At 71.6% G+C, this 57,325-nt stretch carries 49 protein-coding genes and 2 tRNA genes (2 of these 51 cut by a window edge); 38 read left to right on the forward strand and 13 right to left on the reverse strand.

From position 1 onward, the window contains the following. Window positions 1–907: the 5' portion of a glycosyltransferase gene (locus ACFWRO_RS06350; protein ID WP_384505040.1), read on the reverse strand. 290 nt of this gene lie to the left of the window's left edge; the window shows 907 of its 1,197 coding nt (coding positions 1–907); it begins with the start codon at window positions 905–907; its stop codon lies beyond the left edge, outside the window. Further along, window positions 907–3,753, reverse strand: coding sequence for a CDP-glycerol glycerophosphotransferase family protein (locus ACFWRO_RS06355; protein WP_384505043.1), 2,847 nt, complete (start codon window positions 3,751–3,753; stop codon window positions 907–909). The genes ACFWRO_RS06350 and ACFWRO_RS06355 overlap by 1 nt, the downstream gene beginning before the upstream one ends. Before the next feature lie 382 nt (window positions 3,754–4,135). On the opposite strand from ACFWRO_RS06355, the gene ACFWRO_RS06360 reads away from it, so the two are divergent. From ACFWRO_RS06360 to ACFWRO_RS06395, 8 genes are all read left to right on the forward strand, one after another. After that, window positions 4,136–6,694 carry a YfhO family protein gene (locus tag ACFWRO_RS06360; RefSeq protein ID WP_384505046.1) on the forward strand — a complete coding sequence of 853 codons (2,559 nt, stop codon included), beginning with the start codon at window positions 4,136–4,138 and terminating at the stop codon, window positions 6,692–6,694. Continuing rightward, on the forward strand, window positions 6,691–7,704 hold the full coding sequence (locus ACFWRO_RS06365) for a glycosyltransferase family 2 protein (RefSeq protein ID WP_384505049.1): 1,014 nt from the start codon (window positions 6,691–6,693) through the stop codon (window positions 7,702–7,704). Before ACFWRO_RS06360 ends, ACFWRO_RS06365 begins: the two co-directional genes overlap by 4 nt. Further along, complete coding sequence (locus ACFWRO_RS06370) at window positions 7,705–8,163, forward strand: GtrA family protein (protein WP_384505052.1); 459 nt, start codon at window positions 7,705–7,707, stop codon at window positions 8,161–8,163. It begins immediately after the preceding gene. A gap of 152 nt (window positions 8,164–8,315) precedes the next feature. After that, window positions 8,316–9,443, forward strand: coding sequence for a glutamate 5-kinase (gene proB, locus ACFWRO_RS06375; protein WP_384505055.1), 1,128 nt, complete (start codon window positions 8,316–8,318; stop codon window positions 9,441–9,443). Between the two features lie 190 nt (window positions 9,444–9,633). After that, a complete protein-coding gene (locus ACFWRO_RS06380; protein ID WP_384505058.1) occupies window positions 9,634–10,128 on the forward strand; it encodes a hypothetical protein in 495 nt (164 codons plus the stop codon). Between the two features lie 126 nt (window positions 10,129–10,254). Further along, window positions 10,255–11,538 carry a glutamate-5-semialdehyde dehydrogenase gene (locus ACFWRO_RS06385; protein WP_384505061.1) on the forward strand — a complete coding sequence of 428 codons (1,284 nt, stop codon included), beginning with the start codon at window positions 10,255–10,257 and terminating at the stop codon, window positions 11,536–11,538. A gap of 115 nt (window positions 11,539–11,653) precedes the next feature. Further along, window positions 11,654–12,244 carry a hypothetical protein gene (locus ACFWRO_RS06390; RefSeq protein ID WP_384505064.1) on the forward strand — a complete coding sequence of 197 codons (591 nt, stop codon included), beginning with the start codon at window positions 11,654–11,656 and terminating at the stop codon, window positions 12,242–12,244. Window positions 12,245–12,364: 120 nt separating this feature from the next. Continuing rightward, complete coding sequence (locus ACFWRO_RS06395; RefSeq protein WP_384505067.1) at window positions 12,365–13,444, forward strand: hypothetical protein; 1,080 nt, start codon at window positions 12,365–12,367, stop codon at window positions 13,442–13,444. On the opposite strand, the gene ACFWRO_RS06400 is transcribed toward ACFWRO_RS06395, so the two are convergent. Continuing rightward, entirely contained in the window at window positions 13,429–14,586 is a 1,158-nt protein-coding gene (locus tag ACFWRO_RS06400; protein ID WP_384505070.1) for a M48 family metallopeptidase, read from the reverse strand. The genes ACFWRO_RS06395 and ACFWRO_RS06400 overlap by 16 nt on opposite strands. Window positions 14,587–14,811: 225 nt before the next feature. On the opposite strand from ACFWRO_RS06400, the gene ACFWRO_RS06405 reads away from it, so the two are divergent. The 6 genes from ACFWRO_RS06405 (at window position 14,812) to ACFWRO_RS06430 (ending at window position 18,725) form a co-directional block, all read left to right on the forward strand. Continuing rightward, window positions 14,812–14,973 carry a hypothetical protein gene (locus ACFWRO_RS06405; protein ID WP_384505073.1) on the forward strand — a complete coding sequence of 54 codons (162 nt, stop codon included), beginning with the start codon at window positions 14,812–14,814 and terminating at the stop codon, window positions 14,971–14,973. A gap of 52 nt (window positions 14,974–15,025) precedes the next feature. After that, window positions 15,026–15,646, forward strand: coding sequence for a nicotinate-nucleotide adenylyltransferase (nadD, locus tag ACFWRO_RS06410; RefSeq protein WP_384505076.1), 621 nt, complete (start codon window positions 15,026–15,028; stop codon window positions 15,644–15,646). Window positions 15,647–15,665: 19 nt separating this feature from the next. Then, entirely contained in the window at window positions 15,666–17,396 is a 1,731-nt protein-coding gene (locus tag ACFWRO_RS06415) for an LCP family protein (protein ID WP_384505078.1), read from the forward strand. 80 nt (window positions 17,397–17,476) lie between these two features. Beyond that, window positions 17,477–17,917 carry a ribosome silencing factor gene (gene rsfS, locus ACFWRO_RS06420; RefSeq protein ID WP_384505441.1) on the forward strand — a complete coding sequence of 147 codons (441 nt, stop codon included), beginning with the start codon at window positions 17,477–17,479 and terminating at the stop codon, window positions 17,915–17,917. Next, on the forward strand, window positions 17,914–18,567 hold the full coding sequence (locus ACFWRO_RS06425) for a histidine phosphatase family protein (protein ID WP_384505444.1): 654 nt from the start codon (window positions 17,914–17,916) through the stop codon (window positions 18,565–18,567). The genes rsfS and ACFWRO_RS06425 overlap by 4 nt, the downstream gene beginning before the upstream one ends. Window positions 18,568–18,652: 85 nt before the next feature. Then, window positions 18,653–18,725, forward strand: a tRNA-Ala gene (locus ACFWRO_RS06430). 82 nt (window positions 18,726–18,807) lie between these two features. Here the strand turns inward: ACFWRO_RS06430 and ACFWRO_RS06435 are convergent. Beyond that, window positions 18,808–19,674 carry a helix-turn-helix transcriptional regulator gene (locus ACFWRO_RS06435; RefSeq protein WP_384505081.1) on the reverse strand — a complete coding sequence of 289 codons (867 nt, stop codon included), beginning with the start codon at window positions 19,672–19,674 and terminating at the stop codon, window positions 18,808–18,810. 102 nt (window positions 19,675–19,776) lie between these two features. Between ACFWRO_RS06435 and ACFWRO_RS06440 the strand changes: the two genes are divergently transcribed. The 3 genes from ACFWRO_RS06440 to ACFWRO_RS06450 all read left to right on the forward strand — a co-directional run bounded on the left by ACFWRO_RS06440 (window position 19,777) and on the right by ACFWRO_RS06450 (window position 21,701). Continuing rightward, window positions 19,777–21,210, forward strand: a complete 1,434-nt coding sequence (locus ACFWRO_RS06440) for an MFS transporter (RefSeq protein WP_384505084.1) — start codon at window positions 19,777–19,779, stop codon at window positions 21,208–21,210. 71 nt (window positions 21,211–21,281) lie between these two features. Continuing rightward, complete coding sequence (locus ACFWRO_RS06445; RefSeq protein ID WP_384505087.1) at window positions 21,282–21,464, forward strand: hypothetical protein; 183 nt, start codon at window positions 21,282–21,284, stop codon at window positions 21,462–21,464. A gap of 3 nt (window positions 21,465–21,467) precedes the next feature. Beyond that, complete coding sequence (locus ACFWRO_RS06450; protein ID WP_362006510.1) at window positions 21,468–21,701, forward strand: hypothetical protein; 234 nt, start codon at window positions 21,468–21,470, stop codon at window positions 21,699–21,701. Here ACFWRO_RS06450 and ACFWRO_RS06455 read toward each other — a convergent pair. Then, window positions 21,680–22,906: a glycosyltransferase 87 family protein gene (locus ACFWRO_RS06455; protein ID WP_384505090.1), complete on the reverse strand. Its 1,227-nt coding sequence runs from the start codon at window positions 22,904–22,906 to the stop codon at window positions 21,680–21,682. The genes ACFWRO_RS06450 and ACFWRO_RS06455 overlap by 22 nt on opposite strands. A gap of 120 nt (window positions 22,907–23,026) precedes the next feature. Between ACFWRO_RS06455 and ACFWRO_RS06460 the strand changes: the two genes are divergently transcribed. Further along, window positions 23,027–23,099, forward strand: a tRNA-Ala gene (locus tag ACFWRO_RS06460). Window positions 23,100–23,184: 85 nt separating this feature from the next. Here ACFWRO_RS06460 and ACFWRO_RS06465 read toward each other — a convergent pair. Continuing rightward, entirely contained in the window at window positions 23,185–24,762 is a 1,578-nt protein-coding gene (locus ACFWRO_RS06465) for an NADH-ubiquinone oxidoreductase-F iron-sulfur binding region domain-containing protein (RefSeq protein ID WP_384505093.1), read from the reverse strand. After that, window positions 24,759–25,928, reverse strand: a complete 1,170-nt coding sequence (locus tag ACFWRO_RS06470) for a hypothetical protein (protein WP_384505097.1) — start codon at window positions 25,926–25,928, stop codon at window positions 24,759–24,761. Before ACFWRO_RS06470 ends, ACFWRO_RS06465 begins: the two co-directional genes overlap by 4 nt. Before the next feature lie 498 nt (window positions 25,929–26,426). On the opposite strand from ACFWRO_RS06470, the gene leuS reads away from it, so the two are divergent. From leuS to ACFWRO_RS06495, 5 genes are all read left to right on the forward strand, one after another. Continuing rightward, complete coding sequence (gene leuS / locus ACFWRO_RS06475) at window positions 26,427–29,297, forward strand: leucine--tRNA ligase (RefSeq protein ID WP_384505099.1); 2,871 nt, start codon at window positions 26,427–26,429, stop codon at window positions 29,295–29,297. A 200-nt stretch (window positions 29,298–29,497) separates the two neighbouring features. After that, window positions 29,498–30,301 (forward strand): hypothetical protein, encoded by an 804-nt coding sequence (locus tag ACFWRO_RS06480; RefSeq protein ID WP_384505102.1) that lies wholly within the window; start codon window positions 29,498–29,500, stop codon window positions 30,299–30,301. A gap of 59 nt (window positions 30,302–30,360) precedes the next feature. Next, on the forward strand, window positions 30,361–31,206 hold the full coding sequence (locus tag ACFWRO_RS06485; RefSeq protein ID WP_384505105.1) for a DegV family protein: 846 nt from the start codon (window positions 30,361–30,363) through the stop codon (window positions 31,204–31,206). A gap of 455 nt (window positions 31,207–31,661) precedes the next feature. Continuing rightward, entirely contained in the window at window positions 31,662–32,345 is a 684-nt protein-coding gene (locus tag ACFWRO_RS06490) for a helix-hairpin-helix domain-containing protein (RefSeq protein ID WP_384505107.1), read from the forward strand. Next, window positions 32,342–34,882, forward strand: a complete 2,541-nt coding sequence (locus ACFWRO_RS06495; RefSeq protein WP_384505110.1) for a ComEC/Rec2 family competence protein — start codon at window positions 32,342–32,344, stop codon at window positions 34,880–34,882. The genes ACFWRO_RS06490 and ACFWRO_RS06495 overlap by 4 nt, the downstream gene beginning before the upstream one ends. 64 nt (window positions 34,883–34,946) lie before the next feature. Here the strand turns inward: ACFWRO_RS06495 and ACFWRO_RS06500 are convergent, their stop codons facing one another. Further along, window positions 34,947–35,420: a pyridoxamine 5'-phosphate oxidase family protein gene (locus ACFWRO_RS06500; RefSeq protein ID WP_384505113.1), complete on the reverse strand. Its 474-nt coding sequence runs from the start codon at window positions 35,418–35,420 to the stop codon at window positions 34,947–34,949. Between the two features lie 116 nt (window positions 35,421–35,536). Between ACFWRO_RS06500 and ACFWRO_RS06505 the strand changes: the two genes are divergently transcribed. Next, window positions 35,537–36,337: an arylamine N-acetyltransferase gene (locus ACFWRO_RS06505; protein WP_384505116.1), complete on the forward strand. Its 801-nt coding sequence runs from the start codon at window positions 35,537–35,539 to the stop codon at window positions 36,335–36,337. Window positions 36,338–36,433: 96 nt separating this feature from the next. Here ACFWRO_RS06505 and ACFWRO_RS06510 read toward each other — a convergent pair whose 3' ends face one another. Continuing rightward, window positions 36,434–36,694 (reverse strand): hypothetical protein, encoded by a 261-nt coding sequence (locus tag ACFWRO_RS06510; RefSeq protein WP_384505119.1) that lies wholly within the window; start codon window positions 36,692–36,694, stop codon window positions 36,434–36,436. 52 nt (window positions 36,695–36,746) lie between these two features. Between ACFWRO_RS06510 and holA the strand changes: the two genes are divergently transcribed. After that, window positions 36,747–37,733 carry a DNA polymerase III subunit delta gene (gene holA / locus ACFWRO_RS06515; RefSeq protein ID WP_384505121.1) on the forward strand — a complete coding sequence of 329 codons (987 nt, stop codon included), beginning with the start codon at window positions 36,747–36,749 and terminating at the stop codon, window positions 37,731–37,733. Between the two features lie 562 nt (window positions 37,734–38,295). Here the strand turns inward: holA and rpsT are convergent. Next, window positions 38,296–38,562 carry a 30S ribosomal protein S20 gene (gene rpsT / locus ACFWRO_RS06520; protein ID WP_384505124.1) on the reverse strand — a complete coding sequence of 89 codons (267 nt, stop codon included), beginning with the start codon at window positions 38,560–38,562 and terminating at the stop codon, window positions 38,296–38,298. A gap of 185 nt (window positions 38,563–38,747) precedes the next feature. Between rpsT and lepA the strand changes: the two genes are divergently transcribed. From lepA to hemW, 3 genes are all read left to right on the forward strand, one after another. After that, window positions 38,748–40,616, forward strand: coding sequence for a translation elongation factor 4 (gene lepA / locus ACFWRO_RS06525; protein ID WP_384505127.1), 1,869 nt, complete (start codon window positions 38,748–38,750; stop codon window positions 40,614–40,616). 254 nt (window positions 40,617–40,870) lie between these two features. Continuing rightward, window positions 40,871–42,745 (forward strand): AMP-dependent synthetase/ligase, encoded by a 1,875-nt coding sequence (locus ACFWRO_RS06530; protein ID WP_384505130.1) that lies wholly within the window; start codon window positions 40,871–40,873, stop codon window positions 42,743–42,745. A 141-nt stretch (window positions 42,746–42,886) separates the two neighbouring features. Continuing rightward, the gene (gene hemW / locus ACFWRO_RS06535; protein WP_384505133.1) at window positions 42,887–44,119 is read left to right on the forward strand and encodes a radical SAM family heme chaperone HemW; all 1,233 of its coding nucleotides are present in this window, start codon (window positions 42,887–42,889) and stop codon (window positions 44,117–44,119) included. 199 nt (window positions 44,120–44,318) lie between these two features. Here hemW and ACFWRO_RS06540 read toward each other — a convergent pair whose 3' ends face one another. Continuing rightward, on the reverse strand, window positions 44,319–45,119 hold the full coding sequence (locus ACFWRO_RS06540; protein WP_384505136.1) for a DUF3097 domain-containing protein: 801 nt from the start codon (window positions 45,117–45,119) through the stop codon (window positions 44,319–44,321). Window positions 45,120–45,129: 10 nt separating this feature from the next. Further along, window positions 45,130–45,852 carry an MBL fold metallo-hydrolase gene (locus ACFWRO_RS06545; RefSeq protein WP_384505139.1) on the reverse strand — a complete coding sequence of 241 codons (723 nt, stop codon included), beginning with the start codon at window positions 45,850–45,852 and terminating at the stop codon, window positions 45,130–45,132. Between the two features lie 199 nt (window positions 45,853–46,051). Here ACFWRO_RS06545 and hrcA point away from each other — a divergent pair, with 199 nt between their 5' ends. The 10 genes from hrcA to ACFWRO_RS06595 all read left to right on the forward strand — a co-directional run bounded on the left by hrcA (window position 46,052) and on the right by ACFWRO_RS06595 (window position 55,997). After that, window positions 46,052–47,071 carry a heat-inducible transcriptional repressor HrcA gene (gene hrcA / locus ACFWRO_RS06550; RefSeq protein ID WP_362006465.1) on the forward strand — a complete coding sequence of 340 codons (1,020 nt, stop codon included), beginning with the start codon at window positions 46,052–46,054 and terminating at the stop codon, window positions 47,069–47,071. Next, window positions 47,072–48,211 (forward strand): molecular chaperone DnaJ, encoded by a 1,140-nt coding sequence (dnaJ, locus tag ACFWRO_RS06555; protein WP_384505142.1) that lies wholly within the window; start codon window positions 47,072–47,074, stop codon window positions 48,209–48,211. It begins immediately after the preceding gene. Window positions 48,212–48,320: 109 nt separating this feature from the next. Next, the gene (locus tag ACFWRO_RS06560; protein ID WP_384505145.1) at window positions 48,321–49,400 is read left to right on the forward strand and encodes a nitronate monooxygenase; all 1,080 of its coding nucleotides are present in this window, start codon (window positions 48,321–48,323) and stop codon (window positions 49,398–49,400) included. Beyond that, entirely contained in the window at window positions 49,397–50,140 is a 744-nt protein-coding gene (locus tag ACFWRO_RS06565; protein WP_384505147.1) for a 16S rRNA (uracil(1498)-N(3))-methyltransferase, read from the forward strand. The genes ACFWRO_RS06560 and ACFWRO_RS06565 overlap by 4 nt, the downstream gene beginning before the upstream one ends. Window positions 50,141–50,204: 64 nt before the next feature. Continuing rightward, on the forward strand, window positions 50,205–51,503 hold the full coding sequence (locus ACFWRO_RS06570; protein WP_384505150.1) for an AAA family ATPase: 1,299 nt from the start codon (window positions 50,205–50,207) through the stop codon (window positions 51,501–51,503). Next, a complete protein-coding gene (locus tag ACFWRO_RS06575; protein ID WP_384505153.1) occupies window positions 51,500–52,564 on the forward strand; it encodes a tetratricopeptide repeat protein in 1,065 nt (354 codons plus the stop codon). The genes ACFWRO_RS06570 and ACFWRO_RS06575 overlap by 4 nt, the downstream gene beginning before the upstream one ends. Next, window positions 52,564–53,646 (forward strand): tetratricopeptide repeat protein, encoded by a 1,083-nt coding sequence (locus tag ACFWRO_RS06580; protein WP_384505156.1) that lies wholly within the window; start codon window positions 52,564–52,566, stop codon window positions 53,644–53,646. Before ACFWRO_RS06575 ends, ACFWRO_RS06580 begins: the two co-directional genes overlap by 1 nt. A gap of 73 nt (window positions 53,647–53,719) precedes the next feature. Then, window positions 53,720–54,079 (forward strand): histidine triad nucleotide-binding protein, encoded by a 360-nt coding sequence (locus ACFWRO_RS06585; RefSeq protein ID WP_361969069.1) that lies wholly within the window; start codon window positions 53,720–53,722, stop codon window positions 54,077–54,079. A gap of 3 nt (window positions 54,080–54,082) precedes the next feature. After that, window positions 54,083–54,985 (forward strand): ribonuclease Z, encoded by a 903-nt coding sequence (locus ACFWRO_RS06590; protein WP_384505158.1) that lies wholly within the window; start codon window positions 54,083–54,085, stop codon window positions 54,983–54,985. Between the two features lie 10 nt (window positions 54,986–54,995). Further along, window positions 54,996–55,997 carry an adenosine deaminase gene (locus ACFWRO_RS06595; protein ID WP_384505161.1) on the forward strand — a complete coding sequence of 334 codons (1,002 nt, stop codon included), beginning with the start codon at window positions 54,996–54,998 and terminating at the stop codon, window positions 55,995–55,997. A gap of 160 nt (window positions 55,998–56,157) precedes the next feature. Here ACFWRO_RS06595 and ACFWRO_RS06600 read toward each other — a convergent pair whose 3' ends face one another. Continuing rightward, window positions 56,158–57,325: the 3' portion of an MFS transporter gene (locus ACFWRO_RS06600; protein WP_384505164.1), read on the reverse strand. The gene runs 167 nt beyond the window's last position; 1,168 of the gene's 1,335 nt are visible here — the last part of the coding sequence; the start codon falls outside the window, past its right edge; the stop codon is at window positions 56,158–56,160.

Genomic DNA, 57,325 nt, shown 5'->3' on the forward strand with positions numbered 1-57,325 from the left:
AGGACAGCGCGAACAGCGAACTGTCCTTCAGCGCGCCGGGGACGTCACTGGTCCGCCCCATCCACTCGACCTGCGAGGCGAGGCCGAGCCGCTCGCTCTGCGCCTTCAGCGCCGCCTCCTCCTCACCGGAGCCGTAGAGGCGCAGGATCCATTCGGGGTGCTTGGGCGCCACCTCGGACCAGGCGTCGAGGAGCAGGTCGACACCCTTCTCCTCGTGCAGCCGGCCGATGGAGACGACGACCTTGGCCGTCCGCGGCGAGGGCTCCTCGGGGAAGAACGGCAGCGGGTTCGGCATGGACCCGACGTGGTCGAAGCGCTGCCGGATCCACAGGTCGGCGTCCTCCCGCGTCAGCGCGAGCATCCGGTCGACGTCCGCGTAGAACTTCTTGACCCGCTGGAAGCGGGAGGAGTTCTTGCAGGTGAGGAAGGACTCGTGGCTCATGCCCACCACGCGGTGCCCCGCCGTGTCCGCGAGGGCGACCCACTCCATGGCCCAGACCTGCGTCACGATGACGACGGCACCCGGGCGCGCGGCGCGGAAGATCGCGGTGAGCTTGGCGGCCTCGCGGCGCATGCCCGACTCGCGCGCGGCCCTGCGCCGGCGCTCGACGAGGTCGAGCTTGCCCTTGATGCCCCGGATCGACTTGAGCGCCGGCGGGTGGGCGTCGTACAGCGTCGTCGTCCGGTACGGCAGGTCGTCGCCGAGGTCGGCGCGCCGGCCCTCGGGGGCGGGGACGACGCCGACGACGTGGACGGTGTGGCCGCGCCCGCTGAAGAGCCGTGCCATCTGGTGAGTCCAGCTGGTGATGCCGCCGAGCTCGTCGACGCTGTTGGAGACCAGGATGATGTCCCGGGTCTTCGTGTCGTCCTTCGGGGCGGTCATGGTCGTACTCATCATCTCGGTCATCAACGGCTCCACCCGGAGAAGAACTTCTCGACGATCGACCGCGCGGCGTTGCCCTGGTCGAACTCGCCGAACTCGGCCACGAAGCGCTTGCGGGCGTCGCAGAACTCCCGGCCCTGGGCGTCGAGTTCGCGCACGGCGGCGTGCAGCTCGTCCTCCGTGCGGAAGACCGGTCCGGGCGCGTGCTCGAGCAGGTCGAAGTACGTTCCCCGGTCCTCGTGGACGTAGGCCTCGTAGTCGTACGTGAAGAACAGCATCGGCCGGTCGAGCAGCGCGTAGTCGAACATCACGGAGGAGTAGTCCGTGATCAGCGCGTCGGCGAGTTCCATCAGCGGCATCACGTCGTGCTCGTGCGAGACGTCGATGATCTTGCCCTCGACGTTCGGCGGCAGCACCACGTGGTTGAAGTAGTGCGCGCGCACCAGCAGGACGTAACGGTCGCCGAACTCCTCGGCGAAGCGGTCCACGTCGAACGGGAGCTGGAACAGGCTGGCCTTGCCCGAGGTGCGGAAGGTCGGCGCGTACAGCAGCACCTTCTTGTCCGCCGGGATGCCGAGCTTCTCGGCGAGCGGCCCGCGCTCGCGCCGGCCGGCCTCCTCCTCGCGCTGCCGAGCCTGCACCAGCACGTCGTTGCGCGGGTAGCCGGCGCGCATCAGCGTGCGGTCCTGCAGCCGGAACGCCTTGGCCAGCGTCCGCACGTCGTGCTCCGAACGCACCAGGAAGTGGTCGAAGCGGTCGAGGTGCTTCTGCTGTGTCTCCTGCTGCTGCCGGGTCTGCGCCTTGAGCTTGGGCTGGTCGAAGCCCATCTTCTTCAGCGCGGAGCCGTGCCAGGTCTGGATGTACGTCGTCTCGGGACGCTTGGCGAGGCGCAGCGGGTAGCTCTGGTTGTCCACCCAGAACTCGGCCCGGGCCAGGGCCTTGAGGTACGGCAGCGACCAGCGGCGCACCAGCTGGACGCCCTTGGGGAAGTCCTTCGGGCTGCCGGTGTACGACCAGACCGCCTCGAAGTCCAGGCCCTGGCGGACCATCTCCTCGTAGATCGCGCGCGGGCTGTCGCTGTACTGCTTGCCCAGCTGGCTCTCGAAGACGACGGTGCGCTTCTTCACGGGCAGCCGGCTGTAGACCTCGTGGTACAGCCGCAGCTTGGTCTCACCGGAGGTGAGGGTGGAGCGCAGCGCCTTGGCGCGCCGCAGGCCGGACTTGGCGATCTGGCCGGGCCTGCCGTGCAGACCGCGCTGGACGAGCTCCTCGATCCGGTCGCTGTCGCCCTTGGAGGAGACGAGACGGAAGGCGAGGTGGCCCTTGGCGGTGGGGTGGGGCTCTATGCGGTCGCCCACCAGCCGGGTCAGCCTCGGCTTGACGGGGAGCGCCCCGCCGCCCAGGTCGCTCTGCTCGACGGTGAGACGGGTCTGGGTGCGGACGCCGTTCACATGGAGGACGACGCGGACGTCCCAGACCGAGTCGATGATGCCGAGGGGACGCAGCTTGGAGCTGATGTCGGCCTCGGTCTCCCACTGGATCGTCTCGCCGTCGTGGCGGAGCGTGGTGACGGGGAAGAGGAAGGTCTGCAGGCTGCGCCGGCGGGCCCGGAACTCCACCTCGGCCTTGAGGGTGTCCTCAGGCTTGACGATCCCCAGCGGGTTGGTGATCCGGCCGCCGAGCTTCGCGGTGCCCGCCGACTCCTCGTACGTGGTGAGTTCGTTGCGCAGGAAGAGCTTGTTGATCGGCTTCTGGTGGTAGCCGAGGTCGGTGACGTCGAGGACCTCGCGGCCGAACTCGTCGTCGAGGTGCTCGGCGCACCAGTAGACGCGGCCGTCGCGCTCGGCGAGCGGGGCGGAGAGCTTGTCGCGGTGGATCAGGGTGTCCACGGCGGGCAGCAGGTTGTCCCAGTCGCCCTTCTCCAGAAGGTACGCGCAGATCGCCTGGATCTTGGCGCACTTGCCGTACGCCTCACGGTTCAGGCCCTGGAGGTACGGACGGGAGAGCTCTTCGAACTCGCGGCGGTAGGCCTCGTCGCGGAACGGAAGATCACGCAGATGGAGGACGAGGTCGTGCTTGAGGAACTTGACGTCCTTCGCGGCCCGCATCTCGTCCTGGCCGTGGCGGTCGAGCAGCGCGTCGATGCGACGGTGGATCTCCAGCCGGTGCTGGTAGTTCACCATCTCGTGCCGGCTGTTGGTGACCGACTTGACGGCGGCCTTCTCGTAGACGTGCCAGAAGTAGACCTGGTTGGGGATGAGGGTGATCTTCTTCGCCGCCATGTAGGCGTCGGCGATGAACATCAGGTCCTCGTAGAACATCCCCTTGGGGAAGCGGAGCTCGTTGTCGACGAGGAAGTCGCGGCGGTAGCACTTGTTCGTGGACAGGGTGTCCCAGACGAACAGGTCGGGTAGCTCGGTGACCGAGTCCAGGGTGCGGGTCGTCGAGTAGAGCCAGGGGTACCACTCGTTGCGCTTCTCCTGGACGGTGTCCTTGGTGAGCCGGACGCACAGGCCGGAGACCATGTCGGCGCCGGTCTCCTCGGCGGCCGACACCATGTTCCGGCAGGCGTTGACCTCGAGGACGTCGTCGCTGTCGAGGAACATCACGTAGCGGCCACGCGCGTGGCCGATGCCGACGTTGCGGGGCTCGCCGCCCGCGCCGCTGTTCTCGGGCAGCTGGTAGGCCCGGACCTGGCCGGGGTGTGCGGCTGCCAGTTCCTGGGCGACCTCGAAGGTGCGGTCCTTGCTGCAGTCGTCGACGATCACGACTTCGACGCTCTGCAATGTCTGGTCCAACACCGATCGCACGGCCGTCGGGAGACGCTCTGCGTCGTTGTAGGCGATGACGATCACGGAGACGTCAGGCACTGGCACCTCGATCCACTTGTCTTGCGCAGGCTGCCTCAACGGTACCTCGCGTTCACTTTCCGGCTCTCCGACGGTTCAGGAGGCTTCCGAGCCCTGGGGGCCCCGCCCGGGTGACTGGGGCACCCCTCGATCGGATTCGTCGATTTTAGAGGGCAACCCTTTCGGCCCCGTACCTGTCTAGAAGGTGTCCGCACATAGGAGCCGTAGCCTCTTTGTGCGCAAATAGACCAAGGAAAGTGACGGGGACGTACGAATGCTGCTCAACTTGGATATCCAGGGCAATCGGGGGCGCCCAGGTACTCGAAACCAAGGGCAGGCCGCCGTGCTGGACCCCTCAGCAGAGACAGATGCTCACCAGGGGGTGGACGGTTCCACCCCAGACGTGCCGAAAGTCGCACTCGAACCGCGCGGGCGCCGAAGAGCGAGGCTGATCGCCCCCTGGTTCGCCGCCTTCATGTCCATGACCGCGTACTGCGTGGCCATGGCCGTCCAGGGCACCTATCCCTTCGGGGGCCGCTCGCGCGCGGTCAACGACCTCGGCAACCAGTTCGTGCCGTTCCACGCCCAGCTGCGGGACCTGATGCACGGCGAGACCACCGGTGACCTGCTGTTCAACTGGTCGAGCGGCTACGGCGTCCCGTTCCTCGCCGACTTCTTCACGTACCTCATGAACCCGTTCTCGTGGCTGGTCGGGGTCTTCCCCCGGGACGCCGTCGAGTTCCCTGTGTTCCTGGTCACCCTTCTCAGCGCGGGGCTCGCGGCGGGCCTCATGACCGTCTTCCTCGGCCGGCTCCACGACGGGAGCCCCTGGCTCCGCGCCCTGCTCTCCGTCGGCTTCGCCCTCAGCGCCTGGATGGTCTCGGACGGCTTCTCCGACCCGATGTGGATGTGGGGCCTGGTCGCCCTCCCGCTCCTGGGAATCGCCTACGACTGGTGCCTGCACCGTCGCCGCTGGGTCCTCGGCACCCTCTTCGTCACCGTCTGCTGGGCGGGCAACTTCTACACCGCCGCCATGGCCACCATCGGCATGGGCCTCGTGCTGCTCGTCCGGGTGCTCCTCGACGAGCGGCCCGCCGGCGAGCGCCTGCGGGTCCTCGCGCGCGTCTGCTCCATGACCGTCACCGGATTGCTGCTCGCCGCCCCCGTCCTCACCGTCGGCCTCAAGGCGAGCAAGCTGTCCCAGCCCGCTCCCGAGGCCGTCTACCGCGGAGGGCCTGAGCTCGCCGACTACCTGGCGCACCTGATCCCCGGCGGGCTCGTCGGCCGCGTGCCGCACATCTCCGTCGGGATGCTCAGCCTGCTCCTGATCGCCACGTACCCGTTCATCCGGCGCGTGCCGCTCAAGGAGCGGGCCGCCTGGCTCGGCCTGATCGTGCTGATGGCCGCCTCCCTGGTCTGGGAGCCCACGATCCTGCTCTGGCACGGCTTCGCCCTGCCCAACGGCAGTCCGTACCGCGCCTCGATCGCCCTCACGGCCGTCCTCGTCTGCGTCGCCTGGCTGGCGCTCGCCCGCCGGCCCCGCCCCGCCGAGCTGCTCGGCGGCGGCGCCCTGGTCGTCGCCCTGGTCGCGGCCGTGAGCACCACCGCGTACATGACGCGAGGACCCTGGATCCTCGCCGCCGGCGGACTGGTCTTCCTCGCCCTGCTGCTCGCGCTGCACCGCTACCGGGAGGACCGCCGGGTCCGTCGGGGGCTCACGGTGGGCCTGGCCGGCGCCGTCCTGCTCTCCGCCTCCTACACGGTCCTGTCCACCACCCAGATCCGTGACGCGATGGACTGGTGGGCGCCCAAGCGCACCTACGACGACCAGTCGCGCGCCGCGTACGACCAGCTGAAGGCGGCGGACGCCTGGCCCGCGAGCCGTACCGACCCGGGCCCGCACTCCTTCGCGGCCAACGACCCGATGCTCCTCGCCGGGCAGGGCGGCCGCTACTACAGCAGCTACCTGCCGGCCGCCACCGCCGCGTCCCTCCACGGGCTCGGGGGCGGCTGGTTCATGCAGGGGCGCGGCACGGTCAGCTTCAACGACCCGGTCAGCCGCGCGATCATGGGCGTCAGCAGCTACCTCGAGGACGACGTCAACCCCGACGGATTCGTCCAGCGCCCCGCCTCCGCCCCGCCCGTCGTCACCCTGCGCCCCGCCGGCACGCGCCTCGACGGGACCGTGGGGCGCGACGCCACGGTCTTCGCCCGCCAGGAGCGGGTCCTCGGCGCCCGGCTGTACGAGGTGCCGAAGCTCGTCCGGACCGAGCCCGCACCGCCCGGCTCGGGCAAGCCGCTCCGTGGATGGGGCGTGCCGTCCATGAAGCGCGGCGGCCCCACGACGTTCACCGCCATGTGCACCCCGGGCACCGAGGCCTTCTGGAACGCGCCCTGGCTGTCCGGTCAGGTCACCGCTCTCGGCCAGACCGTCGAGGCCGCGGGCAAGTACCCGATGACCGCCAATTCGCTGGCCTCCCTCGGGACCGTCCCCGCCGGCGGCCGGATCTCCGTGACCGTCAGCCCGGCCAAGGGAACGATTCTCCCGGAGACCCCCGTCGGCTGCCTCGACCGGGCTGCGCTCGACCGGACCGTACGGCAGCTCCGCGCCACCGGCCCCGACCGCGTCGAGGCCTCCGGCCACGGCATCCGCGCCACCTTCGCGCCTGCCACCGAGGAGGGCATCGCGGTCCTCGCCGTGCCCGCCGCCCCCGGCTGGCGTTGTTCGGTCGACGGCGCACCGGAGCGTGCCCCGCGCACGCTCGGCGGCCTGATGGCCGTGCCCCTGAAGGAAGGCGCCTCACAGGTGTCCTGCTCGTACCACACCCCCGGGCTGAAGCTCGGCCTGGCGGCGAGCGGCGCGGCCGCCGCACTGCTGCTCGCGGTCGCCGCCCTCCCGCTGTTCCGCACCCGCATCCGTACGCGTCTCGTTCGCTCTTCGTCCAGGAGTCACCGCTCATGATCAAGTTGTCCGTCGTTGTGCCCTGCTACAACGAGGAAGCGGTCATCGACCGGTTCGACGCCCGCATCCGTGAGGTGCTCGGCGCCCTGCCCATCGAGTACGAGATCTGCTACGTCGACGACGGCAGCAGGGACGGAACCTTCCTGCGGCTGCGCGCCATCGCCGACGAGTTCGAGAAGGAGACCCGTTACGTCTCCTTCAGCCGGAACTTCGGCAAGGAGGCCGCCATGCTCGCCGGGCTCCGCGAGGCCACCGGCGACGCCGTCGTGATCATGGACGCCGACCTCCAGCACCCGCCGGAGCTCATCCAGCGGATGCTCGAACTGTTCGAGCTGGGGCACGGGCAGGTCATCGCCCGGCGCACCCGCGAGGGCGACAAGAAGCTCCGCAGCGCGCTGAGCCGGCTGTACTACCGCGGCGTGAACAAGTGGGTCGACGTCGAGCTGACCGACGGCGTCGGCGACTTCCGGCTGCTCTCCCGCGCCGCCGTCGACGCGCTGATCTCGCTGCCCGAGTACAACCGCTTCTCCAAGGGGCTCTTCTCCTGGATCGGCTTCGACACCGTCACGTTCGACTACCAGAACGCCGCGCGGGAGGCCGGCGAGACGAAGTGGAAGTTCAGCTCGCTGCTCAACTACGGCATGGACGGGCTGATCTCCTTCAACAACCGGCCGCTGCGCCTCGCGATCTGGCTCGGGCTCACGCTCAGCGGCCTGGCCGCGGTGTACGCGATCTGGATCGCGGTCGCCGCCCTCACACAGGGCGTCAGCGCCCCCGGATACGTCACCCTCGTCGCGATCATCGTGGGCCTCGGCGGTGTCCAGATGATGATGCTGGGTCTGATCGGCGAGTACATCGGCCGCATCTACTATGAGACCAAGCGCCGGCCGCACTTCCTCGTCAAGGAGACGGACCGCTCCAGGGCGCGCCGCCCGTTCGCGGGTGGCGACCACGCCGCCGGTGGCATGGACGGCCGCACACGCGTCGCCGCCGCCGATCGGGAGATGTGAATGCGCGGTCAGCTGGGCCAGATCGTCCGCTTCGGCCTTGTCGGCGGGATCAACACGGGCACGTTCTACGGGTGCTATCTGCTGCTGCACCCGTGGATGCCGTACTTCGCCGCGTACTCCATCGCGTTCGTGCTCAGCATGATCGGCTCGTTCTTCCTCAACACGTACTTCACCTACCGGACCAGGCCCACCTGGAAGAAGTTCGCGCTCTTCCCGCTCACCAACGTCACCAACTACCTGGTGCAGAGCGTCGGCCTGTACGCGCTGGTGACCTGGGCCGGGATGGACGACCGGATCGCGCCACTGGTCGCGGCCGTCGTGGCCATTCCGTTCACCTATCTGCTGTCGAGGAAGATCCTCGTGCAGGGCGGCAAGCAGCCGGGCCCGGCGGGAGCTGCCGGGCCGACCGGGCCGACCGGCGGATCCGACGTGGAGTCGGATCCGGTCGCCAGCCGCTGACGGGTTTCTTGGTGGGAGGGCGCGTGGCCGGGCGCGCGGGTGGTCCAGCGGGCGAAACGGGCGGGCGCAGCTCGTGCCCGCTCGCGTAGATTGCGGCCTGACATCCGAGTGGGACGACGCCGGTGACGGCGGTACAGGTGGCGGCGGTTCAGGTGACAGTGGCAAGGCAGTTCGTGACGGAAGCCCGCAGGATCGTCGTCAAGGTCGGCTCGTCCTCCCTCACCACCGCCTCCGGCGGGCTCGACGCCGACCGGGTCGACGCCCTCGTCGACGTCCTCGCCAAGTTCCGCAGCGGCGGCGAGAAGGAGATCGTGCTGGTCTCCTCCGGCGCCATCGCCGCCGGACTCGCCCCCCTCGGCCTCACCCGCCGCCCCAAGGACCTCGCCCGGCAACAGGCCGCCGCCAGCGTCGGCCAGGGCCTCCTCGTCGCCCGCTACACCGCCTCCCTCGCGCGCTACGGCGTCCGCGTCGGACAGGTCCTGCTCACCACCGACGACACCAGCCGCCGCGCCCACTACCGCAACGCGTACCGGACCCTCGACCAGCTGCTCGCCATGGGCGCCCTGCCGGTCGTCAACGAGAACGACACCGTCGCCACGGACGAGATCCGCTTCGGCGACAACGACCGGCTCGCCGCCCTCGTCGCCCATCTGGTCCGCGCCGACCTGCTCGTGCTGCTCTCCGACGTCGACGGGCTCTACGACGGCGACCCCGCGAAGCCGGGCACCTCGCGGATCGCCGAGGTGGCGGGCCCCGAGGACATCGCCCACGTCGAGATCGGCTCCGCCGGCAAGGCCGGGGTCGGCACCGGCGGCATGGTCACCAAGATCGAGGCGGCCCGGATCGCCGCGGCCGCCGGCATCCCCGTGGTCCTCACCTCCGCCGTCCGCGCGGCCGACGCCCTCGCGGGCCGCGACACCGGTACGTACTTCCACCGCACCGGCCGCCGCTCCGCCGACCGGCTCCTCTGGCTCGCCCACGCCTCCACCCCGCAGGGCAGCCTCACCCTGGACGAGGGCGCGGTACGGGCCGTGGTCGAGGGCAAGAAGTCGCTGCTCGCCGCCGGAATCGCCGCCGTGGAAGGGGAGTTCGTGGCGGGCGACCCGGTCGAACTGCGCGACACCGACGGCCTGGCCGTCGCCCGCGGGCTCGTCAACTTCGACGCCAAGGAGATCCCCCGCATGCTCGGCCGCTCCACGCCCGAACTCGCCCGCGAGCTCGGCCCGGAGTACGAGCGGGAGGTCGTCCACCGCGACGATCTGGTGGTCGTCCGCGCCTGATCCGTCCCCTTGTGCGGGGCGTGTGAGGGCGTGTGTGGGCGCGTGTGGAGAAAACGGCTGAAAGACCGGCCATCCGGTAGGGACCTTTACCAAAACCGCCCCACGTGGAGCCTCGGACTGGTCAACTTTGTCTCGGGGACAAAGACAAGGGCGGGGTACAGCACCACACGCATCAAACAGGAGGCCGCCGGTGAGACGAGCGCGCCCAGGGGCACCGCCCCGCGGGACAGCCGAACGCGCCCTGACCAGTGTCGAGGCCGGAGCCGACTTCGACGAGGGACAGGGCGGCGGGGGACAGAGCACCCAGACCGCCGAGGTACGCGGTGAGGAGCGGCCCGTGGTCGCCTCGAAGCTCTGGCACATCACCCTCAGCGTCTCGGGCGCCGAGGCCCCGCTGAAGGAGGTCAGGCGCGGCCTCGAGCAGCTGGCCCACGACCATCCCTTCCTGCTGACCAGTCGCTACGCCAATGATCACGCGGAGATCCGCTACTGGGAAGAGGCCCGTGACCTGCACGATGCCGCGGCGGTCGCGCTCCGGCTGTGGGGCGAGCACCGGCAGAGCGCCAAGCTGCCGCCGTGGGAGATCGTCGGCCTCGAGGTCATCGACCGCGAGACCTACCACCTGCGCATCGCCGAGGGCTACGGCCCACCTCCGGCCGCCCCGGTGGGGGTCCACCCGTACTGACGGGGCGGGGGCTGGGGGCCTGGGGCTCGAGGAGTCTCGGGGTGCGGGTGCTTCGGGCGTCTCGGAGTGCGGGATACGGACGGCATTCGTGAGGGATGTCCGCAGAGGTGCCAGTACCCTGCGGGCATGACCTCGCTCACGCCCCTCGACAACCTGTCCCCGGTCGCCCGGGCCGCCTACCGCGCCCGCGCCGCCGCCGCCGAAATCGCGCCACTTCCGCGCGCGGCCAAGGACGACGCCCTGCTGGCGGTCGCGGACGCCCTCGAGGTCCGTACCGCCGAGATCGTCGAGGCCAACGCCGAGGACATCGCCCGCGCCCGCGAGGCCGGCACCAGCGAGACCGTCATCGACCGGCTCACCCTCACCCCCGAGAGGGTCCGCGCCATCGCCGCCGACGTCCGCGACGTGGCCGCCCTGCCGGACCCCGTGGGCGAGGTCGTGCGCGGCTCGACCCTCCCCAACGGCATCGACCTCCGCCAGGTCCGCGTCCCCCTCGGCGTCGTCGGCATCATCTACGAGGCCCGGCCCAACGTGACCGTCGACGCGGCCGCCCTCTGCCTCAAGTCCGGCAACGCCGTCCTGCTGCGCGGCTCGTCCTCCGCGTACTCCTCCAACACCGCCCTGGTGAAGGTCCTGCGCGACGCCGTCGGAGGCGCCGGTCTGCCCGCCGACGCCGTCCAGCTCGTCCCCGGCGAGTCCCGCGACTCGGTACGGGAACTGATGCGCGCCCGCGGCCTGGTCGACGTCCTGATCCCGCGCGGCGGCGCCTCCCTGATCCGTACGGTCGTCGAGGAGTCCACCGTCCCCGTCATCGAGACCGGCACCGGGAACTGCCACGTCTACGTGGACGCCCAGACCGACCTCGACATGGCCGTCGACATCCTGATCAACTCCAAGGCCCAGCGGCCCAGCGTCTGCAACTCCGCCGAGACGCTCCTGGTCCACCAGGACATCGCGGAGGCCTTCCTGCCGCGCGCCCTGGACGCCCTGGCCGACGCCGGCGTCACCGTCCACGCCGACGAGCGGGTCCTCGCCCACGCCGAGGGCTCCACGGCCACCGTCGTCCCGGCGACCCCCGAGGACTGGGAGACCGAGTACCTCTCCTACGACATCGCCGCCGCCGTCGTCGACTCCCTCGACAAGGCCGTCGAGCACATCCGGCTCTGGTCCTCCGGCCACACCGAGGCGATCGTCACCACCTCGCAGGCCGCCGCCCGCCGCTTCACCCAGCTGGTCGACTCCACGACGGTCGCCGTCAACGCGTCCACCCGTTTCACCGACGGAGGCCAGTTCGGCTTCGGCGCCGAGATCGGCATCTCGACCCAGAAACTCCACGCCCGCGGGCCCATGGGCCTGCCCGAGCTGACCTCGACGAAGTACATCGTCACGGGCGACGGCCACACCCGCTGACCCGCAGGTTTCCCCCGTTCGGCCCCGCTCCCGCGGGGCCGCGGGGGACCGGACGGTCAGGGATGTTCCGCACTCTCCCTGCCCAAAACCACCTCCCAGGTCTACTCTGAAAAACGTGCCGGACGACGTGGGGGGCAGGCCGTTCCAGGACGGCAGGGACCCTGAGAACTCGGACGACCGCGGGGGCGCGAAGGACGACTTCGCCAACGTGGTGTTCGACGAGGACTTCGTACGGGCCGCCGAGGTCCACGAGCCGACCGCCGTGGAACGCCTCCTCGCGGCCGCGCAGGCGCGCGCCGAGGCCGAGGCCGCCCGCGCCAGAGCCGGCGTGCGACCCGGCGACGACGGCTACGACCCCTCGGACCCCTTCGGCGGCCTCCACGGCGACGCCTACGACCCGGACGACCCCGACGGCGACTGCGGCCCCTACGGCCCGCACGGCGGCGCCCTGCGCCCCTACCGGGGCAGCGCCCGCTGGCACCGGCCCGTCGCCTGGGTGCTCGCCCTGGTGATGGGCGTCGGCATGGTCGCCCTCGCCTTCACCGCGGTCTACCGGGGCGCCTCCGCCAACCGCCAGGACCAGGTCCCGGCCCCCGCCACCACCGGCATCGACAAGCCCCGCGAGAACCCTCCGGCGGTCACCGCGCCCTCGGCCTCCGCCGAGTACTCCGCGCCCCCCGTCCCCGCCGTTCCGCGCACTCCCTGAACACACACGGACACCGGCCCGGACGCATGGCCGGGCCATTCGCGCCACACGTCCGAATTCTTCGGAACTTGTCGTGTACCTGGGCGTTTACCGGAGCCGCGTCCGACCTACTCTGAAGGTATGGCAGGGCGTGGCGACCCGCCTGAGGGGCCGGTTCCCGACCCCGGCGGTGGTGAGGACGAGTACCGATCCGTCGTCTTCGACGAGTCGTTCGTCAATGCTGCCCGGCTCCAGGAGTTCTCGGCCGAGGAGCGGATGGGCGAGCACTCCCAGGCCGTCCGCTCCCGCCCCGCCTGGGAGCCCAGAAGCGGCTCCCGCCAGGCGGTCCTGCTGGTGCTGCTGATCCTCCTCGCCTTCGGTACGGCCATCTATCTCGGCGTCCGCAACCCCTACCAGCCGCCCGTCGACCAGCGGGCCGAACCGCTGCGGATCACCGTGGTCCCGCTCGCCCCGCAGGGCCCGGTCCCGGGTGGCCAACCCACCCAGCTCTTCGACCACAGCCCCGCCGCCGAGTACCGCACGGGCGCCGCCGGCATCAACCTCCCGGTCGCCGGCCGGACCACCCACTTCTCGGAGAGCCAGGTGGTGACGGCCCTGTCCATCGCCAAGGACTACCTCGTCGCCTCCTCCCTGGAGCCCGACGTGCTGGCGGGGGTGACGGTCCGCCCCGCCCGCCTGCTGCTCGACCCCGACCAGCTCGCGCAGTTCGACCAGAGCGTCGAGTCCTCGCTCGACGACGGCCGCCACGCGGAGGCCGGCTGGCTGGTTCGCTTCGACCCGGCCGAGGTCGCCCTCGCCGATCCGGGCGTCCGCGTCCAGGGCACCCTCCGCTTCGCGGAGACGGCCGCCGACATGCTGGAGGTCACCGCGGACCACACCTTCACCTACGCGCTGCGTCCGGCGGCCGCCGGCGCCGGGCCCGTGGCCGACGCGTCCCTCTTCACCGTCCACCGCGCGGTCCACTTCCGCTTCGACCGCGAGGACCTGCGGATGCACCGCGCCGAGCTGCTGGCCAGCACCGTCCAGGCCGGTCCGCAGGCCTGCGGACCCGATGCCGGCGGAGCCCTCCACCCGCTGCTCGCGGGCGAACGGACCCCCGACCCGGGCCGGCCGGCCGTCACCGACCCGTACGCCACGGGCCGGCCCTCCGTCTCCGCGCTCTGCGGGACCCTCGCCCCGAGCGCTCAGCCCTCGCTCTGAGCGCCGTCGCCTCTTCCGCTCCCGCCGCCGGCGTCGCCCGCGTCGCCCTTCGCACCACCGGCCTGCTCACCGCCGGCCGTTCCGCCGTCGCCGCGCGGGGCCCCGCCGCCGAACCGGCCGCGCAGCTTCCCGCCCAGGTCGCCCGCAAGGTCGCCCGCGCCACCGGCGATGTCGCCGACCAGCTTCATCAGCGGGTCCTTGCTGGTGCGCACCGACTCGGCGTAGTGCCCGGCGGACTCCCGGAAGGAGTCGGTCACCGAGGTGTCCTTGTCCTCCGTGCGCCGGGGGTAGTGACCGTCCATGATCCGCTGGTAGTCCCGGGTCTCGGACCACTTCTTCAGCTCCGCCGCCCGGACGGTGGTGAAGGGGTGCGTGCGCGGGAGCACGTTGAGGATCTTCAGGACGGAGTCGCGCAGATCGCCGCCCTTCTCGTACTCGTCGGCCTGGGCGAGGAACGCGTCCACGTTCATCTCGTGCAGATGGTTGCCACCGGCGATCTTCATCAGACCGCGCATCGACGCCTGCAGGTCCTGGCCGACAAGCAGCCCCGCCCGGTCCGCCGAAAGCTCGGACTTGCGGAACCACTCCCGCAGGGCCGTCACGATCGCCATGATCGCCACGTTCCCGAGCGGGATCCAGGCGATCTTGACCGCCAGGCTGGTGAGGAACAGCAGGATCGTGCGGTACACGGAGTGACCGGAGAGGGCGTGGCCCACCTCGTGGCCGACGACCGCGCGCATCTCCTCCTCGTCGAGCAGCTCCACGAGGCCGGTGGTGACCACGATGATCGGCTCGTCCAGGCCGATGCACATCGCGTTCGGCTTCGGGTCCTGCGTGACGTACATCGGCGGGACCTTCTCCAGGTCCAGGATGTAACACGCGTCCCTCAGCATGTCGTTGAGGTGGGAGAACTGTGCGTCGCTCACCCGCACGGAGTCGGAGAGGAAGAGCAGTCGCAGGCTGCGCTCGGGCAGCAGACCGCTGAGCGCCTTGAAGACCGTGTCGAAGCCGGTGAGCTTGCGCAGGGCCACGAGCGCCGAACGGTCCGCCGGGTGCTCGTAGGCGCGTGAGGAGATGTCCGGGAAGCGCTTGCGCTGCCTGCTCGGCACGTTCCCCTGGCCGTTGTCGGTCTTCTCAGTCATGGATGCCCCCTGTTCGTACGAGACCTTGCTCGTCCCCCTGACGCGTCCCAGCCTAGGTGCTGGGGTCCCGGAGCGCCCGAGCCTGTGGATAACTCCGGCGCGGGTGCAACGGCGGGGTACGACAGCCCGGTCAACGACTGAGTCGGCGTGAGCGTGCCCGGACGGCCCGCATACGATGTGCGCGAAGTCTCCGCTCCCATCCCCGATCGATAGGTCCTGCCGAAGATGAGCCTCCACAGCACCGCCACGAACCTGGTCATGCTCGCCGAGGGCGCCGAGCACGGCGGCAACCACGACAGTCTCAACCCCTACCTCACCGGTTTCGGCGCGCTCGGCGCGCTGCTCCTGCTGCTGTGGATCACCACCCGCTTCAACCGCGACCGCTGAGCCGGAGACCGGACCGAAGGCGCCCGCTGCCGTGCCAGTAGGCTCTGCACGCATGGGAGAGCAGGAAGTGCCTACTGGCGGCCGCGGCAAGCGCCGACTCGGCGTGATGGGCGGAACGTTCGACCCGATCCACCACGGACACCTGGTGGCCGCCAGCGAGGTGGCCGCCCTGTTCCACCTCGACGAGGTGGTGTTCGTGCCGACCGGGCAGCCGTGGCAGAAGAGCGACAAGACGGTGTCGCCGGCCGAGGACCGCTATCTGATGACGGTCATCGCCACGGCGTCCAACCCGCAGTTCTCGGTCAGCCGTATCGAGATCGACCGGGGCGGGCCCACGTACACCATCGACACCCTGCGTGACCTGCGCTCCCTCAACAGCGACTCGGACCTCTTCTTCATCACGGGTGCCGACGCGCTGTCGCAGATCCTCACGTGGCGCGACGCGGAGGAACTCTTCTCGCTCGCCCACTTCATCGGCGTCACCCGGCCGGGCCACGACCTCACGGACGACGGCCTGCCCAAGGGGGGCGTCTCGCTCGTCGAGGTTCCCGCACTCGCCATCTCCTCCACCGACTGCCGGGCGAGGGTCGCCAAGGGCGATCCGGTCTGGTATTTGGTGCCGGACGGTGTGGTTCGCTACATCGACAAGCGCCAGTTGTACCGCGGCGAGTGAGCCTCGGAGAGGGGCACCGGTGAACGACCAGAACCCGTACGACCCGTACTACCCGCAGCCGCAGATCATCGGCTACGACGAGTACGGGCAACCGGTGTACCAGCAGGTCCCAGCACAGGCGCAGCAGCCGTACGACCCGTACGCCCAGCAGCAGCATGTCCAGCACCAAGGACAGCAGCAGGGGCAGAACCAGGGACAACAGCAGGGGTACGGCTACGACGCCTACGGGCAGCCGCTCCAGCCCCAGCAGCCCCAGGCGGCCCCCCAGCAGCAGCCGCAGTACGACCCGTACGGGCAGCCGCAGGCGCAGCAGCAGCATCCGCAGCAGGGCTACGGCTACTCCTCGTACGACACCGGCCAGCAGTGGGCGGTCCAGGGCGACACGGCCCCGGCCGCCGCGCCCAGGCCCGCTCCCGCGCCCGCCCCGGTGGCCGCGCCGCCCGGTGTGCCGGGCCAGCGCCCCGCGCCCGAGGGCGGCGGTGACCGCGACTACCGCACCGAGCAGTTCTCGTTCATCGAGGAGCCCGACGAGGACTCCGAAGACGTCATCGACTGGCTGAAGTTCACCGAGAGCCGCTCCGAGCGGCGCGAGGAGGCCAGGAGGCGCGGCCGCAACCGGGTCGTCGCCCTCATCGTGGTCCTGGCCCTCGCCGCCGTCGGCGGGGTCGGCTACCTCTGGTCCGCGGGCAAGCTCCCCGGCCTGTCCGGCGAGGAGCAGAAGCAGAACACCGCGACCGGCCCGCAGAAGCGCGACACGATCGTCGTGCACCTCCACGACATCAAGAGCGGCAACACCTCCACCGCGCTCCTCGTCGACAACACCACGACCGGACAGGGCACCACCGTCCTGCTCCCCAACAGCCTCTCCGTGTCCAATTCGGAGGGCTCGGCGACCACTCTCGCCAAGTCCGTCGAGGACGACGGCTCCAGCGGCACGCGCGAGGCGGTCGGCAACCTCCTGGGCACGAAGATCACCGGCACCTGGCGCCTGGACAGCCCGTTCCTGGAGAACCTGGTCGAGACGGTCAGCAGCATCGACCTCACCACCGACGTCACCGTGCCCAGTGACAAGAAGGGCGAGGACCCGCTCGTCACCAAGGGCGAGAACCAGACCCTGAACGGACGCGCCGCCGTCGCCTACGCCACCTACCGCGCGCCCGGCGAGGCCGAGGCCAAGCAGCTCCAGCGCTTCGGCCAGGTCCTCTACAGCGTGCTGCGGAAGATGTCCGACGACCCCAAGGCCAACGCGGACACCATCGCGACGCTGGTCATGATCCTGGACCCGTCGCTGCCGGAGAAGGACCTCGGCGCCTCGCTCGCCGGTCTCGCCAAGCATGCCAAGGGCGGCGACTACAAGACGGCCGTACTCCCGGTGGAGCAGGACGGCTCGCTCAGCGAGGCCGCGGCCGACAGCGTGGTCAAGGACATCCTCGGCGGCAAGGTCAGCGCCCCCGAGCAGGGCGCGGCGGTCCGTGTCTCGGTCAAGGACGCCACCGGCAAGAACGCCACCGAGGCCGCCAGGGTCGTCCTGGTCAACGGAGGCTTCGCCTTCGTGGGCGGTGCGAAGGCGGACACCGAGGAGACGTCCCAGGTCCTGTACGGCGACGACGCCCAGAAGGCGACCGCCGCCGAGGTCGCCAAGACCCTCGGGCTCCCGGACGGCGCGGCAAAGAAGGGCAAGCCCGCCGGAAACGCCGATGTCACGGTGGTTCTGGGCCAGGACTACAAGATCCCCGGGACCAAGAAGTGACCCGTTCGTAATCGTTTGCGGGGCGGTCGGCGGTACGTGAGACCCTTGATGTGTCTCTGACCGCCGACGAAAGCCTGCTTGTGACCGCCACGGATCGTTCCATCGAGCTCGTCAACGCCGCCGCCCAGGCGGCGGCCGACCGGCTCGCGCACGACATCATCGCGTACGACGTCAGCGATGTGCTGTCGATCACCGACGCCTTCCTGCTCGCCTCCGCGCCCAACGACCGCCAGGTCAAGTCGATCGTCGACGAGATCGAGGAGCGGCTCAACAAGGAGCTCGGCGCCAAGCCGGTCCGCCGCGAGGGCGACCGCGACGCCCGCTGGATCCTGCTCGACTACGTCGACATCGTCGTCCACGTCCAGCACAGCGAGGAGCGGGTCTTCTACGCCCTGGAGCGGCTGTGGAAGGACTGCCCCGAGCTGCCCCTCCCCGACGACGCCCTGAAGACCCGCGGCAAGGCCGCCGAGCATGCCGCGCTCACCGGCGTCGGCGAGGAGACGGACGGTGAGCTGAGCTGAGCACCACCAAGGGCGGCAGCGGCCGCCGCATCGTCCTGTGGCGGCACGGCCAGACCTCATGGAACCTGGAGCGCCGCTTCCAGGGCTCCACGGACATCGAGCTGACCGAGACCGGCGTCGCCCAGGCGCGCCGGGCCGCCCGGCTGCTCGCCTCGCTCAAGCCGGACGCGATCATCGCCTCCGACCTGAAGCGGGCGGCGGCCACGGCCGCCGAGCTGTCCGCGATCACCGGCCACGTCATCACGCACGACTCCGCCCTGCGCGAGACGTACGCGGGGGAGTGGCAGGGGCTGACCCACGAGGAGATCGTGGGGCGCTTCGGCGAGCAGTACGCCGCCTGGAAGCGCGGCGAACCCGTGCGCCGGGGCGGCGGCGAGCTGGAGACCGAGGTCGCCGACCGGGCCGCCCCGCTCGTCCTGGAGTACGCCGACAAGCTGCCGGAGGACGGCACCCTCGTCGTCGTGAGCCACGGCGGCACCATCCGCACCACCATCGGCCGGCTCCTCGGCCTGGAGGCGCATCACTGGGAGAGCCTCGGTGGGCTCTCCAACTGCTGCTGGTCGGTCCTCGGCGAGGGCGCCCGAGGCTGGCGGCTCATGGAGCACAACGCCGGCACGCTGCCCGAACCGGTACTCGGCGACGACGACTGAGCGCACCTCCGACCCGGATTTCACTTTCCGGCAGGTCACAGGCTAAAGTTCTTCTTGTTCGCAGCGCTGAGCGCGAAGAACACGAGGGGCTATAGCTCAGTTGGTAGAGCGCCTGCATGGCATGCAGGAGGTCAGGAGTTCAATTCTCCTTAGCTCCACAGTCACCGAATCCCGTCCCCATCAGGGGGCGGGATTCGTCGTTTCCCCCTGTCCGTTCCCCTCCCACCTCCTCCGGTGCCGTCACGTCCAGGTGTCCACCCCCTCGGCGCGGAGCGTCTCGATCGCCCGTCCGCTCTCCTCGTCGTTGGGGGTGTAGGCGACGATCCGGCACTCCGGCATCCCGTTGATGGAGAGGGACACAGAGGTCATCCGGAGCTCTCCCACGGCGTCGTGACGGAAGGTCTTGACGTGGCTGCCGGGCGGGACCACGTCGCCGCTCCGCCACAGCCGCGCGAACTCCGGGCTCGCCGCCGCGAGCCCGCGGACGAACGACTCCCAGGCGGGCTCGCCCACGTGCCGGCCGTAGGCGCCGCGCATCTGGGCCACCATCAGCGGAAGCTCGCGCCCCTTGTCGACGAGCGGACAGCTGTGGTCCTCCATCGTGAAGAGCGTCCACAGGACATTGCGGGTATCGGCCGGTGTGGTGTCCGGAGCGGGGAAGAGCAGCCGGTACGTCGAGTTGGTCGCGAGCACGTCGTACCGGCTGTTGTAGACCACCGCCGGATGAGGGACCAGGGCGTCCAGGATGCCCTGGATCTCCGGGCTGACCACGTCCACGTCCTCGGCGGCGTGGTCCGGCGCCAACGGCACCTCCGCGAGGTGGTACAGATGCTCGCGCTCGGGCCGGTCGAGCCGGAGGACACGGGCCACCGCGTCGAGCACCTGGGCGGAGGCGTTGATCGGACGGCCCTGTTCCAGCCAGGTGTACCAGGTGACGCCGACGCCGGAGAGCTGGGCGACCTCCTCGCGGCGCAGCCCCGGTGTGCGGCGGCGGAAGCCGGGTGGCATCCCCACGTCCTCCGGAGTCACCCGGGCCCGGCGGCCGCGCAGGAACGCGGCCAGTTCGTGTCTGCGGCGCGGCTGTGCCGGTGCTGCCAAGATCGTCACACCCCCATGGTCGAGTCCCCGTACCGCCGTTGCCAGGTGGTGTCAGTACCAGCATCAGCGGGCTCTCGTTACCCGTATCGGACCCCCGTCAGGCTGGCTGCCATGACGACGACCACAACACGTCCCGTACTCAGTAAAGACGGTGGCACCGACAACCGCCCCGGGCTGCTGCTCGCCGTGGTGCTCGCCGCGCAGTTCATGGCGCTGCTCGACGTCTTCATCGTCAATGTCGCCGCCCCCACTATCCGTACCGAACTGGGGGCCTCGGGAGCGGGACTTCAGCTCGTCGTCGCCGGATACACCATCGCCTACGCGGTCCTGCTGATCACCGGCGCGCGTCTCGGTGACCGCCTCGGCCACCGAAGGATGTACCTCGGCGGACTCGCCGTCTTCACCGCCGCCTCGCTCGCCTGCGGACTGGCCGCCGACACGGGCCAGTTGATCGCCTTCCGGCTCGTCCAGGGGGCCGGGGCGGCCCTGATGATCCCGCAGGTGCTCAGCCTCATCCAGCGCACCTTCACCGGCGAGGGCCGCGTCCGGGCCCTCGGGGCGTACTCCGCCGTGCTCGCCACCGGCGCCGCCGCGGGACAGGTCGTCGGCGGAGTCCTCGTCAGCGCCGATCTCCTCGGCAGCGGATGGCGGCCGGTCTTCCTCGTCAACGTGCCCATCGGACTGGCCCTGCTGGCGCTCGGCGCACGCGTCCTGCCGCGCGACGCGCGCACCGAACCCGAACGCTCCCGCCCCCTCGACCTGCCCGGCCTGGTCCTGCTCGCGGCCGCCGTCTCACTGCTGACCGTCCCGCTGGTCCTCGGGCAGGAGGAGGACTGGCCGCTGTGGTCCTGGATCTCGCTCGCGGTCTCCGCGGTCATGTTCGTGGCCTTCGGCGCGTACGAGTCGGGGCTCGCCCGCCGGGGCGGCGCCCCGCTCATCGCCCCGCGCGTCCTGCGGATCCCCGGCATAGGGAAGGCCGCGTTCCGGATCGGCGTGGCGATGGCCGTCAATGCCGGTTTCCTGTTCACCCTCACCCTGCACCTGCAGGGAGGGCTCGGTTTCAGCGCGCTGCGCGCGGGGCTGACCTTCGCACCGGCCGCCGTCGTCTTCGGCGTGATCGGCCTCACCTGGCGGCGCTGGCCCGCCCGCGCGCAGCGCGTGCTGGTCCCGGCCGGCTTCCTCGCCGCCGCGGCCGCCGCTCTGGCCATGGGCGCGCTCCTCCAGGGCGGCGGCACGGGCGGCTGGGCCCTCTACCCGGCGCTCGCCGCCATGGGCGGAGGGCTCGCGCTCGCCTTCAGCCCCGCCCTGACCCGCGCTCTGGCCGCCGTCAGGCCCGAGGACGCCGCCGACGCCAGCGGACTGCTCGCCACCGTCACCCAGCTGGGGCAGCTGATCGGCGTGGCGGCCTTCGGTGCGCTCTTCCTGGGGCGGCTGCACGCGCCAGGGGCGTATGACTCCGGCGAGGCGCTGTGGGCGTGCGCCCTCGCGCTGGCCGCCGCTTCGATCTTGGGCGCGTCGACCGCCCTGGTACGCCGAGCTCGCTGACCCCCTTGCGGGGCCATGGCAGAATCGGACGGCCGGAGGGGAACGAGGGTCCGGGCGGGAGGGAGTGCGCGTTGGCCGTGAGCGGTGCCGAGGATGCCGAGGCCCATGCCGTCACCGATCCCGTCGAGTCCGCGGAACCTTTTGAGGTTCTGTCCGACTGCCCCTCGTGCGGTTCCGCCCAGGTGGCCCAAATGCTCGGTGACAACGGCGGAGTGTCCTATGTGTGCACGTCCTGCGGCCACAGCTGGAGCTGAGTGATGGGTGCGCACAGGCGGAAATGCGACTGGTGCGGCAGTGGTACGCCCATCGTCCGTGACATGGACCCGGTCAACGTCGACTACCAGTACTGGTGCGAGGAGTGCGCGCGGGCGCTGATCATAAAAGGCGACCCCATCGAGACCTACCGCGAGCTCGAAGGGGAGCCGATCTACGGCCGGCTCCTCGACGAACACTGCACCCTCAAGCGGTTCTACTCCTTCGCCACGGCCTGAGGCCGGCGCGTGAGCGCGTACCCCACGAACAGCGCCGTCACGGTCAGCGGATAGATCGCCGAGAGCAGCATCTGGCCGGCGTTCTGGTCGAGTTCGGGGCGGCCCGGGTCGTGCGGCACCCACCAGAGCGCGAACGAGGCGAAGACCAGCGGCACCGCCCAGACCGTCCAGGCCGGCCGTATCCGCTCACGGCGGTCCACCAGCAGCACCAGCAGCGGCACGCACCACACCCAGTGGTGGGACCACGAGATCGGGCTGATCATCAGCGCGGTCACCGCGCAGACGATCACGGCCAGCGCCTTGTCCCCGCGCAGCGCGGCCCGGACCGCGAGCGCCATCGCGGCGCCTCCGAGCGCGGCCGCGACGACCGCCCACAGCAGACCGGGGTCGTCGGTGTGCAGCAGCCGGGCCAGCACCCCGCGCAGCGACTGGTTCGCGGTCTCCTCGGCGAAGCCGACCCGGCCCGTCTCGAAGAGCGTGTGGGTCCAGAAGCGCTTGGAGTCGTACGGCAGGGCCAGCGCGCTGGCCAGGGTCGTCCCGAGGAACACCGCCGTCGCCGTGGCGGCCATCCGCAGCCACGCGTTCCAGCGCCGCTCGCGACGCCACTGGAGCAGCCCGGCCGCCAGCAGGAGGACGACGAAGAGCCCCGGTGTGAGCTTCACCGCAGTCGCGAGACCGATGCCCACGCCCGCCCAGCGGCTGCCCTCGCGGCGTGTGAAGTCCCACAGCACGGCCACCGCGATGAGCAGGTTGATCTGCCCGTACCGCAGCGTCGTCCACACCGGCTCGCACCAGACGACGACCGCCGCCACCAAGAGCGTGGCGCGCCACAGCCGCTCGGCGGAGAGGGATGGCCGGACCAGGCGCAGCGAGAGCTGGACCAGCGCGACCACGAGAAGCAGGTTTCCGGCCGTGGCCAGCGTCCGCATCAGCGGGACGTCGACGAACGTCAGCGGGACGAACATCAGCCCCGCGAAGGGCGGGTAGGTCATGGCGAGGTTCGCCGAGGTGGCGCGCATCGCGTAGAGATCGCCGCCGGCCCGGACCGTCTCCCCCTCGGCCCGATAGACCATCACGTCGAGCATGTTCACGTGGGCGAGCCGCTGCGCCACCCAGAAAGCGACGAACGACAGGAGACAAACCGCCACGGCGGTGGCGAGGGGCCACTGGCGGGCGCGGGTGCGGGCGATCACGGACACGGTCACAGAGGGGGACCCTACCCGCCGCGTTCGAACGCCCAGGGAAACGATTTGGTGATCCCCCGGACGGCCGGTTAATGTTCTGTCTGTCGCCGCGGGGGAAACCCGGAACAGGGCGGACAGCACGGGGCTATAGCTCAGTTGGTAGAGCGCCTGCATGGCATGCAGGAGGTCAGGAGTTCAATTCTCCTTAGCTCCACAAGAGAACGAAGAAGCGGACCATCCGGATCGGATGGTCCGCTTCTTCGTGTGCGGCCGTCTGTGACTGTCGACGGCTCCTGGGGTCAACCCCTGCCGCTGCCCAGCGCCTTGCGGCCGCCGCCGGGCGGAAGCGCCGGACGCTCCTGGGCCGTCTGCTCGACCCGGAGCGCCAGCGCGGGACAACGGCGTACGGCCCGCTGCGCCCGGCCCCGCAGATGCGTCGGCACGGAGGCGTCGGCGAGCGCCGGATAGCCGTCGGGGCCCAGCCGGATCAGCTCCGGCACGATGTCCGCGCACAGCCCGTGCCCCTGGCAGAGCGTCCAGTCCACGGCCAGCTTCTCGCCGCTCGGAATCGACTCCTCCGCGTCCTGCTGGCCAGGCCCGGGCAGCGGCAGCACGCCGAGGGTCGGGCGGCCGCAGCCGCCGCCGAGGACATGGGCTGCCAGGTCGTCCGTGAACGACGAGAGCGTCGAGGCGAGGAAGCGGGCCGAACCGTCCGGGTGCTTGCACGCGCCCCGGCCCTTGACCGCCTGGGTGACCGCCCGCAGCGCCTCCAGCGCGGCCGGGCCGCCCCCGTTCAGTACGTCGGAGAGACCGCCGGCGGCTGCGGGGAGCCCGAGCCGGCACGGCCCGCACTGACCGGCGGTCTCCGCCGCCAGCCAGTTCGCGACCCGCAGCGACTCCCCGAGCGGGCAGGTCTCCGGTCCGATCGGCAGGATCGCCCCGGCCCCGAGCGCCCCGCCGACGGCCGCGAGGGACGCCCGCGAGACGACCGCGTCGTCGACCGCGACCGAGTCGATCCAGCTCCCGTGGTAGCCGCCCGTGAGGACGCCCTGGGGCAGCGCAGGGGCCCCCGCCAGCTGGAGCACGTACCGCAGCGGGACGCCCGTGGGCACCTCGACGACCATCGGGCGCGCGACCGAGCCGGACAGCGTCAGCAGGACCGTGCCGGGCTCCGCGTCCAGGCCGGTGTGGCGGTAGCGGCGCGGACCGATCCGGGCCGCCACGGCCAGCTGGGCGAAGGTCTCGGCGTTGGACAGCAGCGTCGGCGCGCCGCCCACCCCCGACTCGGCCGCGCGCTCCCGGCGGCCGGGCGGCAGGGCGGGGCCGCCGCCCGCCGCGCGGATCACAGCGGAGGCCTCCCCGGAGACCATCCGCTCGGGAGTACGGACGACACGCGCGCGTAGACCCTGTCCGCGCCGGTCGGACAGGCCGCGCTCGGCGAGTGCGGCCCGGATGGATATCTCCGTGGAGTTACGGGTGACGGCCACGATCAGCGTCCGGGCACCGAGGGCCTCCGCCGCCAGCAGCGCGCCGTCCAGGATCAGGTGCGGGGCGCGGTTGAGCAGCACGGTGTCCTTGCGGCAGGCGGGTTCGCCTTCGCTGCCGTTGATCACGACCACCGGGCGCACCCCACGGCGGATCGCCGCCTCGCCGACCGCCCTGAGCTTGCGGCCGAAGGGAAAACCGGCGCCACCGCGCCCGTGGAGGGACATCTCGTCCGCGAGTCTGGCCAGGTACTCGCCGCTCATGGGGTCGAGCGGCCCGTGCACCTTCAGGTGCATGTCGAGCCCGAGCCGCTCGACCAGGTCGAAACCCTGGGTGAGCTGGGGCAGGCCGACCACCCGTACCTCGGGGACGTCGGGGAGCGGTGCGTTCACGGGCGTTCTCCAGAGGGCGCGGTCCAGGGCTCACCCGCGGGCGGCGGGCTGGCGTACGTCGGCGCCGGGGGAGGCGCCCCGTACGTCGGCGTCGGGGCCGGGGCCGCGTAGGTCGGCATCGGGGGCGAGGGGGCGGGCCAGAAGCCGGGGCGGCGGGGCGGTTCGGGGACGACGGGTATCTCCTCGGTCAGGGGAACGCGCTCGGCGAGCGGGGCGGGTCCGACGGGATCGGCCGCGGCTGCGTACGGAGTGGGCTCGGGCTGGTACGGGGTGGGATCGGGCTGGTACGGGGTCGGCTCCGAGGCGTACGGCACGCTCTCCGTGTCGTACGGGGCCTGCTCGGGCCGGGGCTCGCCGATGGAGCGGGAGACCGCGCGGTAGGCGGCCGAGAAGCCGGCGGGGACGCCGGGGGCAGGGCGGTCGAGCCACTCGGCGGACACGGTGGCGGGCTCGTCGGGGACGGGCCCGGCGGACGGGCCCGCCGGGCTCTCGGCGCCGGCTGGGCCTTCGGGCCTCTCGACCGTCCTGTCCGGCTCCGGGGGCCGGGAGCGACCCTCCAGGGACGCCAGGAGGCCGGCGAGCCGGTCCACGAGCGCCCGCTGCGCGGGGGCGGGCAGCAACCGGAGCGAGACGGCCGCCGCGACCGCGGTCAGCGCCAGGCAGTACATGACGAGGACCCAGGTGGCGGCCGGGCGTCCCGCGTACAGACCGTGGACCAGGGCGAAGCACCAGGCCGGGTACGCCAGCATGTGCAGCGGGCGCCAGCGGGCGGCGAAACGGCTCCGGCCCGCCAAGGTGCTGCGCAGCGCGCCGGTGGCGGCCGTGACGACCATGAGGAGCCCGGCGAGCGAGCCGAAGCCGATGAGCGCCGAGCTTCCGGAGACGCCGAGGCCGAAGGGGAGCAGCGCGCCGACCGGCTCGACCCGGCCGAGGGCGACCTTCACGGTGCCGTGCAGCAGCAGGAAGCCGAGCGCGGCGACCGCGGTGCCGCGGTGGATCCCCTGGGCGAGCAGCCGGTGCCGGGTGGAGAGCAGCAGCCGGTCGGTCGCGATCAGACCCCACGCGACGGACGCGGTGAGGGACACCAGCGACAGCACGCCGCTGGTGAAGTCGAGGGCGGCCCGGAATCCTTCACTGCCGCCGAGGACGAGCAGGGGAATGACCACCAGCCCCGCGATGGAAATCCCGCGCTGAACCGGCCGACTCACACCGGTTCGCGGAACGGGGGAAGAGCGGATCTTGCGATGAGGGTTCATGGGTGCGACTCCGAATGGTGCGGATAAGCGGTCCCGTTGCGGCATGCTAAGTCGCTCCATACCGAGCGGTAGGTGGTTTGCTCGTTTACGCGGTACGCGACCGAGAACTGACTCTGGGGTTGCCCCGGATAGGGGCGATACGCGGAGTAACCCGGGCGCCCCGGGCCCCGTCGGCCATCGGGTGACCGGCGGGCGGAACGTCGGTGCGGCCCCTGTGGGCCCTGCGGTACCCTGACGCCATGCGTGCCGTACGCCTCCTGCTTAGCGAGCCGCGCTGATCAGTCCCGACGGATGAAAGATCCGGTCGGAATCGGCGCGGCGTCCCCTCCTGTGCGAGGGGATTTTTCATTTCGTGGCAGTGCAGTTCGCGGGCAGTGGGCAGAGACGATCGATGGAGCTTCAAGGATCATGAGCGAGATGAATTCGGCTGCCGAGACGGCGGCCCCGCATCGTTATACGGCGGTCATGGCCGCCGACATCGAGGCACGCTGGCAGGACTTCTGGGACGCCGAGGGAACCTACGAGGCCCCGAACCCGACAGGTGACCTGGCGGGCGACGCGGCCGTCGCGGCCCGCCCCAAGAAGTTCATCATGGACATGTTCCCGTACCCCTCGGGTGCGGGCCTGCACGTCGGCCACCCGCTGGGCTACATCGCCACCGACGTCTTCGCCCGCCACCAGCGCATGACCGGCCACAACGTGCTGCACACCCTGGGCTTCGACGCCTTCGGCCTGCCGGCCGAGCAGTACGCCGTGCAGACGGGCACGCACCCGCGCGTGTCCACCGAGGCCAACATGGAGAACATGAAGGTCCAGCTGCGCCGGCTGGGCCTGGGCCACGACAAGCGCCGGTCGTTCGCGACGATCGACCCGGAGTACTACAAGTGGACCCAGTGGATCTTCCTGCAGATCTTCAACTCCTGGTACGACGACGAGGCCGAGAAGGCCCGCCCGATCGCCGAGCTGGTCGAGCAGTTCGAGAACGGCACGCGTGACGTCCCGGGCACCACGCGCGCGTGGAGCGAGCTGAACGCTTCCGAGCGCTCCGACGTCCTGGGCGAGTACCGGCTGGCCTACGCCTCCGACGCGCCGGTCAACTGGTGCCCCGGCCTGGGCACCGTCCTGGCCAACGAGGAGGTCACCGCCGACGGCCGTTCCGAGCGCGGCAACTTCCCCGTCTTCAAGGCCAAGCTGCGCCAGTGGAACATGCGCATCACCGCCTACGCGGACCGGCTGCTGGACGACCTGGACGCGCTGGACTGGCCCGAGGCCATCAAGCTGCAGCAGCGCAACTGGATCGGCCGCTCCGAGGGCGCCCGCGTCGACTTCCAGGTCGGCGACGCCGGTGCGATCACCGTCTTCACCACCCGCCAGGACACCCTGTTCGGCGCCACCTACATGGTCCTGGCCCCCGAGCACGACCTGGTCGAGAAGATCGTCCCGGACGCGTGGCCGGCCGGCACGCACGACGTGTGGACGGGCGGGCACGCCACCCCGGCCGACGCCGTCGCCGCCTACCGCAAGCAGGCCGCCTCCAAGTCCGACGTCGAGCGGCAGGCCGAGGCCAAGGACAAGACCGGTGTCTTCACCGGCGCGTACGCGACCAACCCGGTCAGCGGCCAGCAGGTCCCGGTCTTCATCGCCGACTACGTCCTGATGGGCTACGGCACCGGCGCGATCATGGCCGTCCCCGCCCACGACACCCGCGACTTCGCGTTCGCCCGCGCCTTCGAACTGCCCATGCGCTGCGTCGTCGAGCCGAGCGACGACCGCGGCACCGACCCGGCCGACTGGGACGACGCCTTCGCCTCGTACGAGGCGAAGCTGGTCAACTCCGCGAACGACGAGATCTCCCTGGACGGCCTGGGCGTCGTCGAGGCCAAGGCGAAGATCACCGCCTGGCTGGCCGACCGCGGCATCGGCGAGGGCACCGTCAACTTCCGCCTGCGCGACTGGCTGTTCAGCCGCCAGCGCTACTGGGGCGAGCCCTTCCCGATCGTCTACGACGAGGACGGCATCGCGCACTCGCTGCCCGAGTCGATGCTGCCGCTGGAGCTGCCCGAGGTCGAGGACTACTCGCCGCGCACCTTCGACCCGGACGACGCCGACACCCAGCCCGAGACGCCGCTGTCCCGCAACGAGGACTGGGTCAACGTCACCCTGGACCTGGGCGACGGGCCGAAGAAGTACCGCCGCGAGACCAACACCATGCCCAACTGGGCCGGTTCCTGCTGGTACGAGCTGCGCTACCTGGACCCGAACAACTCCGAGAAGCTGGTCGACCCGGCGATCGAGCAGTACTGGATGGGCCCCCGCGAGGGCATGCCCACCGGTGGCGTCGACCTGTACGTCGGCGGCGCCGAGCACGCCGTACTGCACCTGCTGTACGCGCGGTTCTGGTCCAAGGTGCTGTTCGACCTGGGCCACGTCTCCTCCGCAGAGCCGTTCCACAAGCTGTACAACCAGGGCATGATCCAGGCCTTCGTCTACCGGGACGCGCGCGGCATCGCCGTGCCGGCGGCCGAGGTCGAGGAGCGCGACGGCGGCTACTGGTACCAGGGCGAGAAGGTCAGCCGCGTCCTGGGCAAGATGGGCAAGTCCCTGAAGAACGCCGTCACGCCGGACGAGATCTGCGCCGAGTTCGGCGCCGACACCCTGCGCCTGTACGAGATGGCGATGGGCCCGCTGGACGTCTCCCGCCCGTGGGACACGCGCGCGGTGGTCGGCCAGTACCGGCTGCTGCAGCGACTGTGGCGCAACATCGTCGACGAGGCGACCGGTGAGGCGACCGTCGTCGACACCGAGCCGGACGAGGACGCGCTTCGCGCCCTGCACAAGGCGATCGACGGTGTCTCGCAGGACATGGCGGCCATGCGCTTCAACACCGCCATCGCCAAGGTCACCGAGCTGAACAACCACCTGACCAAGGTGGGCGGCCCGGTCTCCCGCTCGGTCGCCGAGCGGCTGGTGCTGCTGGTCGCCCCGCTGGCCCCGCACATCGCCGAGGAGCTGTGGCGCAAGCTGGGCCACACCGCCTCCGTCGTCCACCAGGACTTCCCGGTCGCCGACCCGGCGTACGTCGTCGACGAGACCGTGACCTGCGTGGTGCAGATCAAGGGCAAGGTCAAGGCCCGCCTGGAGGTCTCCCCGGCGATCACGGACGCGGAGCTGGAGGCGCTGGCCCTGGGTGACGCGAACGTGGTCGCGGCGCTGGGTGGCGCGCAGATCCGCAAGGTCATCGTGCGGGCGCCGAAGCTGGTCAACATCGTCGCCGGATAGCTTCGGCGGTTTCGGCCGTATCGGCTGCTTTGGCCGCTTCTGCCACATCGGCCGCTTCGGCGGCTGATGCCGGCTGCGAGGCATGAGGGGTTTCCCCTACGGGCAGGTTGGGGGTTCCAATGGAACCTCTGGCCTGCCCGTTCCGTTTACCGTGGAAGAACGACAGCCGAGGGATTTCGACCCACGCCGGAGGGGCGGACATGGAAGCCGCGATTGTGATCATGGCGCTGCTCTTCTTCGCCTTCGTGGCGCTGGGGGTCTACGCGACCGTGAAGGCGGTCAAGGCCGCCAAGCGCGGTGTCGACCGCACGATCCACCAGGCCCGGCGCACCGTCGAGGACACCACGCTGCGCGCCAAGAGCTTCGGACAGGTCGGGGTCGGCGGTGAGCTGGCCCAGCTGCGGCTCTCCCTGCGGACCTCGATGCGTGCGACGCAGGACGCCCTGCAGGCGGGCGTGGCCGAGGACGCCTCGCTGCGGGAGTCCCTCGACCTCTTCGGGCGGCTGAGCGCCCACGGCCGCGAGCTGGACGAGGACCTCAAGCGGCTGGAGCGCGAGCCGGACAAGGCGCGCGTGGCCGGACAGCTCAAGGACCTGCGGGAGCGCACCGAGCGGATCACGGACTCGGCCGACTCGCTGCGCTGGGCCGCCAGGGACCGGGCGCGGAAGTTCGCGGAGGACGACCTGGGCTCGCTGAGCGCCCAGATCGACTTGGAGGCGGGCGCGCTGCGCCACTGGTCGGGGGCGACCGCCCAGGACCCCACGGCGGACGACTTCTCCTGGCCCGACGCCGGCGCTCCGGCGCCGGACGCCGAGCGGGGGCAGACCTGGCCCGCGGAGGCGGACGCGCCGGCCGACGGAGGCCGAGGCCGTGACGCGGAGGCCGGGCCCCGCCCGGACGGGGAGACCCCGGACCGGCAGGCGCCGCAGGCGATCACGGCGCGCGACCCGCGCGCGACCACCTACCCGTGGGAGAAGTCCGCCCGGCCCGAGACCACGACCTGACGTCGTGGAACGCGGGGCCGGGCTGCCGCGGAGCGGCCCCGGCGGGTAACCTCCCGCTCATGTCCCGGCATGTCGCTATCGTCACCGATTCCACGGCCTACCTGCCACCCCAGACGATGGAGCGGCACGGCATCACCGCTGTCCCGCTCACCGTCGTCATCGGCGACAGAGCGCTCGAAGAGGGCACCGAGATCTCGGCCCGCTCACTGGCCCAGGCGCTCCAGAAGCGCCGTCCCGTGACCACCTCGCGGCCCGGGCCCGAGGTCTTCGCGGCGACCTACCGCGCGGCGGCCGAGGCCGGTGCGACGGGCATCGTCTCGCTGCACCTCTCCGGCGAGTTCTCCGGCACGTACGACGCCGCCGTCGTGGCGGCCAAGGACGCCCCCGTACCGGTCAAGGTGATCGACACCCGCATGGTCGGGATGGCGCTCGGCTTCTGCGCGCTCGCGGCGGCCGAGGTCGTGGACGCCGGCGGCTCGATGGACGAGGCCGTCGCCGCCGCCGAGAAGCGGGCCGCCGGGACCTCCGCCTTCTTCTACGTCGACACGCTGGACTACCTCCGCAGGGGCGGGCGGATCGGCGCCGCGCAGGCACTGCTCGGTTCGGCGCTCGCCGTCAAACCGCTGCTCCAGCTCGACGGAGGCCGGATCGAGCTGCGCGAGAAGGTACGGACGGCGTCGAAGGCGATCGCCCGCCTGGAGGAGATCGCGGTGGAACGGGCGGGCGCGGGACCGGTCGACGTCGCCGTGCACCATCTCTCCGCGCCCGAGCGGGCCGCCGTGCTCGCCGACCGGCTGCGTGAACGGGTGCCGGGACTGGAGGAGTTGCAGGTCAGCGAGGTGGGCGCGGTGATCGGGGCGCACACCGGACCCGGTCTGCTCGCCGTCGTCGTGTCACCGCGCTGACGGGTTCTTCCCTCGTGTGAGTGACGCGTTTTTCCACAACTGGGCGTCTGTCCACGGAAATCGATGGGTCTCAGCGGATTCGGACGGATGTGCCTACCGTCCTGTCCATGGCTCTTCGCACACATCTCGCAAACCGTCCGTCTGTAGTCAACTCCACCCGTTCCTCGGCTCGTCGCACGACGGGGCGCGCGTCCAGCGGTCCGGGGCGTGCTCCCGGATCGGACGGGCGCTTGCGCGTCCGGGGGCGCGGTTCGCCTCCCGCGCGGGCACGGGGAAGGCGCGCGGTCGCGGCGCACGGCGCGGCCGTACGGCGCCGGGGCGAGGCGCTCTTCCCCGCCACCACCCGGCCTGTCGCGCCGGTTCGACGCCCGGCGGAATGGGGAGCGTCGGAGGTGGTCGAGCCACCCGGACCCCAGGAGGAAAGGGCGACTCCCGCACGGTGGGAGCGACTGCGGTTGGGGCTGAGTGAGCGGTTGCCGGTGTGGGTGCAGACCCGGTGCGGCCTCGAACCGCGGACCCTGGCCGCGCTGGCCGTGGTCCTCGTCGTGGCCGCCGCATTCGCCGGGCGGTACTTCTGGACCGGCAGGCCGGAGGCGGTCAAGGCGCCGGAGATCGTGCACGCGGCGCCGCCGCCGGAGGCCGGGGTGACTGCGGGCGCCTCGGCGGCGCCGACCCCGGGGGCATCGCCGTCGGGTGTGGTCGTCGACGTGAGCGGCAAGGTGCGACGGCCCGGGGTGCTGACCCTGCCGGCCGGGTCGCGGGTCGCGGACGCGTTGCGGGCGGCCGGAGGGGCCAGGCCGGGGACGGACCTAACCGGCCTCAATCGGGCCCGGGTCCTGCTGGACGGCGAACAGGTCGCGGTCGGGGTGACGCCGCCGGTGGTCGTGGGCGGCGCTTCGGGAGTGGGCGGGGGAGTAGGAGCGGGAGCCGCGGCCGGTACGCGGGCGGCACCGTTGAGCCTGAACGCGGCGACGGTGGAGCAGCTCGACACCCTGCCCGGGGTGGGGCCGGTGCTGGCCCAGCACATCGTCGACCATCGTGCGGAGCACGGTGGATTCCGGTCGGTGGCCGAGCTGCGCGAGGTCAATGGCATCGGGGAACGCCGGTTCGCGGACCTCGCGCCGCTGGTCCGGCCATGAACGCGCGTGAGGTGACGGAGGAGTCCGTCCCGTCGTGGCGCGGCCGGCTGCTTGAGGAGGGGCCCACCGATCTCCGCCTCGTTCCGCCCGCGTTGGCGGCCTGGGGAGCGGCCGGACTCGCAGTGGGTGTGGCCGGGTGGTGGGTGTGCGTGGGGGTGCTCGTCTGCCTGGCGGGGGCGGGGGTCTTGATGGTGGCGGTTCGCGTGCGGTCCTCCGGTCGGGAGCGGGAGCGGGAGGGGGTGGGTCGGGCAGGGGCTGGTCTGGAGGGCGCTGGGTGGTGGCTTCGGGGTACTGCGGGGGTGGCCGTGCTGCTTTGCGCGGCCGCCGGTGGCGCCGCGGGCGGGCTGCATGCCGCGGACCTGAGGCGGGGGCCCGTGCCCGGGCTCGCGGAGGAGTACGCCCGGGTGGGAGCGGAGGTCACGGTCACCTCCGATCCCCGGCTCACCCGGCCCCGGATCCGGGGCGACAGGACGGCCCCGGTCTCCGTCGTCCTCAATGGCGAGGCGACCCTCGTCGAGGCGGCCCGCGGAGCCGCGCACCGGACCAGGACACCGGTCCTGGTGATCGTTCCGGCCGGGCAGGCCCAGCGGGAGTGGCTGCGGCTGCTGCCGTCGACCCGGCTGCGACTCGCCGCACGGCTGGCACCCCCGATGCGCCCGGGGGACAGGTTCGCGGCGGTGCTGCGGGTCGAGGGAGCCGGGCCACCCCGGATCACCGGGCCGCCGAGCGGCGCGCAGCGCAGGGCCGGGGAGCTGCGGGCGGGGCTGCGCCGTGCGACCGATGACCTCGACGGTGACGCGCGGGCGTTGCTGCCGGGGCTTGTCGTCGGCGACACCTCGCGGATCGATCCGGAACTCAGCGATGCCTTCGAGGCCACGGACCTCACTCACTTGCTTGCCGTCTCCGGGTCCAACCTCACGGTCGTCCTGCTCCTGCTGATCGGGCCGCCGGGAGCGGCGATGCGGGTGGAGCGGGGTGGGCTCGCGCCCCGGATCGGGCTTTCGCTGCGGGCCACCGCGGTGATCGGGGGAGGCCTGACGCTCCTCTTCGTGGTCGTGTGCCGCCCGGATCCGAGTGTGCTGCGGGCGGCGGCCTGCGGCTCGGTCGCGCTGCTCGCCATCGGCACGGGGCGGCGCAGGTCGCTGATTCCCGCGCTGGCCGGCGCCGTGCTGTTGCTGGTGCTCTACGACCCGTGGCTGGCGCGGAGTTACGGATTCCTGCTCTCGGTCCTGGCCACCGGGGCGCTGCTCACGATCGCGCCGCGCTGGAGTGACGCGCTGCGGCGGCGCGGGGTGCCGGGCAGGCTCGCCGAGGCACTTGCGGCGGCCCTGGCGGCCCAGGCCGTGTGCGCGCCCGTGGTGGCGGTGTTCGCCGCGCGGGTGAGCCTGGTCGCGATTCCCAGCAACCTGCTCGCCGAGGTGGCCGTGGCCCCGGCCACGGTGCTCGGCTTCGCCGCGCTCGCGCTGGCCCCGGTCTCGCTCTGGGCGGCGGAGCTGGTGGCGGAGGTAGCGGCCTGGCCCGCCGGGTGGATCGCGGGTGTGGCCCGGGCGGGTGCCGCGCTGCCCGGCGCGGAGGCCGGCTGGCCCGGCGGCTGGTGGGGCGGGCTGCTCCTCGCAGGGCTCTTCGGCCTTGTGGTGCTCGGGGCGTGGAGGCTGCCGTACCGGCGGAGGGTGGCGGTCGGCTGTGTCGTCCTGCTGTTCCTCGCGGTGGTGCGACCGCCGCCGTTGACCCGGCTGGTCAGCGGCTGGCCGCCACCGGGCTGGACGTTCGCGATGTGTCAGGTAGGTCAGGGTGACGCGACCGTGCTCGCGGCCGGTGGGGACACGGCCGTCGTCGTGGACGCGGGGCCCGACCCGGCCCTCGTGGACCGCTGCCTGCACGATCTCGGTGTCCGGCGGATCCCGCTGCTCGTCCTGACCCACTTCCACGCGGACCACGTCGCCGGCCTGCCGGGGGTCCTGCGGGGCCGGTCGGTCGGGGCGATCCAGACGACGGCGCTCGAAGAGCCCCGGGCACAGGTGGCGGCCGTACGGCGCGTGGCCCAGGCGGCGGGGGTGCCCGTCATCCGTGCGTCGCCGGGGGAGCGGAGACGGCTGGGTCCGCTGGAGTGGCAGGTGCTGTGGCCGGCGGGGACACCCGGGATACCCGGGGTGGCGGGCCCGGAGGAGTCCGGGCCGAACGACGCCAGCGTCACCTTGCTCGTCCGAACACGGGAGGGGCTGAGGCTGCTGCTCCTGGGAGACCTCGAACCACCCGCCCAGCAGGGCCTGTTGCGGGCCCACCCCGCACTCGGCCCGGTGGACGTGCTCAAGGTCGCCCACCATGGTTCCGCCTACCAGGATCCCGGGCTGATACGGGCGGTCCGGCCACGGCTCGCGCTGGTGTCGGCCGGGCGGGACAACCCGTACGGCCATCCCGCTCCGGCGACGGTCCAGGCGCTGCGGGCCGGGGGAGCGGAGGTGCTTCGGACGGACCGGGACGGTGCGATCGCGGTCATGGGGGTGGGGCCGGGGCTTGCGGCCGTACCGAGTCTGTGAGGGGTGGCGAGCAGCCTCGCGGCATCAGCCTCATGAGCCCCGGGGCCCCCGGGCCGTCCGGCTCTCAGGCCAGCCATGCGCCGTCTCGCATCAGCACGCGGCCCTTGAGTTCGTGCTCCTCGTGCCAGGCTCGTACCGTCCTGGGGGTGACTCGGAGGTAGACCCAGCCGGTCTCGCCGCGTGGATCCCAGGAGAACTTGGCCGCGAAGGCGTCCGCCGAGGCCGTCGGCAGGTCGGTGCCCTCCACCTTCTCGGCCGTGCCGTCGATCAGTACGACGTCACGGGTGTGGCCGAGGCTGAGCCGGACCTCGCCCGTGGGCGTGAGGTTGCGGGCCGTGGGGTTGTTCCGCTTCGTGCAGAAGAGGAGCGTCCCGGCATCCGCGTCCCAGAGGAACCACAGGGGCACCAGGCACGGTTCGCCGTCGGCGGAGGCGGTCGCGACCCAGATGTCCTCCTCCGTCGCGAGCCGGTCGAGGACGTCCTGCTTGCGCTGGGCGCGAGGGCGAGGGCTGGGGCGGGGCGGTTCATGATCGGCCATGGCTCGCACGGTAGTCGGGGCGGTACGGGTGCCGCCTCGGCCGACGGACCTCGGGCAACAGGCCTAGGTCCAGGGACTCATGGGCGGACGGAGGGACGGAGCGGCAGACTCGGTTCATGACTACTCACACCCAGCAGACTCCGGACGTCCCGGTCGAGGCGTACCTGCGGCGTATCGGAGCGGAGCGACCGGACCGCGCCGACGCGGCCGCCCTGCGCGACCTGCATCTGCGGCACCTTAAGACGGTCCCGTTCGAGAACCTGTCGATCCACCTCGGCGAGAACATCGTCCTGGACGAGAAGGCACTGCTCGACAAGGTCGTCGGGGCGAGGAGGGGAGGGTTCTGCTACGAGATCAACGGCACGTTCGCCGCTCTCCTGCGGGCACTCGGCTTCGGCGTCACGCTCCTGCAGGCGCGGGTGTTCGGTGAGGGCGGCCGGTTGGGCATTCCGTACGACCACATGGCGGTGCTGGTGGAGACGGAGACGGAAGGGCGGTGGCTCGCGGATGTCGGGTTCGGTGAGCACAGCCACTTTCCGCTGGCGCTGGACGAGCGGGGCGACCAGGCCGACCCCGCCGGCACGTTCCGTGTCGTGGAGACCGAGGACGGCGACCTGGACCTGTTGCGGAACGGCAAGCCGCAGTACCGGCTGGAGACGCGGCCGCGCGTGCTCGCCGACTTCACAGCGGGCGCTTGGTACCACCGCACCTCCCCGGACTCGCACTTCCCCCGCTCCCTGGTCTGCACCCGGCTCACCGACGCGGGCCGGGTCACCCTCAGCGGCCACAAGCTCGTCACGCACGTGGACGGCGAGCGAAGCGAGCGGATGCTCGAAGGGGACGAGGAGGTGAGGGTGGCGTACCGGGACCTGTTCGGCATCGAGCTCGCGGAGCTGCCGACCGTTCGGCACACGTAATTCGGACCTCCCGAGGCGCTTGCGCACGTGGGCCTCGGCGATGCACTGATCGTTCCGGTCGTTCCGGTGGGGAGCTGAGCGTTGTGCTGGGTCCCTCTAAGGGGCTTCCAGCCAGCCCTCGTACTCCGCCGCCAGCTCGTCCAGCGCCGACGAGTCGAGGCGGCCCTCCGGGTCCTCCACGACGACCAGCCACTGCGCGTCCTCGGCGTCGTCCTCGCCGGCCAGCGCGTTCCGTACGAGCTGGGGCTCCTCGGCGACGCCGAAGCGCGCGGGGAGTTCCTCGGCCACCTCTTCGGCGGCGTCGCGGTCGGGCAGTACCAGTACGTGTCGTTCACTCACCCCGTCATTCTCGGGCATGGGGATCGGTGCCGGGGGTCGGTGTCAGTGGGGCGTGGGATGCTGGTTCGCGATGGCCACCAGGAAGAATTCGAACGACGATCTCCTCGCCCCCGTCACGCTCGCCGTGGGCCAGGAGGACCTGCTCCTCGACCGCGTGGTCCAGGAGGTGGTGGCGGCTGCCCGGGCCGCCGACGCCGACACGGACGTACGGGACCTCAACTCCGAGCAGCTCCAGCCCGGGACGCTCGCGGAGCTGACGAGCCCGTCGCTCTTCGCAGAGCGCAAGGTGCTGGTCGTGCGGAACGCGCAGGACCTGTCCGCGGACACGATCAAGGACATCAAGGCGTACCTCGACGCGCCCGTCGAGGACATCGCCCTTGTGCTGCTGCACGCGGGCGGCGCCAAGGGGAAGGGCCTCCTGGACGCGGCGCGGAAGGCGGGCGCGCGGGAGGTGGCCTGTCCGAAGACGACGAAGCCGGCGGAGCGGCTGACGTTCGTACGGCAGGAGTTCCGGGCGCTGGGGCGGTCGGCCACGCCGGAGGCGTGCCAGGCGCTGGTGGACTCGATCGGCAGCGATCTGCGGGAGCTGGCGGCGGCGGTGTCGCAGCTGACGGCGGACGTGGAGGGGACGATCGATGAGACGGTCGTCGGGCGGTACTACACGGGGCGGGCGGAGGCGTCGTCGTTCAACGTGGCCGACCGTGCGGTGGAGGGGCGGGCGGCGGAGGCGCTGGAGGCGCTGCGCTGGTCGCTCTCGACCGGCGTCCCGCCGGTCCTGATCACCAGCGCGCTGGCGCAGGGCGTCCGGGCGATCGGCAAGCTGTCGTCGGCGCGGGGCGGGCGGCCGGCGGATCTGGCGCGGGAGCTGGGGATGCCGCCGTGGAAGATCGACCGCGTGCGGCAGCAGATGCGGGGCTGGACGCCGGACGGGGTGTCGCTGGCGCTGCGCGCGGTGGCGGAGGCGGACGCGGGTGTGAAGGGCGGGGGGGACGACCCGGAGTACGCGCTGGAGAAGGCGGTGGTGGCGGTGGCTCGGGCGGCGAGGTTGAGGCGGTAGGGGTGGCCCCGGGTTCGGTGCGGGCCCGGGCCTGTTCCGGGGGCCGGGGGCCGGGGGTGCGCGGGTGCCGGTGCGTTGCGCCCGGGGCGGTTGAATCCCCCACCCCGCCCCTTCCCGAAACCCTGCCGGGGGCTGGTGGGGGTTGAGGTTCACCCGGGGCTTCGCCCCGGCCCCCGGCGGGTTGCGGCAGCTTCGCGCCGCGGAGGGTAGCGGCCCGGGTGGTGAGGTGCGGGGAGCTGAGTCCCGGCCCCCAGCGTGAGGCGGCGGCTTCGCGCCGCTGTCTGGGGCTGCGCCCCGGCCTCAGGAGGGTGGCGGCAGCTTCGGGCCGCGAGGTGGTGCGGGTCCGGGTTGGAGGCGGCAGCTTCGTGCCACGAGGTGGGACCTGGGCCCCGGGTACGGCGAAGGCCCCGGTGTTCCTGGGGAAGGAAGTGGCGGGGCCTTCGGCGTATGACTTTGGGCTCGTGCACGCGTGGCGAACGCGTGTCGCGCGCGAGTCCGGGGTGCCGGGTGGGAGCGGGAGAGAGGGCCCGCTGGGTCCCGTCCGGCGTTACATCAGAGGGGCTCAGCCCTGCAGGGTGGCAGCCTTGGTGGCCAGCGCCGACTTCTTGTTGGCGGCGGCGTTCTTGTGGATGACACCCTTCGAGACAGCCTTGTCGAGCGCGCGGGAGGCGGCGCGAGTAGCCACGACGGCCTTCTCGACGTCACCCGCAGCGACGGCCTCGCGGGCCTTGCGGATCGCGGTCTTGAGCGAGGACTTGACGGCCTTGTTGCGCAGGCGCGCCTTCTCGTTCGTCTTGTTCCGCTTGATCTGGGACTTGATGTTCGCCACGAAAAGAGCCTTTTCAGGTTCGGTGTTGTTTCTGAGGAGTGCCCCATCGCTGAGAGGGCGTACGAGACACAGCTGTCCACGTTATCAGGGCATAGAAGCTCTGCCCAAACCGAGCGGTGGCTCCCACTCGTGGGACGATGGAGCCTACGTATCCAACCGACCATCGCCCCGAGACGAGACCTTGCGTGCCCGCGACTCCTACCCACGTGCCTGAGCCGAGCCGTACCGACCCGGCGTTGATCCGCAATTTCTGCATCATCGCGCACATCGACCACGGCAAGTCCACACTCGCCGACCGGATGCTTCAGCTGACCGGTGTGGTCGACCAGCGGCAGATGCGCGCCCAGTACCTCGACCGGATGGACATCGAGCGCGAACGCGGGATCACGATCAAGTCCCAGGCGGTGCGTCTTCCCTGGGCGCCCACCGAGGGCGAGGGCCAGGGGAAGACCCACATCCTCAACATGATCGACACCCCCGGGCACGTCGACTTCACCTATGAGGTCTCGCGGTCCCTGGCGGCCTGCGAGGGTACGGTCCTGCTCGTCGACGCGGCCCAGGGCATCGAGGCGCAGACGCTCGCGAACCTGTACCTGGCGATGGAGAACGACCTCACCATCGTTCCCGTACTGAACAAGATCGACCTGCCCGCCGCGCAGCCGGAGAAGTTCTCCGAGGAGCTCGCCAACCTCATCGGCTGCGACCCCGATGACGTGCTCAAGGTCTCCGCCAAGACCGGTCTCGGCGTCGAGGCGCTGCTCGACCGCGTCGTCGCGACCGTGCCGGCCCCCGTCGGTGTCGCCGACGCGCCCGCCCGCGCGATGATCTTCGACTCCGTCTACGACTCCTACCGGGGCGTCGTCACGTACGTCCGTGTCATCGACGGTCAGCTCAGCAAGCGTGAGCGCATCAAGATGATGTCCACCGGCGCCACCCACGAGCTCCTGGAGATCGGCGTCTCCTCTCCGGAGATGACGCCGTCCGACGGCCTCGGCGTCGGCGAGGTCGGTTACCTGATCACCGGCGTCAAGGACGTCCGGCAGTCCAAGGTCGGTGACACGATCACCAGCCTGGTCAAGGGCGCGACCGAGGCCCTCGGCGGGTACAAGGACCCCAAGCCGATGGTCTTCTCCGGTCTCTACCCGCTCGACGGCTCGGACTACCCCGAGCTGCGCGACGCCCTCGACAAGCTGCAGCTCAACGACGCCGCGCTGGTCTACGAGCCGGAGACCTCCGCCGCCCTCGGCTTCGGCTTCCGCGTCGGCTTCCTCGGCCTGCTGCACCTGGACGTGATCCGGGAGCGCCTGGAGCGCGAGTTCGGTCTCGACCTCATCGCCACCGCGCCGAACGTCGTCTACCGCGTCGTGATGGAGGACGGTAGCGAGCACACCGTTACCAACCCGAGTGAGTTCCCCGAAGGCAAGATCGACGAAGTCTTCGAGCCCGTCGTGCGCTCCACGATCCTCGCCCCGAGCGAGTTCATCGGCTCGATCATGGAGCTGTGCCAGACCCGGCGCGGCACGCTGATCGGCATGGACTACCTCTCCGAGGACCGGGTGGAGATCCGCTACACCCTCCCCCTCGCCGAGATCGTCTTCGACTTCTTCGACCAGCTGAAGTCCAAGACGCGCGGTTACGCCTCCCTCGACTACGAGCCCACCGGCGAGCAGGCTTCCAGCCTGGTCAAGGTCGACATCCTGCTGCACGGCGACAAGGTCGACGCCTTCTCGGCGATCACGCACAAGGACGCCGCGTACGCGTACGGCGTGCGGCTCGTCGCCAAGCTGCGCGAGCTCATCCCGCGCCAGGCCTTCGAGGTGCCGATCCAGGCCGCCATCGGCTCCCGGGTCATCGCCCGCGAGACCATCCGCGCCATCCGGAAGGACGTCCTCGCCAAGTGCTACGGCGGTGACATCTCCCGTAAGCGGAAGCTGCTGGAGAAGCAGAAGGAAGGCAAGAAGCGGATGAAGATGGTCGGCTCGGTGGAGGTCCCGCAGGAGGCCTTCATCGCCGTTCTGTCGAGCGACGAGTCCGGCGGCAAGGCCAAGAAGTAGAAGAAGCAGGAGAAGCAGCCGGCGGACGCATCCGTCGGATGCGTCGCCAGGATGCGTCGAATGGGTCCCCGCACCGGCAGTGCGGGGGCCCGTTCGTCTTTGGTTCTGTTATCAACCGGGTATGAAGAGGCGGCCCGCAGCCTCTTACGCGCCGGTCCCCGGCGCCTTACTCTGATCGCGGCTCGAAGGTTACTCGCGAGTTAGTACGCATGGAACGCACCGCCAGAACGCACCGCCGCCGCCCGGAGGACGTCGTGAGCGACACACAGACCCAGATCGAGAACCGGCCGCCCTCGGTGGCGAACCTTTTCCTTGAGCGCGTGGAGCGGACCCCCGACGCGGAGGCCTACCGCTACCCCGTTCCGGCGGCCGACGGCCAGGGTCCGGACGACTGGAAGTCGCTCAGCTGGGGACAGGCCGCCGAGCGGGTCTACGCGATCGCGGCGGGTCTGATGGATCTGGGCGTCCAGCCGGAGGAGCGCATCGCCCTCGCCTCCTCGACCCGGGTGGAGTGGATCCTCTCCGACCTCGGTGTGATGTGCGCGGGCGCCGCCACCACCACCGTCTACCCGCAGACCAACGCCGAGGAGTCGGCGTTCATCCTCTCCGACTCCGAGTCCAAGGTGCTCATCGCGGAGGACGCGGCCCAGCTGGCCAAGGCCCGCGAGACCCGCGCCGACCTGCCCGGCCTCCACCACGTCGTCGTCATCGACGCCACGGGTGTCGAGAGCGACGACTGGGTCCTCTCCCTCGCGGAGCTGGAGGCGCGCGGCAAGGCGTACCTGGAGAAGCACCCGGACGCCGTCAAGGAGCGCGTCTCGGCCATCACCTCCCAGCAGCTCGCCACCCTCATCTACACCTCCGGCACCACCGGCCGCCCCAAGGGCGTCCGGCTCCCGCACGACAACTGGTCGTACATGGCCAAGGCCATCGCCGCGACCGGCCTGGTCACCCAGGAGGACGTCCAGTACCTCTGGCTGCCGCTCGCGCACGTCTTCGGCAAGGTGCTCACCTCCGGCCAGATCGAGGTCGGCCACGTCACCGCCGTCGACGGCCGCATCGACAAGATCATCGTGAACCTGCCGGTGGTCCAGCCGACGTACATGGCCGCCGTGCCCCGGATCTTCGAGAAGGTCTACAACGGCGTCGCCGCCAAGGCGCGCGAGGGCGGCCCCGCCAAGTACAAGATCTTCCAGTGGGCGGCGGGGGTGGCCCGCGAGTACGCCAAGGTCACCCAGGACAACTTCCGCCGTACCGGCACGGCCTCCGCGCCCTTCGGCCTGGAGGCGAAGCACAAGGTCGCCGACGCGCTGGTCTACAAGAAGCTCCGCGAGGCCTTCGGCGGCCGGCTGCGCGCCGCCGTCTCCGGCTCCGTCGCGCTGGCGCCCGACATCGGCTACTTCTTCTCCGGCGCGGGCATCCACATCCTGGAGGGCTACGGCCTGACGGAGTCCAGCGCCGCGTCCTTCGTCAACCCGGGCGAGGCGTACCGCACCGGCACCGTCGGCAAGCCGCTGCCCGGCACCGAGGTCCGGATCGCCGACGACGGCGAGATCCTGCTGCGCAGCCCCGGCATCATGGAGGGCTACCACGGCCTGCCGGAGAAGACCGCCGAGGTGCTCGAGGCGGACGGCTGGTTCCACACGGGCGACATCGGTGAGCTGTCCGCCGACGGCTATCTGCGGATCACCGACCGCAAGAAGGACCTGTTCAAGACCTCGGGCGGCAAGTACATCGCGCCGACCGAGATCGAGGGCCAGTTCAAGGCCGTCTGCCCGTTCGTCTCCAACATCGTCGTCCTGGGCGCCGACCGGAACTACTGCTCCGCGCTCATCGCCCTCGACGAGCCCGCCATCCTCGGCTGGGCCGCCGAGCACGGCCTCGCGGGCAAGCCGTACGCCGAGGTCGTCGCCGCCCGGCAGACCCAGGAGATGGTCCAGGGGTACGTCGACCGGCTCAACGAGGGCGTGCAGCGGTGGCAGACGATCAAGAAGTTCCGGCTGCTGCCGCGGGACCTGGACGTCGAGCACGGTGAGCTGACGCCGTCGCTGAAGATGAAGCGGCCGGTGGTGGAGCGGACGTACAAGGACCTGATCGAGGAGATGTACGCGGGGGCGCGGGAGGCGTAGGGCTTCTGGGGGTTCCTGGGGCTTCCGGGGCTTCCGGGGTCTCCAGGGATTCCGGGGCCTTCCGGGGCTTCCACGGTTGGCCCCCTGCGAAGTTATCCACAGGTCGGTCGGCTTCGTCGGGCGGTACGGGACAATGGGCTCATGCCTTCCGTACTGCCCGATGGTGAGCCCATGCCCGAGGACGGGGCGCTTCCCGCACACGCCCTGGAAGGGGCCGGGGAGCGGCCGCTCGGGTTCTATCTGCACGTGCCGTACTGCGCCACGCGGTGCGGCTACTGCGACTTCAACACGTACACCGCGAGCGAGCTGCGCGGTGCCGGCGGCGTGCTCGCCTCCCGGGACAACTACGCGGGGCAGGTCGTCGAGGAGATACGCCTTGCCCGCAAGGTGCTCGGTGACGACCCGCGCCCTGTGCGGACCGTCTTCGTCGGCGGGGGTACGCCCACGCTGCTCGCCGCCGGGGATCTCGTCCGGATGCTGGGGGCGATCCGGGACGAGTTCGGGCTCGCGGACGACGCCGAGGTGACGACGGAGGCGAACCCGGAGTCGGTGGACCCGGCGTACCTGGAGGAGCTGAGGGCCGGTGGCTTCAACCGGGTGTCCTTCGGGATGCAGAGCGCCCGCCAGCACGTCCTGAAGGTCCTCGACCGCACGCACACCCCGGGACGGCCCGAGGCGTGCGTCGCCGAGGCGCGGGCGGCGGGCTTCGAGCACGTGAACCTCGACCTCATCTACGGGACGCCCGGGGAGTCCGACGACGACTGGCGGGCGTCGATCGAGGCGGCGATCGGGGCTGGGCCCGACCATGTCAGCGCGTACGCGCTGATCGTCGAGGAGGGGACGCAGCTGGCGCGGCGGATCCGGCGGGGCGAGGTGCCGATGACGGACGACGATGTGCACGCGGACCGGTACCTGATCGCCGACTCCGTCTTCGCGGAGGCCGGCTTCGACTGGTACGAGGTGTCGAACTGGGCCACGTCCGAGGCCGGGCGGTGCCTGCACAACGAGCTGTACTGGCGCGGTGCCGACTGGTGGGGCGCGGGGCCCGGGGCGCACTCGCACGTGGGCGGTGTGCGGTGGTGGAACGTGAAGCATCCGGGGGCGTATGCGGCGGCGCTGTCCTCCGGTAGGTCGCCGGGTGCGGGGCGGGAGGTCCTGTCGGCGGAGGACCGGCGGGTGGAGCGTGTGCTTCTGGAGCTACGGCTCCGGGAGGGGTGCCCGCTGGAGCTCCTGCGTCCGGACGGGCTGGCCGCGTCTCGCAAGGCCCTCGCGGACGGGCTCCTCGACGCCGGGGCGTACGGGGAGGGGCGCGCGGTCCTGACCCTGCGGGGTCGCCTGCTGGCCGACGCGGTCGTCCGGGACCTGGTGGACTAGGACGCCGGCCCCTGGGCGGGGGCCTGGGGCCTTTTCCAGCGCGCCCACCCCGTGCGAGGGGCCTGGAAGCGCACCGCCCCCGTGGGTTGTGCCCACCCGTTCCGCCCTGCGGAACGATTGCCCACAACGGTGGGGGTGGGTTCGGCGTCGGGGTTTGCGCCCACGGCGGTTGGGTGGGGGAGTCGACGCCGCCGAGGGGCTATGGGGCTGTGACGAAGTCGATTAGTTCTTCTACTCGGCCCAGGAGTTGGGGTTCCAGGTCCTTGTACGAGTGGACCTTGGACAGGATGTGTTGCCAGGCCGCGCCTGTGTTCGGGGGCCAGCCCAGGGCTTCGCAGATGCCTGTTTTCCAGTCCTGGCCGTGGGGGATCCTTGGCCAGGAGGCGATGGCCAGGGACGACGGCTTCACCGCCTCCCAGATGTCGATGTACGGGTGGCCGACGATCAGGACGTCCGCGGACGAGATCTGGGCCGCGATGCGGGACTCCTTCGAGCCGGGGACCAGGTGGTCGACCAGGATGCCCAGGCGGGCGTCCGCCGCCGGGGCGAAGTCGGCGACGATCGCCGGGAGGTCGTCGATGCCCTCCAGGTACTCCACCACCACGCCCTCGATCCGCAGGTCGTCGCCCCAGACCCGCTCCACCAGCTCGGCGTCGTGCCGGCCCTCCACGTAGATCCGGCCCGCCCGTGCCACCCTCGCCCGCGCCCCCGGGACCGCGATCGAGCCCGAGGCCGTGCGCGTAGGCCGTGCCTGCCCCGACGCCGGGCGTACCAGTGTCACCGGTTTGCCCTCCAGTAGGAACGCCCTCGGGTCCATCGGGAACACCCGGTGCTTGCCGAAGCGGTCCTCCAGCGTCACCGTGCCCGCCTCGCAGCGGATCACCGCCCCGCAGAACCCCGTCGAGACCTCCTCCACCACGAGGTCCACCTCCGCCGGCACCTCCGGCACCGGGGCGGATCGCTTCCAGGGGGGCGTCAGGTCCGGGTTGTAGCTGCGCATTCGCGTGACGTTATGCGACGGCGAAGCGCCGTGCCAGTTCCTCGCGTTGGCGTCGTACGAACGTGGCGTCCACCACCGCACCGTGGCCCGGTACGTACACCGCGTCCTCGCCGCCCAGGGCGAGCAGCCGGTCCAGGGCGTCCGGCCAGCGGGACGGGATCGCGTCCGGGCCCGCCTGCGGCTCCCCCGACTCCTCCACCAGGTCCCCGCAGAAGACGATCTCCGGCTCACCGGGGACCAGGAGCGTCAGGTCGTGCGCCGTGTGGCCCGGGCCCACGTTCGCCAGCAGCACCTGCCGGCCGCCCAGGTCCAGCGTCCACTCCCCGGAGACCACGTGGTGCGGCGCCACCAGCACGTCAGCCGCCTCCGCCGCCGCGAACGCGTCCACCCCGTGCCGTACCGCGTCCGCCATCAGCTCGCCGCCCTCCCGACGCAGCAGCGCGTCCACGCCCACCGCCCCGTACACCTCCGCACCCGCGAACGCCGCCGTGCCCAGTACATGATCGAAATGGGGGTGACTCAGTGCGATGTGCGTCACTCTTCGGCCCCGGGTCAGGCCCTCGATCTGGGTGCGCAGCGCCGTTCCCTCCCGCAGCGTCGAGCCCGTGTCGTACAGCAGTACCGCCTGTTCGCCCACCACCAGGCCCACCGTGGCGTCCCAGCCGGGCAGCCTGCGCCGCCCCACGCCGTCCGCGAGCCGCTCCCAGCCGAACTCTTCCCAAGCGACATCCATACCGCGACGCTATCCGCAAGGACGCGACCACCGACGTGGACTCGGACGCGGACTCCGACGCGACCTCCGTCGCGGCCTCCTTGCCAGGAGCGATGCCCGCCGCCGTACACTGGCCGGGGGATTCCTGGCACTCGGGCAGGGCGAGTGCCAAATACGGAGCAACCGAAGCAAGCCGATACGACAGCTGGAGGTGTGCGCGATGCTCAGCGAACGCAGACTCGAGGTGCTGCGCGCCATCGTCCAGGACTACGTCGGGACGGAGGAGCCGGTCGGCTCCAAGGCGCTCACGGAGCGCCACAAGCTCGGCGTCTCGCCCGCCACCGTGCGCAACGACATGGCCGTCCTGGAGGACGAGGGCTACATCGCCCAGCCCCACACCAGCGCCGGCCGCATCCCGACCGACAAGGGCTACCGCCTCTTCGTCGACCGGCTCGCGGGCGTCAAGCCGCTGTCGACGCCCGAGCGGCGCGCCATCCACAACTTCCTCGACGGAGCCGTCGACCTCGACGACGTTGTCGGGCGCACGGTCCGGCTGCTCGCGCAGCTGACCCGCCAGGTCGCCGTCGTCCAGTACCCGTCGCTGACCCGCTCGACGGTCCGGCACGTGGAGCTGCTCGCGCTGGCGCCCGCCCGGCTGATGCTCGTGCTCATCACGGACACCGGCCGCGTCGAGCAGCGCGTCATCGACTGCCCCGCACCCTTCGGCGAGACCTCCCTCGCCGACCTGCGCGCCCGGCTGAACAGCCGGGTCGTCGGCCGCCGTTTCGCGGACGTGCCGCAACTGGTGCAGGATCTCCCGGAGTCCTTCGAGGAGATGGAGGACCGCGGGACGGTCTCGACCGTGCTCGCGACCCTGCTCGAAACCCTGGTGGAAGAGCACGAGGAGCGGCTGATGATCGGCGGTACCGCCAATCTCACCCGCTTCGGCCATGACTTCCCCCTCACGATCCGGCCTGTGCTCGAAGCACTCGAGGAGCAGGTCGTGCTCCTCAAGCTGCTCGGCGAGGCCAAGGACTCGGGCATGACCGTACGGATCGGGCACGAGAACGCCCATGAGGGCCTCACCTCCACGTCCGTCGTCGCGGTCGGCTACGGTTCGGGCGACGAGGCAGTCGCCAAACTCGGCGTGGTCGGACCGACCCGCATGGACTACCCCGGAACGATGGGAGCGGTACGCGCAGTGGCACGTTACGTCGGACAGATCCTGGCGGAGTCGTAAGTGGCCACGGACTATTACGCCGTGCTCGGCGTACGCCGCGACGCTTCCCAGGACGAGATCAAGAAGGCATTCCGGCGGCTCGCGCGCGAGCTGCACCCGGATGTGAATCCCGATCCGAAGACGCAGGAACGGTTCAAGGAGATCAACGCCGCGTACGAGGTGTTGTCGGACCCGCAGAAGAAGCAGGTCTACGACCTCGGCGGCGACCCGCTGTCCGCGTCCGGCGGCGCCGGTGGTGCCGGCGGCTTCGGCCAGGGCGGCTTCGGGAACTTCTCGGACATCATGGACGCGTTCTTCGGTACGGCGTCCCAGCGCGGGCCGCGCTCGCGCACCCGGCGCGGCCAGGACGCGATGATCCGGCTGGAGATCGACCTCAACGAGGCCGCCTTCGGCACGACGAAGGACATCCAGGTCGACACGGCCGTCGTCTGTACGACGTGCTCGGGTGAGGGTGCCGCGCCCGGCACCTCCGCGCAGACCTGTGACATGTGCCGCGGCCGCGGTGAGGTCTCGCAGGTCACCCGGTCCTTCCTGGGCCAGGTCATGACCTCCCGCCCCTGCCCCCAGTGCCAGGGCTTCGGCACCGTCGTCCCGACCCCGTGCCCCGAGTGCGCGGGCGACGGGCGGGTCCGTTCGCGGCGCACGCTGACCGTGAAGATCCCGGCCGGTGTCGACAACGGCACGCGCATCCAGCTCGCCGGCGAGGGCGAGGTCGGCCCGGGCGGCGGCCCGGCGGGCGACCTGTACGTGGAGATCCACGAGGTCCCGCACGAGACCTTCCAGCGGCGCGGCGACGACCTGCACTGCACGGTGACCATCCCGATGACGGCGGGCGCGCTCGGCACGAAGGTGCCGCTGCAGACGCTCGACGGGCTCGAAGAGGTCGACATCCGCCCGGGCACCCAGTCCGGCCAGTCCATCCCGCTGCACGGGCGCGGCATCACGCACCTGCGCGGCGGCGGCCGCGGCGACCTGATCGTCCACGTCGAGGTGACGACCCCGTCGAAGCTCGACGCCGAGCAGGAACGGCTGCTGCGCGACCTCGCGGTGCTGCGCGGCGAGGAGCGGCCCACGGGGCAGTTCCAGCCGGGGCAGCAGGGGTTGTTCTCGCGTTTGAAGGACGCGTTCAACGGGCGGTAGGGCCTACGTTCTGCCTGGAAGGGCGGCACTCGCGACGAGCGGTGCCGCCCTTCCGCGTGCCCGAAACGACGGATTCGGACACCGACCGTCGGCATGGCACGATGCCTGCATGTCCACCGCGCTGAACGATCTCTCCCGGTACCCGATCGTGCAGGCCCCCATGGCAGGTGGCGCCGCCAGTCCGCAGCTCGTCGGGGCGGTGTGCGAGGCCGGTGGGCTCGGGTTTCTCGCCGGGGGGTACAAGACCGCCGGCGGGCTGTACCAGGAGATCAAGCAGGTGCGCGGGCTGACCGGGCAGCCCTTCGGCGTCAACCTCTTCATGCCGCCCGGCGGACAGCACGCCGACCCCGCCGCCGTCGAGGTGTACCGGCACCAGCTCACCGGGGAGGCCACCTGGTACGAGACGGAGCTCGGCGACACCGACAGCGGGCGCGACGACGCCTACGACGCCAAGCTCGCGATCCTGCTCGACGATCCCGTGCCCGTCGTCTCGTTCACCTTCGGCTGCCCCGACCGCGACACCTTCGACGCCTTCGCCCGCGCCGGTACGTTCACCGTCGTCACCGTCACCTCCGCCGAAGAGGCCCAGGCCGCCCAGTGGGCCGGGGCCGACGCCGTCTGCGTGCAGGGCGTCGAGGCCGGCGGGCACCAGGGCACGCACCGCGACGACCCGGACGCCGCGCTCGCCGGTACGGGGCTCCTCACACTCGTCACCCAGGTCCGGGAGACCGTCCAGCTGCCGATCGTCGCGACCGGCGGCATCATGCGCGGCGCCCAGATCGCCGCCGTCCTCGCCGCCGGGGCCGACGCCGCCCAGCTCGGCACCGCGTTCCTCGTCTGCCCCGAATCGGGCGCCCACGCGCTGCACAAGCAGGCCCTGACCAACCCGCTCTTCGTCCGCACCGAGCTCACCCGCGCCTTCTCCGGGCGCCCCGCGCGCGGGCTCGTCAACCGCTTCATGCGCGAGCACGGGCCGTACGCCCCCGCCGCCTACCCCGAGGTCCACCACCTCACCGCGCCCCTCCGCAAGGCCGCCGCCACCGCCGGTGACGCGCAGGGCATGGCCCTGTGGGCCGGCCAGGGGCACCGGCTCGCCCGCGACCTCCCCGCCGGCCAGCTCGTCGAGGTGCTGGCCGCCGAACTCGACACCGCACTGACCGCGCAGGCCCACAGGAGCTCCGCCCCATGACCGCACCCGTCTTCGTCGTCGAGGCCGTCCCCGGCACCGGCACCTTCCTCCTCGACGGCCCCGAGGGCCGCCACGCCGTCGCCGTGAAGCGGCTGCGCGCGGGGGAGGAGCTCGTCCTCACCGACGGGCGCGGCACCTGGGCCGACTGCGTCGTGATCGCCGCCGAGGGCAAGGACCAGCTGACCGTCCAGGTCTCCGCCACGTACGAGGAGGCCGAGCCCACGCCCCGTATCACCGTCGTCCAGGCGCTGCCCAAGGGCGACCGGGGCGAACTGGCCGTCGAGATCATGACCGAGACCGGTGTCGACGAGATCGTGCCGTGGGCCGCGTCCCGCTGCATCACCCAGTGGAAGGGCGACCGCGGGCTCAAGGCCCTCGCCAAGTGGCGGGCCACCGCGCGCGAGGCCGGGAAGCAGTCGCGCCGTACGCGCTTCCCCGAGGTCGCCGACGCGATGACCACCAAGCAGGTCGCCGCGCTCCTCGCGGGCGCCGACTTCGCCGCCGTCCTCCACGAGGACCGGGACCACCCCAGCGGCGCCCTCGCCGACGCCGAACTCCCCGCCGAGGGCGACATCGTGCTCGTCGTCGGGCCCGAAGGGGGTGTCTCTCCCGAGGAGTTGGCGGCCTTCGAGGAGGCGGGCGCGAAGCCGTACCGACTGGGGCGGAGCGTGCTGCGTACGTCCACGGCGGGTACGGCTGCCACGGCCCTGCTCCTCGGCCGCACGGGCCGCTGGAGCTAGGGGCCCAGTCCCTCGCCAGAACCCGGTGGACGTCCGCCCGGGGCCGCTCCCTAGGCTGGGCCGCATGTCCGACGAGTCACCCCTGATCCGTAGCCTGCGCGCCGCCGTCTCCGCCGCACCGGAAGACGTGCCCCTGCGGCTCCACTTCGCCGAACTGCTCCTCGCGGAGGGGCGGGGCGACGAGGCCGTCTCGGAGGCGGCCGTCGCACTCCAGCACGCGCCCGGGGACGAGGCGGCCCGTGCTCTGATGGTCCGCGCGATGGGGCTGCCCGCCCCCGTGCAGCCAGAGATCCCCGCCGCCGCGCCCGCCACCGAGCAGGGAACCCCCGGCTTCGACTGGGTCGCCGCCGAGGAGGAGGTCGGGGACCTCGTCGGGCCGCGGTTCGTGACCGGAACCGACAACGGGGAGGTCGGCGAGGTCGGCGAGGTCGAAGCGCCCCTCACCGCCGACGGCAGTGGTGACCCCGGTGACGCCTCCGCCTGGGACGTCGACGTTCCCGGTGGCGTACGGCTCGCCGACGTCGGTGGCATGCAGGAGGTCAAGGACCGACTGGAGGCCGCCTTCCTCGCGCCCATGCGCAACCCCGAACTCCGCAAGCTGTACGGCAAGTCGCTCCGCGGCGGCCTGCTCCTCTACGGTCCGCCCGGCTGCGGCAAGACGTTCATCGCCCGGGCCGTCGCCGGCGAGCTCGGCGCGAGCTTCATGTCGGTCTCGCTCTCCGACATCCTCGACATGTACATCGGCACGTCCGAGAAGAACGTCCACGACATCTTCGAGACCGCCCGCGCCCAGGCCCCCTGCGTCGTCTTCCTCGACGAGCTGGACGCCCTCGGCGCCAAGCGCTCGCGCACTCACCACAGCGGGCTTCGCAACGTCGTCAACCAGCTCCTCACCGAGCTCGACGGCATCGACGGCGCCGAGAACGAGGGCGTGTTCGTGCTCGCCGCGACCAACGTCCCCTGGGACGTGGACCTCGCGCTGCGCCGCCCCGGCCGGCTCGACCGCACGCTGCTCGTGCTGCCGCCCGACGCCCCGGCGCGCGAGGCGATCCTCCGCTACCACCTGCGCGAGCGGCCCATCGAGTCCGTCGACCTCGGCAAGCTCGTCAAGGCCACCGAGGACTTCTCCGGCGCGGACCTCGCCCATGTCTGCGAGAGCGCCGCCGAGTTCGCGCTCCTCGACTCCGCCCGTACCGGCACCGTACGCATGATCGACATGAAGGACCTGCTGGCCGCGGCGAAGCAGATCAGGCCGTCCAGCGAATCCTGGTTCGCCTCCGCGCGCAACGTGGCGATGTTCGCCAACGACGGCGGGATGTACGACGACCTGGTCGCCTACCTGAAGAAGAAGCGCAAGCTGTGAGCGGGACCGCGGTGCATCCGCACGTCGAACAGGCCGAAGAGCTCTACGGCATGAAGCGGTACGAGCAGGGTCTGACCCTCGTCGACCGGCGTCTCGCCGAGGCCCCCGACGACCACCTCGCGTGGGCCGCACGGGCCCGGTGCCTCTCCGGTCTCGACCGGGACGCGGAGGCGCTCGACGCCGCCGAGGAGGCGCTGAAGCTCGAACCCGAGTTCGCCGACGGGCACTTCATGCGCGGATTCGCCCTGCGCTCCCTGCGCCGCCTGCCCGAGGCCGACCTCGCGCAGCGCGAGGCGATCCGCCTCGCGCCGTACCGCTGGGGCCCGCGTACCCAGCGCGCCGAGATGCTGATCTTCATCGGGACGTACGAGGAGGCGTTCCAGGAGGCCCAGGAGGCGGTACGGCTCGGTCCGGACGAGGTCTCCACGTGGCACACCATGTACAAGGTCGCCGCGTTCAACCAACGCCCCGACCTCGTGCAGGAGTCCGTACGGCAGCTCCTGCGCATCGATCCGACCGACAACCTCGCCGTCTCCGACACCACCTGGCACGAGGCCAACAAGCCCGGCACCTCCGCCGAGCGGGTCGCCGACCTCTACGCGGGCGCGCTGGCCGTCGCCCCCGACTCCGAGTCCCTCCGCAGCGACCTCGACAGGGCCGTCTACCGGCTGCTCCGCGGCACCCGCTGGCTCGCGCTGATCTGCCTGGTCATGGCGGGTGTCGTCGTCGACGTCTTCCCGACCGACGGCGAGGACGCGAAGGAACTCCCGGTCCACCTCGGCACCCGGCTCTGGGCGCTCGCGCTGATGGCGGCCGTGTGGGGCTTCGGCGCCCTGCGCCGCTACCGGCGCATGCGCACCGGCGCTCAGATGTCCGTACGCGCCCTCGTCCGGCGGCTCTTCTGGCCGCGCGTCGTCCTCGGTCAGGCCGTCCTGGCCACGCTCTGCGCCCTGCTGATCGTCCTCGTGCCGTGGACCGACCGGACGATCCCCCAGGTCCTGTTCTGGCTCGGACTCGTACCGAACCTGCTCAGCATCACCCACGACCGGGACAAGGTCTGATGGGCCCCACCCTCGACCGGGCGGACGCGCTCTTCGACGTCGGTCGGTACGAGCAGGCCGCCGCCCTCGTCGCCCAGCACCTGGCCACCGACCCGGACGACGCCGCCGCGCTCGTCCTCCTGGCCCGCTGCCAGCACCGCCTCGGCCGGGAGCGGGAGGCGCTCGACACCGTCGAGCAAGCCCTGCGCGCCGAACCCGACGCACTGCCGGGCTGGTTGATGCGCACCCACATCCTGCTCGCGCTCAAGCGGTACGAGGAAGCCGAGCGGGCCGCCCGGCACTCCGTCGAACTGGCCCCGCAGTACTGGGGCAGCCACTACGCCCTCGGCACCGTCCTCGACCGGTCCGTCCGCACGGAACGCCGGCGCGAGGCGTACACAGCGGCCCGTACCGCCGTCGCGCTCGCGCCCGAGGAGAGCGACGCGCATTTCCTCGTCGGCCTCACCGCCCAGCGCACCGGCAACCACGACATCGCCAAGCAGGCCTACGAGACGGCTCTGCGCCTCGACCCGGAGAGCAGCGAGGCGCACAACAACCTCTCCCTGCTGCACCTGCGCCGCCGCTGGTTCCGGCGCGGGGCGTGGACCAAGGCGGCTGAGGGCTTCGTCGAGTCCGCCGCGCTCGACATGAACGACCGGCAGGCCCGCTACAACCTGGAGACCATGGCCTGGGGCACGGTGGCGGGCGCCCGCTGGGTGGCCCTGCTGGGCTTCCTGGCGTCAAGCCTCGCGTCCCTCGGCACCGGACCGGTGAACGACGAGGACCTCGTCACGTACGGGGTCGGCGCGGCCGTCCTTGTCGGTGGCTGGGCCGGCTGGGCGGTGTGGAACATCCGGCGGATACCGCCCCGGCTGCGCCGCCCGCTGCTGCTCGTGGCGCGCAACTGCCGGCCCGTGCTCGCGATGGCGGCCGCGGTCGGACTGCTCGGCCTCCACTCGGCGCTGTCGATGGCGCTGTGGACGCTGGAGCCGCCCGTCATCGGGTCGCTCGGCTTCCCGCTCTTCTGGGTCGTGATCATCACCTACTGGGTGAGCCGCTCCGCCCTGCAGCGCCGCGCGCCCAAGCCCGAGCGCGGCCGGTGACCCGAGCGCTCGCGGTGGCGTGGCCGATACGATGCCCGAGTAGCTGATCACCGAAGGCGAGGAGGCCCGGGCCATGACCGGAGAGCCGCAGAGCGACTGCCTGTTCTGCAAGATCGCGGACGGGGAGGTTCCGGCAACGATCGTGCGCGAGACGGAGACGACGCTCGCCTTCCGGGACATCAACCCGCAGGCGCCCACGCACGTGCTCGTCATCCCGCGCCTCCACTACCCCGACGCCGCCAGCCTGGCCGCCGCCGCGCCGACGGTCGCCGCGGACATGCTGCGCGAGGCCGGTGAGGTCGCCGCCCAGGAGAAGATCGACGGCAGCGGCTTCCGGATCGTCCTCAACACCGGGGCGGGCGCGGGCCAGACCGTCTTCCACGCCCACGCGCACGTCCTCGGCGGCCGCGGCCTCAACTGGCCCCCCGGATAAGCCGTGTCCGTACGCGAACTCGTCGTGCTCGGGACCGCCAGTCAGGTCCCGACCCGGCACCGTAACCACAACGGGTACCTGCTGCGCTGGGACGGGCAGGGCATCCTGTTCGACCCGGGCGAGGGCACCCAGCGCCAGATGCTCCGGGCCGGGGTCGCCGCGCACGACATCGACCGGATCTGCGTCACGCACTTCCACGGCGACCACTCTCTGGGCCTGGCCGGCGTGATCCAGCGGATCAACCTCGACCAGGTCCCGCACCCGGTCACCGCGCACTACCCGGCGAGCGGGCAGCACTTCTTCGAGCGGCTGCGGTACGCGACGGCCTACCGCGAGACCGTGCAACTGGCGGAGGCCCCGGTCGCCGCCGACGGCCCCCTCGCCGTCACGGACTCGTACACCCTCGACGCGTACAAGCTCTCGCACCCGGTCGAGTCGTACGGCTACCGGCTCACCGAGCCCGACGGGCGCCGCATCCTGCCCGAGCGGCTCGCCGCGCACGGCATCAAGGGCCCGGACGTCGGCCGGATCCAGCGGGACGGCGTCCTGAACGGCGTGACGCTGGAGTCGGTCAGTGAGGTCCGGCGCGGGCAGCGGTTCGCCTTCGTCATGGACACCCGGCTCTGCGACGGCGTGCACGCGCTCGCCGCGGGCGCCGACATGCTGGTCGTCGAGTCGACCTTCCTTGACGAGGACGTCCAGCTCGCCGTCGACCACGGCCATCTGACGGCCGGCCAGGCCGCCGCGGTCGCGCGGGACGCGGGGGTGCGGCACCTCGTCCTGACGCACTTCTCGCAGCGGTACGGCGATCCCGCGGAGTTCGAACGGCAGGCGCGGGCGGCCGGGTTCGACGGCGAGCTGAGCATTGCCCAGGACCTGATGAGGGTCCCCCTCCCGAAGAGATAGACGAACCACCATGCCTCTCCCCAAGGCCGAACTCCACCTCCACATCGAAGGCACCCTCGAACCCGAGCTGGCGTTCGCGCTCGCCGCGCGCAACGGCGTCGAGCTGCCGTACGCGGACACCGAGGCGCTGCGCGAGGCGTACCGCTTCAGTGACCTGCAGTCCTTCCTGGACCTGTACTACGAGCTGATGGGGGTCCTGCACACGACGCGGGACTTCACCGAGCTGGCCGACGCGTATCTGGCGCGGGCGGCGGCGCAGGGCGTGCGGCACGCCGAGATCTTCTTCGACCCGCAGGCGCACACGGCACGTGGCGTGCCGATCGGGACGGTGGTGGAGGGCCTGGCCGCCGCGCTCGACCTGGCCGAGGAGCGGCACGGCGTCTCGACCCGGCTGATCATGTGCTTCCTGCGGGACGAGTCCGCCGAGTCGGCGATGGCGACGCTGGAGGCCGCGAAGCCGTACCTGCACCGGATCACCGGTGTCGGCCTGGACTCGGCGGAGGTCGGCCACCCGCCGTCGAAGTTCCGCGAGGTGTACGCGGCGGCCGACGCGCTCGGCCTGCGCAAGGTCGCCCACGCGGGCGAGGAGGGCCCACCGGAGTACATCCGCGAGGCCCTGGACGTCCTGGGCGTGGAGCGCGTCGACCACGGGCTGCGCTGCATGGAGGACCCGGAATTGGTGGCTCGTCTGGTGCGGGAGCGGGTGCCGCTGACGTTGTGCCCGTTGTCGAATGTGCGGCTGCGGGCGATCGACGTGCTGGAGGATCATCCGCTGCCGGCGATGCTGGCGGCGGGTCTGGTCGCGACGGTGAACTCCGACGACCCGGCGTACTTCGGGGGGTACGTGGGGGACAACTTCGAGGCGGTTCGGGGGGCGTTGGGGTTGCGGCGGGAGCAGTTGCGGGTGTTGGCGCGGAATTCGTTCGAGGCGGCGTTCTTGGACGACGAGGAGGGGCGGCGGGCTCGGTACTTGGCGGAGGTCGAGGCGTACGAGTTCCCTGCGGGGGAGTAGGAGCGGGGGTGGGTGCGCGTGGGCCGGTGCGGGTGGGGGCGCCTGCGGCGGGCTCCTTCCCCACCCCGCCCCTTCCCGAACCGGGGCTCCGCCCCGGACCCCGCGCCTCAAACGCCGGCGGGGCTGAATTTTCCGCCGGCGAGGCTGGATTTTCGCCTGGTCAGCCCCGGTCGCTCGGGCGGGCCAGGCGGAAGGACTGGCGGGTGGCCTTGGGGGTCGCGGAGACCGGGATCTCCGTGACCGGCTGTTCCGGGGCGCCCATCTGGGGGACCAGGCCCGGTGTCGAGCCCGTCGTTCCCGCCAGGACCGCCGCCGCCGCGCCGCCTCGGCGGCGGATGGAGCCGGGGACCAGGGGGCGGCCGGAGGTGTGGAGGGCGACCGCCGTCATCGGGGCCGCCGCCAGGAGGAGCAGGGCGCACAGGAGTAGGCCCATGCCCGGGTAGCCGAGCTGTTCGGACAGGACGCTGCCGGTGACCGGGCCGCAGGCGACGCCCAGCGAGGACGCCGAGCCCACGAGCACCGCCCACCGCCCGCGCGGGTCCAGGGACGCGGCGAGGCCGAGCAGGTACGACAGGACGACCGGGTAGAAGACGTTCCAGAGGACCTCGCCGGCCGCGAACGCCGGCAGGCTCTCCGCACCCGAGCTCACCAGCACGCAGACCGCGATGATCGCCGTGCCCGCCCCGATCGGCGCGGCCCGGCCCAGGCGGGAGCCGAGCGCCCCCGCCGCCGTGACGCCCGCGAGCCCGGCCCCCAGGGCCACCGCGAAGACGGCGCCGACGGTGACCTCGCTCAGCCCGGCCTGGGTGAGCCCGATCCGGCCGCTCACGCCCCAGAGGGCGTTCTGGGCCATGGACCAGCACAGGATCGCGATGGCGAGGACGAGGCCCGAGCGGCGGTGGGGGAGCGGGGTTCCCTCCGCCCTGGCCGGAGTCGGGGTCGGCGAGGGGCGAGGGGCGCCACCGTCGCCAAGACCGGCCGTCAGCGGCCAGACCAGCGCCGCCGCCAGCGCGATCGACGCGAACGGCAGCCCATGGCCGCTGCCCAGGTGGGGAAGCGTGAGGTAGAGCGCGCCGGCCGTCGCCGAGACCGTGAGCAGGCCCAGCGTGGAGGCCCGGTGCGGGTCCCGTTGGGCGGCGATCCCTGCGGCGGCCACCGCCAGGGCCGTACCGGAGCCGAAGCCGCCCAGGACCGCGCCGCCGACCACCAGCGGCACGCTCGTGGTCAGCGCCGCCGATCCGTAGCCGAGGCACATCGCGCCGAGGCCGATCCGGGCCGCGCGGCGCGGCCCGAGCCGTTCCACGCGGGCGGCCAGCGTGAAGCCGGCC

The sequence above is a fragment of the Streptomyces sp. NPDC058579 genome (genome assembly GCF_042718575.1).
Classification (GTDB): domain Bacteria; phylum Actinomycetota; class Actinomycetes; order Streptomycetales; family Streptomycetaceae; genus Streptomyces.

What these genes read in the sequence shown, in the direction of transcription:
- ACFWRO_RS06540 (WP_384505136.1), bottom strand. Translation starts at nt 45,119, where the DNA reads ATGCGCAGCTACAACCCGGACCTGACGCCCCCCTGGAAGCGATCCGCC.
- nadD (WP_384505076.1), top strand. Translation starts at nt 15,026, where the DNA reads ATGGGAGAGCAGGAAGTGCCTACTGGCGGCCGCGGCAAGCGCCGACTC.
- ACFWRO_RS06510 (WP_384505119.1), bottom strand. Translation starts at nt 36,694, where the DNA reads ATGCCCGAGAATGACGGGGTGAGTGAACGACACGTACTGGTACTGCCC.
- hemW (WP_384505133.1), top strand. Translation starts at nt 42,887, where the DNA reads ATGCCTTCCGTACTGCCCGATGGTGAGCCCATGCCCGAGGACGGGGCG.
- ACFWRO_RS06595 (WP_384505161.1), top strand. Translation starts at nt 54,996, where the DNA reads ATGCCTCTCCCCAAGGCCGAACTCCACCTCCACATCGAAGGCACCCTC.
- ACFWRO_RS06400 (WP_384505070.1), bottom strand. Translation starts at nt 14,586, where the DNA reads ATGACTGAGAAGACCGACAACGGCCAGGGGAACGTGCCGAGCAGGCAG.
- ACFWRO_RS06385 (WP_384505061.1), top strand. Translation starts at nt 10,255, where the DNA reads ATGACCTCGCTCACGCCCCTCGACAACCTGTCCCCGGTCGCCCGGGCC.
- ACFWRO_RS06580 (WP_384505156.1), top strand. Translation starts at nt 52,564, where the DNA reads ATGGGCCCCACCCTCGACCGGGCGGACGCGCTCTTCGACGTCGGTCGG.
- ACFWRO_RS06500 (WP_384505113.1), bottom strand. Translation starts at nt 35,420, where the DNA reads ATGGCCGATCATGAACCGCCCCGCCCCAGCCCTCGCCCTCGCGCCCAG.
- ACFWRO_RS06395 (WP_384505067.1), top strand. Translation starts at nt 12,365, where the DNA reads ATGGCAGGGCGTGGCGACCCGCCTGAGGGGCCGGTTCCCGACCCCGGC.
- ACFWRO_RS06405 (WP_384505073.1), top strand. Translation starts at nt 14,812, where the DNA reads ATGAGCCTCCACAGCACCGCCACGAACCTGGTCATGCTCGCCGAGGGC.
- ACFWRO_RS06450 (WP_362006510.1), top strand. Translation starts at nt 21,468, where the DNA reads ATGGGTGCGCACAGGCGGAAATGCGACTGGTGCGGCAGTGGTACGCCC.
- ACFWRO_RS06370 (WP_384505052.1), top strand. Translation starts at nt 7,705, where the DNA reads ATGCGCGGTCAGCTGGGCCAGATCGTCCGCTTCGGCCTTGTCGGCGGG.
- hrcA (WP_362006465.1), top strand. Translation starts at nt 46,052, where the DNA reads ATGCTCAGCGAACGCAGACTCGAGGTGCTGCGCGCCATCGTCCAGGAC.
- ACFWRO_RS06505 (WP_384505116.1), top strand. Translation starts at nt 35,537, where the DNA reads ATGACTACTCACACCCAGCAGACTCCGGACGTCCCGGTCGAGGCGTAC.
- ACFWRO_RS06480 (WP_384505102.1), top strand. Translation starts at nt 29,498, where the DNA reads ATGGAAGCCGCGATTGTGATCATGGCGCTGCTCTTCTTCGCCTTCGTG.
- holA (WP_384505121.1), top strand. Translation starts at nt 36,747, where the DNA reads ATGGCCACCAGGAAGAATTCGAACGACGATCTCCTCGCCCCCGTCACG.
- ACFWRO_RS06560 (WP_384505145.1), top strand. Translation starts at nt 48,321, where the DNA reads ATGTCCACCGCGCTGAACGATCTCTCCCGGTACCCGATCGTGCAGGCC.
- ACFWRO_RS06545 (WP_384505139.1), bottom strand. Translation starts at nt 45,852, where the DNA reads ATGGATGTCGCTTGGGAAGAGTTCGGCTGGGAGCGGCTCGCGGACGGC.
- ACFWRO_RS06495 (WP_384505110.1), top strand. Translation starts at nt 32,342, where the DNA reads ATGAACGCGCGTGAGGTGACGGAGGAGTCCGTCCCGTCGTGGCGCGGC.
- ACFWRO_RS06585 (WP_361969069.1), top strand. Translation starts at nt 53,720, where the DNA reads ATGACCGGAGAGCCGCAGAGCGACTGCCTGTTCTGCAAGATCGCGGAC.
- ACFWRO_RS06365 (WP_384505049.1), top strand. Translation starts at nt 6,691, where the DNA reads ATGATCAAGTTGTCCGTCGTTGTGCCCTGCTACAACGAGGAAGCGGTC.
- ACFWRO_RS06565 (WP_384505147.1), top strand. Translation starts at nt 49,397, where the DNA reads ATGACCGCACCCGTCTTCGTCGTCGAGGCCGTCCCCGGCACCGGCACC.
- leuS (WP_384505099.1), top strand. Translation starts at nt 26,427, where the DNA reads ATGAGCGAGATGAATTCGGCTGCCGAGACGGCGGCCCCGCATCGTTAT.
- ACFWRO_RS06570 (WP_384505150.1), top strand. Translation starts at nt 50,205, where the DNA reads ATGTCCGACGAGTCACCCCTGATCCGTAGCCTGCGCGCCGCCGTCTCC.
- ACFWRO_RS06485 (WP_384505105.1), top strand. Translation starts at nt 30,361, where the DNA reads ATGTCCCGGCATGTCGCTATCGTCACCGATTCCACGGCCTACCTGCCA.
- ACFWRO_RS06440 (WP_384505084.1), top strand. Translation starts at nt 19,777, where the DNA reads ATGACGACGACCACAACACGTCCCGTACTCAGTAAAGACGGTGGCACC.